We start from the raw sequence: 55919 nt of genomic DNA, 5'->3' as shown, positions 1-55919 counted from the left end.
TCGGCCCAGCTCTCCCGCGCCGCTCGGCCCAGCTCTCCCGCGCCGCTCGGCCCAGCTCTCCCGCGCCGCTCGGCCCAGCTCTCCCGCGCCGCTCGGCCCAGCTCTCCCGCGCCGCTCGGCTCATCTCTCCTCCCGCCGTGCCTGACGCACCCGCCGCAGCCGGTTCACCGTGACCGGGTCGTGGGCCAGGGCCCTCGGGTCGTCCAGCAGGGCGTTCAGCAACTGGTAGTAGCGGACGGGGGCCAGGCCCAGTTCCTCGCGGATCGCACGCTCCTTGACGCCGGGGCCCGAAAAGCCCCGGCGTTCCAGAGCGAGGATGGCCCGCTCTCGGTCGGCGAGGGCGGCCTCGGGCGGGTCCTGGTGCTGGTCCATGGCTCGCACCGTAACCCCCGCCACCGACAACGGCCGCTACTCGGCGCTCTCCGCACGGGTCGCCGTCGACTGGAGCTGGCCCAGGATCGCCGACGGGCTGCCGCCGGAGGCGACGGTCTTGCCGATCCGCTTCTTGATGTCCGCACTGACCTCGGCCCAGGACGTCCGGCCGACCGGGTAGAGCTCGGAGAGCGGGAGCTGCTCCAGGAAGGGCTTGAGGTCGGCGTCCTGGGCGGCGCCGGTCATCACCGCGGACGCGGAGTTCGTGACGGGCAGCAGGTCGTACTCGCGGGAGAAGTCCAGGACGTTCTGCTTGTCGTAGACGAAGTCGAGGAACTCGCCCACCTGGTCGGCGTGGCCGTTCTCCTTGAAGGCCATCATCCAGTCCGCCACACCCATGGAGACCTTGCTCGGGCCCTCCACGCCGGGCATCGGCACCATGCCGAACTTCACGCCCTTCTTCTGGGCCATCTGCATCAGCGACGGATGGCCGTTGAGCATGCCGACGTCACCGGCCGCGAAGGCGGAGAAGGCATCGGCCCGGTTGAGCTCACCGGGTGCGACCGGGCCGGTGAGGCCCTTGCCGACCAGGTTGTTCTTGAGCCAGTCGAAGGTGGCGACGTTCTCGGAGGAGTCGATGCTGTACGTGCCGAGGTCGCTGTCGGTGTAGCCGCCCCCGCCGCTGAGCAGCCACTGCATCGTCTCGGCCTGCGCCTCCTCGGCACCGAGCGGCAGCGCGTACGGCGTCTTCACGCCCTCCGCCTTGAGCGCCTCGGCGTCGGCCGCCAGCTCCTTCCAGGTGGTCGGCGCGGAGATGCCGGCCTTCTCGAAGAGCGTCTTGTTGTAGAAGAGCAGCCGCGTGGAGGAGGCGAACGGGATGCCGTACTGCACATCCTTCACCCGGCCCGCGTCCGCGAACTGGGCGACGAAGTCGGCCTGCACGGGGATGGAGAGCAGGTCGTCGGCCCGGTAGAGCAGGCCCTTGGCGGCGTAGTCGGCGTACGCGCCGATCTGCGCCATGTCCGGCGCGTTCCCGGCGTCGACCATCTCCTTGACCTTGGCGTCGACGTCGTTCCAGGAGTAGACGGTGACGTCGACGCTCACGCCAGGGTGCTCGGCCTCGTAGGCCGTGACGAGCTTGTCCCAGTACTTCTGGGAACCGTTGGAGTCGTTGTCCCCATAGTCCGCGGCGACCAGCCGCAGCGTCACCTCGTCCGAGTCACCGGTCAGCCCGCAGCCTCCCAGGGCCGCCGTCAGGCCCAGCGCGGACACCGCCGCCATCGCTCCCGTACGCCTACGACCACGACTACGCCCCTGCACGCCAAACCGCCCCACGCCCATGTTCGAAATTTTCGAAACGTCATACATATTGCCCCCATAAGGTCTACACCACGTAAGTGGACTAGACCTCTCGCGGGTGCGCAAGCCACACTGTCCCCCGTGAGACACGTCATCGCCCTCGATGTGGGCGGCACCGGGATGAAGGCCGCCCTGGCCGGGGAGAGCGGCGAGCTGCTCCATCAGGCCCGCCGCCCGACCGGGCGCGAGCGCGGGCCGGACGCGGTCGTCGAGGGCATCCTCGACTTCGCCGCCGAGCTGCGCGCGCACGGCGAGGAGCGCTTCGGCGAGCCCGCCGCGGCCGTCGGCGTCGCCGTCCCCGGCATCGTCGACGAGGAGCGGGGCATCGCCGCCTACGCGGCCAACCTGGGCTGGCGGGACATACCCCTGCGCCGCCTGATGGCCGAACGGCTCGGCGGCGTACCCGTCGCCCTCGGCCACGACGTGCGCACCGGCGGTCTCGCCGAGGGCCGGATCGGCGCGGGCAAGGGCGCCGACCGATTCCTCTTCGTGCCGCTCGGCACCGGGATCGCCGGCGCCATCGGCATCGACGGCCGGGTGGAGGCGGGCGCGCACGGCTTCGCGGGCGAGATCGGCCACATCGTCGTACGGCCGGGCGGCACGCCCTGCCCGTGCGGACAGCGCGGCTGCCTGGAGCGGTTCGCGTCCGCCGCGGCGGTGAGCGAGGCGTGGGCCACGGCCTGCGGGGACCCGGAGGCGGACGCCGCGGACTGCGCCAAGGCCGTCGCGTCCGGCGACCCGAACGCCGTACGGATCTGGCAGGTGGCCGTGGAGGCCCTCGCCGACGGCCTGGTCACCGCCCTCACCCTGCTGGACCCCCGCACCCTGATCATCGGTGGCGGCCTCGCCGAGGCGGGGGAAACCTTGTTCACACCACTGCGGGACGCCGTCCGGCAGCGGGTCACTTTCCAGAAGCTGCCGTCCATCGTCCCCGCGGCCCTGGGCGACACGGCGGGATGCCTCGGCGCCGGGCTACTGGCCTGGGATCTCCTCGACAACACCGACCGTACGGAGGTAACCCCCTGATGGCGAACGCCCTAGGGGCGCGGGACAGCGCTGAATATGCGGCTACCGCCGCGGGAGCGCGACCAGCCACCACGCACCCGCAGCCCGCGACGGACAAGGTGCCCCTCATCCTGTCCGGCGCCAACGTGGTCATGCCGACGGGAACCCTCGAAGAGGGCCGAGTGATCGTCGACGGCACCCGGATCGCCGCCGCGGCCCCGGAGAACGCCCGGGTGCTCGACGCGACCGGCCACTACGTGATTCCCGGCTTCGTCGACATCCACAACCACGGCGGCGGCGGAGCCTCCTTCACCTCGGGCACCCCCGAGGAGGTGCTGCAGGGCATCCACACCCACCGCCTGCACGGCACCACCACCCTCGTCGCCTCCACCGTCACCGGCGACATGGACTTCCTCACCCGGCGCGCGGGCCTGCTGTCCGAGCTGGCCGAGCAGGGCGACATCGCGGGCATCCACTTCGAAGGGCCGTTCATCTCGCCCTGCCGCAAGGGCGCGCACTCCGAGGAGCTGCTGCGCGATCCGGCCCCGGCGGACGTCCGCAAGCTGATCGACGCCGCCCGCGGCCACGCGACGATGGTCACCCTCGCCACCGAACTGCCCGGCGGCATCGACTCCGTACGGCTGCTCGCCGAGCGCGGCGTCATCGCGGCGATCGGGCACACGGACGCGACGTACGAGCAGACGGTGGAGGCGATCGAGGCGGGCGCCACGGTCGCCACCCACCTGTTCAACGCGATGCCGCCGCTCGGCCACCGCGAGCCGGGCCCGATCGCGGCCCTGCTGGAGGACGAACGGGTGACGGTCGAGCTGATCAACGACGGCACGCACCTGCACCCGGCGTCCCTGCAACTGGCGTTCCATCACGCGGGCGCGGACCGGGTCGCGTTCATCACGGACGCGATGGACGCGGCCGGCTTCGGCGACGGCCGCTACATGCTCGGCCCGCTGGAGGTCGAGGTCGCCGACGGGGTGGCCCGCCTGGTCGAGGGCGGCTCGATCGCGGGCTCGACCCTCACCCTGGACCGCGCCTTCAAGCGTGCGGTCACCGTCGACCGGCTGCCGATCGAGGACGCGGTGGCGGCCCTGTCCGCCAACCCCGCCAGGCTGCTCGGCCGCTACGACCGCATCGGCTCACTGGAGCCCGGCAAGGACGCCGACCTGGTGGTACTGGACTCCGACTTCGACGTGAAGGGCGTCATGCGCCGGGGTGAATGGGTGATCGATCCCCAACTGGGGTGATGTGTCCGCCTGTTGGGGGCGGCAGTTGTCCTGCGAGACTGGGACGACTGCCGCCCGTTTGGCATGATCGGCGTCGGCCGGAGGGAACAACCGGCGGACGGACGGCGCACGCATGCTGAATTCTTCGGGGGAGGTCGGGTACAGGTGATCCTCACGGTCACGCTGAACAGCGCGCTCGACATCACCTATCGCGTACGGGCGCTGCGGCCCCACGCCTCCCACCGGGTCTCCGATGTGACCGAACGCCCCGGCGGCAAGGGGCTGAACGTGGCCCGGGTGCTGGCGGCCCTCGGGCACGAGGTGACGGTCACGGGCTTCGCGGGCGGCGCGACGGGGCGGGTGGTCCAGGAGCGGCTCACCGCCGTCCCCGGCGTGGTGGACGCCCTGGTGCCGGTCACCGGCGCGACCCGGCGCACCATCGCCGTCGTCGACGAGCTGACCGGCGACACGACCCAGCTCAACGAGCCCGGCCCGACGGTCACCGCCGCCGAGTGGTCGGCCTTCCAGGAGGCGTACGACGACCTGCTGGCGTCCGCCTCCGTGGTGGCCCTGTGCGGCAGCCTGCCTCCGGGCGTGCCGGTGGGCGCGTACGCCGGCCTGGTGCGGTCCGCGAAGGCGGCCGAAGTACCCGTCCTGCTGGACACCAGCGGCGAGGCGCTGCGCCGCGGGGTCGCCGCCCGGCCGGACATCATCAAGCCCAACGCCGACGAGCTGGCCGAACTGACCGGCTCCCACGAGCCGTTGCGCGCCACGCAGGACGCGCGCCGGCGAGGCGCCCGCGCGGTCGTGGCCTCCCTCGGCGAAGCCGGCCTGCTCGCCCTCACCCCCGAGGGCCGCTGGCGGGCCACCCCACCCACCCGCCTGCACGGCAACCCGACAGGCGCGGGCGACGCGGCGGTGGCGGGCCTGCTGTCGGGCCTGGTGGAAAAACTCCCCTGGCCGGACCGCCTGACCCGAGCGACAGCACTGAGCGCGGCGAGCGTCGTGTCACCGGTGGCGGGAGAGTTCGACCGGGGAACGTACGAGGAGTTCCAGAACCGGGTGGCGGTGACCGGGGAGGTCACCGCGGCCTGAAAATTTCCTCCTGGCATGCCCCTGTCGCCCTATATGATCAACGGTGATCACGGATCCACCTGACCAGGGATCCACTTCCATTGGGGGAAGTCATGTACAACGCAAGGAAGTTCGCGCGCCTCGCCGCCGTCGGCCTGGCCTCAGTCGGGCTCGTCGCGACCATGAACGGCGCGGCGACCGCGGACCCGGGGACCACCGCCCGTGCCGCGGACGCCCTGACCATCAGCGCGGCCGCACAGGAGTGGGGCGGCGGCTGGAACAACGACCGGGACGTCAGTATCCGGGAGAAGCCCAGCACCACCGCCCTCAAGGTCGGCACCCTGAAGAAGGGAAAGATCGTCAAGTGCTGGGTCGCCGGCTGTAGTGCGGTCGACGCCGGCAGCTACAAGTGCACGAGCACCTCGCCGACCGAGAAGCGCTGGCACGAGGTGCGCTGGAACGGCAAGAAGGCGTACGCCGCGACCCGGTGCCTTGAGTGGGGCCGCGTCGAGTGACCTGACCGCTGCACGGCTCCGAAACGATGGCGGCCGTCCTCGACGCAGTGTCGAGGACGGCCGCCGTCGCACGACTCAGTTGTCGCTCTCCGTGGTCAGCGATAGCTGGTCCAGGACGGCGTCGCACTGGTTGCCGTCGTTGCAGGCGATCTCGATCGTGTTCGTGCCCTTGTTCAGGTTCACGTTGGCCCAGGTGGTCTTCCAACCCTTTTCCCAGTCACCCTCGGGCGTGTTGCCGAAGTTCTCCATGTTCAGCGGCTGGGTGTTGGCCGTGCCGTTGACCAGCAGCGTCGCGTTGGCGTCCTTCCCCGGGACGCCGTAGCGCACGTACAGCCGATAGGTGCCGGCCTTCTCGATGTCGCTGACGGACCACGTGACCTTGGCGCCGACCTGGTTGAAGTTGGTGACGTAGACGCCGCCGTCGGCCTTGGCACCCTTGAAGTCGGAAGCCGTGGCAGCACCGCCGTCCAGGCGGAGTGCCTTCGCGTCGATCTTCGGCAGCTCCACCTGGTCCCCGGCGCCGCTGCTCGCCGAAGGGCTCGACTCCGCGCTCTGGGACTGCGTCGGCGTCGACCCCGCCTCGTTGTCCTTCTTGTCCTTGTCGTCGTCGCCGCCCAGCATCGCCACGCTGATGCCGATGACGACCGCCGCGACGACGGCGATGGCGCCGATGAGGAGGCCCTTGGTGTTCGGGCCCCGGCCGCGCCCTCCGCCGTACGACGGCTGCTGTTGCTGGACCGTGGTCGCCCCGCCGGGCAGCGTCTCCGGTGCCGCGTAGTGCGCGTTCGGCTGGCCGTAGGCGCCCTGCTGCGGTATCGGGGCGGCCGCCGGCTGCTGCTGGCCGTACTGGCGCTGGCCGACGGCGCGTACCCGGTTGACGGCGTTCGGGTAGCCGTAGCCACCGGACGGCGGCTGGGCTCCGTTGGCCTGCCCGTCGGCGTAGAGGTAGCCGAACGGGTCGTCGTCCTCGGGCGTGCTGGCGCCGTTGTTGCCGGACGTCATCCCTTGGTACTCCTCACCAGGTGCGGGCGTTGCGATAGGACGGTCAGAATGGCGAGCCTACCCGCTCCTGCTGGCCCAAACGGGTGACTCAGACCGCATCAGCTCGCTGACCTGGGATTCATCCCGCCCGTCTGTGTTGTTTGGGACGAGATCGTTTCTCTACGTACATCCGCTCGTCAGCGGACTTCAACACTTCGTCCGCGGTCATCCCGCAGTGGGCCCACCCGATGCCGAAGCTGGCCCCGACCCGCACGGCACGGCCCTCGGCCCGGATCGGCTGGATGATCTCGTTGCGCAGACGAACGGCGAGGTCCTGGGCGTCGGCACGGCCGAGCCCGTTGGCGAGGATCACGAACTCGTCGCCGCCGAGCCGGGCCACGGTGTCGCCGTCGCGGACCTGCCGGGTCAGACGCCGGGCGACCTCGATGAGCACCGCGTCACCCGCGTTGTGCCCGAACCGGTCGTTGATCGACTTGAAGCCGTCGAGGTCGCAGAAGAGCACCGCGAGCCCCTTGGTGCCGTCGTCGCGCTCGCTCTCGTCGGGCGAGACGGCATGGACGTGGTGGTCGTAGGCCTCGAGCGCCGCCACGCCCGGGAAGTCGAAGCCGTGGCCGTTGGCGTCGAAGACGGCGGGGTGGCCGTACGCGGCGTCCATGGACTCCAGGGCACCCGCGTGGGTGGGGCGCCTGCACAGCCGCGCGGACAGGCGCGAGCGCAGCTCGGCGGAGTTCGGCAGGCCGGTGAGCGAGTCGTGCGAGGCGCGGTGGGCGAGCTGGAGCTCGCGGCGCTTTCGCTCCTCGATGTCCTCGACGTGGGTCAGCAGGAAGCGGGGGCCGTCGGCCGCGTCCGCGACGACGCTGTTGCGCAGCGACACCCAGAGGTACGAACCGTCCCGGCGCCCGAGCCTGAGCTCCGCGCGTCCCCCCTCGGCGGACGTCCGCAGCAGCGTGCCGATGTCCTCGGGGTGGACGAGGTCGGAGAAGGAGTAGCGGCGCATCGCGGAGGCCGGGCGGCCGAGGAGACGGCAGAGCGCGTCGTTGGTGCGCAGGATGCGGCCGTGCTGGTCGCCGCCCATCTCGGCGATGGCCATGCCGGAGGGGGCGTACTCGAAGGCCTGCCGGAAGCTCTCCTCGCTCGCGCGCAGGGCCTGCTGCTCGCGCTCCAGCCTCACCAGCGCCCGCTGCATATTCGCGCGTAGACGTGCGTTGCTGATCGCGATGGCGGCCTGGAACGCATACATCTGGAGCGCCTCGCGCCCCCACGCGCCCGGCAGCCGGCCGTTGCGCGGCCGGTCCACGGACAGGACCCCGATCAGCTCGCCGCACGCGCCGCCCGGCACGCCGGGCGTGTACATCGGCGCGAACAGGCGGTCCGAGGGGTGCCACTCGTCCTCGAAGCGGGGCGCGGGCCCGTCGGTGTACCACTGCGGGACGTCGTCGTCGTCGAGGATCCAGCCCTCGGTGTGCGGTATGAACACCAGGTCGCCCCAGTGCTCGCCCATGCTCAGCCGGCGCTCCCACGCCTCGCGCGAGCCGACCCGGCCGGTGATGAGGGCCTCGGCGGCGGGGTTGCCGGAGAAGGCGGCGACGACGAGATCGCCGTCGGGGCGCACGAGGTTGACGCACGCGAGCTCGTAGCCGAGGCCGGTGACGACGCCGTCGGCCACGGTCTGAAGCGTGTCCGCCAGGCTGCGGGCCGTGTTCATGTCCGCCATGACCTGGTGCAGTTGCCGCAGGGTCGCAAGACGGACGTACGGCTCCGACTCGGTCTCCATGCTCGCCCTCCCCCCGAGACCTCGCAGCGAATCAAGGGTTCTACTCCGGCGTAACTTCCCTTGCTAGTTCCCCGCCACTGAATCACAGCGCGCTGCCCACTCGGTACACAGGGTCAACAATTAATGGCTCTTGTGACTCAAGTCACAGGTAAAGGTGAACAATTGAGCGGTGTTTCTGCGTTTTTCCTGTGTGTTTACTGGACGCAAACTGAGTGCGTGCGTGGAGATGGCACGAAACGGCCGCGAACAGTTCCGCACGACTCCGTCGGGAGTCCTAGGTCCGTTCTCGGGCGCAGGCCCGATGTGGGGCGTGCGGGACCGACATTAGCGTTTCCGGCGTGCCGAACACTTCTCTCCCCACGCAGCCCTTGACCGCCGTCCTCCCCGCCTCCCGGGGCCCCTTTGGGCATGCTGAGGGAGTGAGCGACGACGAGTTCCGTGCCGCGATGTCGCGGCTTGCCGCCGGCGTGGTCCTGGTGACCGCGGTGGAGCCGCCGCTGGACCCGGACGATCCGCACGCGCCGCCGGGCGAGGACGTCGGCATGACGGCGACGGCGTTCATGTCGGTGTCCCTGGATCCGCCGTTGGTGCTGGTCAGCCTGCGTACGGGGGCCCGTATGGACGACCTGCTGGACGAGCAGCCGCTGTGGGCGGTCTCGGTCCTCACCGAGAGCCAGCGCCACATCGCCGGGCGCTTCGCGATGAAGGGCCGGGTCAGCGACCGCCTGCTGTTCGCCGACATCCCCTACGTCCGCGGCAAGGAGAGCGGCGCCCCTCTGGTGGGCGGCGCCCTCGCCACGCTGGAGTGCCGCACCGAACAGCGGGTGACGGCCGGCGACCACACCCTGGTGATCGGGCGCGTCCTGTCGGCCTCGCTGCCGAGTGCGGACGGTCGTCCGCTGACCTATTTCCGGGGCCGTTACCGGCAGTTGGGATGATCTCCGCGGCGGATACGGCGGTCGAATTCCCGTGGCCCGCGAGTGATCGTCCGGCATACCGTCCCGGTATGACGCCGACGACTTCCGCACCCCGCCTCGAAAACATCACACCTGGAAATTTCGAGGCCGCTACAGGCATACGGGTCCGCCCCGACCAGGAACACGCGGTCTCCCCTGTGATGCAGTCCCTCGCGGAGGCATACGTTCATCCCGAGGGCGTGGCCTGGCCCCGTCTGATCGTCGACGGCGACCGCCCGGTCGGCTTCCTGATGGCCTTCCTCGACATCGACTGGCGCGGCGACGGCAGTCTGCGCCGCTCGGGCCTGTGGCGGCTGAACATCGCCGCCGGGGAACAGGGCCGGGGCTACGGTCGCTTCGCCGTCGAATGCGTGGCCACGGAGCTGCGCCGCCGCGGCGTCACCGAGTTCTACGTCACCTGGCACCCCGGCCCCGACGGCCCGGAGGGCTTCTACACGGGACTGGGTTTCCGGCCCACCGGGGAGACGTCCGGGGACCAGACGGTGGGCGTGCTGGAGCTGTAGGCGGGGCGGGTGCCGGCCCCCTCGGACGTCCCGCCCCGCCGGGCCGGCTCTAGATCGGCTCGATGTCCAGCCGGGCCACCCGCGCCGGATCCGTGACGATGTCGATCACGGCGATCCGATCCCGTACGAACGCAAACCGCAGCGCCCGTTCCACCCGCCCGCCGGCCAGCACCACGCAGCCGGGCGCGCCGTCGACGAGCGCGTGCCGGGCGACCGGGGCGGGCCGCGCGCCCAGGGCGGCCGACCCGAACGTCGAGGCGCCCCGTGCCACCGCCGCCGCGCCGGTCGTCACGCCGGCCTCGGAGCGGGCGATGACATCCGGGTCGAGGACGTCGAGCAGCCCCTCGAAGTCGCCCTCGCGCGCGGCGGCGAGGAAGGCGTCGACGACCTCCCACCGCCGGCGCCGAAGGGCCCGGTCGTGCTCGGGCACCTCGGCGCCCTGCACCCGGCGCCGGGCCCGGCTGGCGAGCTGCCGCGCGGCGGCCGGCGTACGGTCCACGACGGCCGCGACCTCCTCGTACGGCACCCCGAACAGGTCGTGCAGCACGAACGCGAGCCGCTCGGCGGGCGTCAGGGTGTCCAGTACGACGAGCAGGGCGATGCCCACCGAGTCCGCGAGGAGCGCGTCCTGCTCGGGGTCGGCCGGCGGCGAGGCGGAGGCGGCGGAGCCGGCGACCGAGCCGCCGGTTGGTGCCGCCGTGGTGTCCAGGGGCTCCTCCGCGCGCGACTTGCGGGAGCGGAGCATGTCGAGACAGACCCGGCCGACGACGGTCGTCAGCCAGCCGCCGAGGTTGTCGACGCGGCTGGTGTCGGAACGGCTCACCCGGAACCACGCCTCCTGCACCGCGTCCTCGGCCTCGGCGGTCGATCCGAGCATGCGGTGCGCCACGGCCCGCAGATGGCCGCGGTACGTCTCGAAGCGCTGGGCGAGGAAATCGGGGTCGTCGGTGCCGGTGCCATCGGCGCTCATCAGTCGCAGCCTCTCGTCGCGATCCGTCCGTCGTCACTGCGTTGACGGATCGCGCGGCGCGAATGTGACTCCCGGCCCGGCGCCTACCCCCAGTCCCGGCCGGACCGACCCCGCTTGGTGTCGGAGCGCTGCTTCTTCTCCCTCAGCCGGCGCTCGTTGATCCCGCGGGGAATGCGGGTCGGCCTGCGCGGCTTGGGCGGCGGGGCGCTCGCCTCGGCGAGGAGCGCGGCGAGGCGTACGGCGGCGGTCTCGCGGTTGCGCCACTGGGAGCGGTGCTCGGAGGCGCGCACGGTGAGGACGCCGTCGACGAGCTTTCCGGCCAGCCGCTCCAGCGCCCGCCGCTTCCACACCTCGGGCAGCGCCTCGGTCTTCGCGAGGTCGAAGCTCAGCTCCACCCGTGAGTCACTGGTGTTGACGTGCTGGCCACCCGGCCCGCTCGACCTGGAGAAACGCCACATGAGCTCGGCCTCGGGGAGCGAGACGGAGCCACGGATGACGTAAGGACCGGACATGCCGTCCATGGTCGCGCGTCTGTCCGGTCCACGTCACGCGAATATCCCGTGTCTCCCCTACGGGTGCTCTTTGGCAAAGAAAGTAAAGACACCTGGAACCTGAGGTACCCCTCTCCGCGTTGATAGGGGTAGCTGTAGCTTCTAGCCGTACCGCAACGAGGGAAGGGACTCCCAACAATGGCTGTAAGCCTGTCCAAGGGTGGCAACGTCTCGCTCACCAAGGAGGCTCCGGGCCTGACCGCCGTCACCGTGGGCCTCGGCTGGGACGTCCGCACCACCACCGGCACGGACTTCGACCTCGACGCGTCCGCGATCGCGGTCAACCCCACGGGCAAGGTCTACTCGGACGCCCACTTCGTCTTCTTCAACAACAAGCAGACGCCGGACAGCACCATCGTCCACACCGGTGACAACCGCACCGGCGAAGGCGCCGGCGACGACGAGGCGATCAACGTCAACCTCGCCGGCCTCCCGGCCGACGTCGACAAGATCGTCTTCCCGGTCTCGATCTACGACGCGGAGAACCGCTCGCAGAACTTCGGCCAGGTCCGCAACGCGTACATCCGCATCGTCAACCAGGCCGGCGGCGCCGAGATCGCCCGCTACGACCTCTCCGAGGACGCGGCCACCGAGACCGCCATGGTCTTCGGCGAGCTGTACCGCAACGGCGCCGAGTGGAAGTTCCGCGCGGTCGGCCAGGGCTACGCCTCGGGCCTGGTCGGCATCGCCCAGGACTTCGGCGTGAACGTCTGAGCACCCCGCACCACCCTGGAACCCCCGGCTCCGGCCGGGGGTTCCGGCGTTGCGCGGGCGGCACGGGCTGCGTCGCGAGCGACGGGATAGCAGAGGTCGCCCGGCGCAGGCCCGCGACGCAGGTCCCGGCACAGGTCACCCGTCACAGATCACCCGGCAGACGGCTTCGATAAGTTGCCCGAATGATCCTCGACCCCCTCCCCCTCACCTCCGACCACGACATCCCGTCGGCGGTCCTCACCGAACTCACCGCCCTCTACGCCGCCAACCACGAATTCCACGCGCTCAGCGGCGACTTCCCGGACCCGGACGACATCCGCCCGGAGCAGGTGGCCGCCGCGCTCGCCGACGAGTTGGCGGCCCCCGGGGCGGAGGTGCTGCTCGCCCGCAGTGAGGGCCGCCTGGTCGGTATCGCCATCACCCTGGCCCAGCACCCGGACCCGGTCGACCCGGACCCGTGGATCGGGCTGCTGATGGTGGACGCGACGGCCCACGGCCGGGGATTCGGCCGACGGCTGGCCACCCTCGTCGAGGACCGCTTCCGCACAGCGGGCCGCACCGCCGTACGCCTGGCCGTCCTCGACAACAACCCCAAGGCCCTCGCCTTCTGGACGGCCCTCGGCTACGACACCATCGCCTACGGCCGCGACCGCCAGCTCGACCGCCCGTGCACGGTCCTGCAGAAGCAGCTCACCGCGTCGTCCACCGCTTCCTCCCCCGTCGCCGACGAGACCTGACCCGAGCGGAACGACGACGTGGACTTCACGACCCTGGCCGGGACCGCCCTGGGTGCGCTCGTGGGCATCGGCTCGACCCTGCTGGCGGACCGGGCCCGCTGGCGCCGCGACCTGGCCGACCGGACCCGGCAGGAACGCAGGCAGATCTATGTGAACGTGCTGACGAAATACCGGCTCGCCTACGAGGCCATGCACGCGGCCGCCGCCGCTCGCCACGTGGAGGACGGGGCGAGGCAGGCGGCCGTACAGGAGGCGTTCCGTGCGTCGGGCTGCGACGAGGCGCGTGAGACGGCGCTGATCTGCGCTCCGCAGGAGATGTCGGACGTCCTGGAGGACGTCTACTCGACGCTGCGGGACCTCCAGGAGGTGTTCGCCTCGGGTGAGCCACCGCTCGGCTCACCGGAGTTGCAGGAGCGGCGGCTCAAGCACGCCGAGGCGGTCTGGGCCGCGCGGGCGGCGATGCGCCGGGACCTTGAGCGGGCCGCCTGACGGGGAGGGCCGCCGCTACGGGTGCTCGGGCCGCCCTTCCCCGTACAGCCAGTCCTCCCAGACGGTCGTGAAGTCCTCGTCCGGGGCCTTCTTCTCCACGTAGGACGTGAAGTCGTCGGTGTCCGCGTTGCCGTGGCGGTGGGTGGCCGCCCAGCCCTGGACGATGTCGTAGAAGGTGTCGTCGCCGACCTTCTGGCGGATCTTGTGCAGGACCATCGCGCCGCGTTCGTAGACGGGCGGGTCGGAGATGCGGGCGGCGCTCGTGGGCTTGGCGGGCGGGAAGTCCCAAAGGCCCTCGTGGTCGTCCTCGCCGTGGTCGTAGAGGGCGTCGAAGGTCTCCTGGGCGGAGTCGCCGTCGTTGTCCTCCTCCCACAGCCACTCCGCGTAGGTCGCGAAGCCCTCGTTCAGCCACATGTCCCGCCAGGTCTTCGGCGTCACGGAGTTGCCGAACCACTGGTGGACGAGCTCGTGGACGAGCAGTTCGGTGCCGGGGGCGCCCGGGAAGACGGGCCGGTTCTGGGTCTCCAGGGCGTAGCCGGCATCGCCCTCGTCGGCGACGATCGCGCCGGTTGAGGAGAAGGGGTACGGGCCGAAGTTGTACTCCGCCCACTCCATGATCTCGGGGATCCGGGTCAGCACCTTGCGCGCGGGGCCCTTCTGGCCGGGGGCCACGGCGGTGTAGACGGGCAGGTCGTCCTCGGTCGTGGTGACCGTGGACCGGGCGATGTCGTAGTCGCCGATGGCGAGCGTCGCGACATAGCCGGCCATGGGTTCGGCCGTGCGCCAGTGGAACGTCGTACGGCCCTCGCGGGTGGTCCGCTCCGCCAGCTCGCCGTTCGACACGGCCTCCAGCCCGTCCGGCACGGTGACCGAGATGTCGTACGCCGCCTTGTCGGAGGGGTGGTGGTTGCCGGGGAACCAGGCCATGGACCCCGTCGGCTCGCCGAGGGCGAGCGCGCCGGCGCCGGTCGGCAGCCAGCCCTCCTCGGACCCGTCGGGGTCGGTGAGGGTCTGCGGGGTTCCGGAGTAGCGGACGGTGACCCGGAAGGTCTCACCCTCGTCGAGGTCGTCGTGCGGCCGTACGACCAGCTCCTGGCCGTTACGGCTCCAGCGGGCCTGCCGGCCCTCCACCGACACCTTCTCGACGTCCATCCCCTTCAGATCGAGGTCGAAGGCGGAGAGGTCCTTGCCGGCGCGTGCGGTGATCTCGGCGGTGCCGGTGAGGTGGCGCTCGTCCGGGTCGTAGGCGAGGTCGAGGCCGTAGTGGGTGACGTCGTAGCCGCCGTTGCCGGCCTTGGGGAAGTACGGATCGCGCGCGCCGGAACCGCCGGGGGTGCCGTGCACTCCGCCGCACGCCGTGAGGGCGAGGGCGAGCAGGCCGCAGGCGCCGGCCCGGGAGATCCGGGCGGCCGACGGAACCCGTGCGGTCGGGCGGGCGGGGACAACAGGTGCGGAACGGGACACGCCAGTGATCCTATGAGCGCGGCCGTGACACCATCACCTCCGTGCTCGACATCGGCTACGCCCTCTCCAACCGTTTCCCGGACCCCCCGCAGACGGACTACCGCCGCGCGGACGTCCACGCCCTGCGCCACGACCTGTTCTGCGGAGACGTCTATCTGGCCGACACCAAGGCGGACCGGGAACTGTCCACAGCCTGGGGATGGGTGCCCGTGCTCGACTTCGCCTGGGCCCTGTGCGACATCGCCGAACGGCTGGACCGGGATCCGGCGGGCTCCCGCGCCTCCCGCCCCCAACACGCGGAACTCGACTTCACCGAGTCGACCGACCGCATGCTCTTCGAGCGCCGCTTCGGCTGGGTGGACATCGAGGCGGACTGGATGCCGGCCGAGGAGTCCCCGCTGTCCTTCGCCCACACGGAACTGCGCCGCGAGGCCCGCGACTTCCTGCACGACCTGCTCGCCGACCTGATCGACCTGCACGACGACCTGGGCGAGAACCCGGCGATCTGGACACTCCAGGCCCGCTATCCCCGGGTGGGGTGAGGCCACCCGGGGCGACGGCACGGGCGTCAGCCCTCCACCCGGATCCCCAGTTGGGCCGCCAGCACCGGTGCCAGATCCAGCAGTTGACCCGAACTGATCACCGCCCCGGCGAGCCGCTCCACACCCCGCGCGATCTCCAGCTCCGCCGCCCCGCGCAGATCCACGTCCGCCAGGGTCACCCCGGTGAGGTCCACCCCCTTCACCGCGCAGTCCACGAACTCCACCCGCTCAAGGCGGGCGCCCCCGAAGTCCGGCTCGACCAGGACGCAGCCCTCGAAGACGACATCCCTGAGCCTGGCCTTGCGCATGTTCAGGTAGTCGATCTTGCCGCCGCGGATCACGACCCGCTCCAGCACGGAACCGTGCAACTGCACTCCGCCGAGGCGGGCATCGACCAGCTCCACATCGCGCAGGGTCGACTCGGCGAGGTCGGTGCCGACCCCGCGTGGCCCGGTGAGGACCGAGTCGAGGATCCGGGCGTGATGCAGCCGCGTCTCGTCCAGGACGCAGCCCTTCAGCGCACAGTCCATGAAGCGGGCGCCCGCGCCGTCGTGCCCGGTGAGGTCCTCCTCGCGGAACTCCAGGCCGTCGTAGTCCCCGTCCGGCTCCAACTCCCCGTCCCGGAACGGCTCCAGCGCCGGCAGCCGCAGCTCCGGCCGCCGCGCCCCCTTCACGCCGTCCCTGCCCGGCCCGCCGGCCCGGCCCGCGCCGCCGCTCGCACCCATCGCTCTCCTCGCCATGCCCCCATGCTGCACCCCGCCACTGACAATCCCCCGCCTCCGCCCGACCCGACCCGCGCCCACCCCCACGACCAGCGCGGACACCGGTGATGTCACATTCCGGTGCCCCCGCGCCGTCGTACTCGCAGAAGAAGGCAAGCAAGGCGAACCGAGCGCGAGGGAGACCCCCAGCCATGCACCGCATCACCGTCGTCGGCGGCGGCTTCGCCGGACTCACCGCGGCCATCACCGCCGCCGAGGCGGGCGCCAAGGTCACCGTGTACGAGGCCCACCACACCCTCGGCGGGCGGGCGCGGACCGCCGAGGGGCCGTACCGGACGAACGAGGGACCGCACGCCCTGTACAGCGGCGGCCCGCACTGGGCCTGGCTCAAACAGCGGGACCTCATCGGCCCGCTCGCGCCGATCTCACCCCTGGAGGCGGCACGGCTCAGGCTGCGGCACCGTGGCGTCCTGCGCCGCACCCCGCCGTTCGCCATGCTCAAGCTGCTGCGGCCCGCCCTGCCGGCGGCGCCCGTCGACGTCGACTTCATGACGTGGGCGACCGGCATCGCCGGCGAGGAGGGCGCCCGTGCCGCCGCCCACTACTCCGCCGTCGCGCTGTTCCACCACGACCCCGGCTCCCTGTCCGCCGCGTTCGTGCGGGAGCGGCTGCGCCGGGCCACCAAGCTGCCGCCGGAGGCGCACTATCCGAAGGGCGGCTGGGCGAACCTCATCGACCGGATGGCGGCCCGGGCGTGGAACCTCGGGGTGCGGATGGAGACCCTCTCGCGCGTCGACAGCCTCGACGACCTCACGACCGACGCACCCGTCGTCGTCGCCACCTCGCTCGACGCCGCCCGCCGCCTCCTCGGGGACGGCTCCCTGACCTGGACGAGCGGTCGTACGGCACTCATCGACCTCGCCGTGCGCACCCGGCGCGGGGACGCCTTCGTCGTCTCCGACCTCGACGAGACCGGGTGGCTGGAGCGGTTCACCGCGCAGGACCGCTCCCTGGCCCCGGCCGGCGAGCAGCTCATCCAGGGGCAGATCCCGATCGCCCCGCACGAGTCCCGGGCCGACGGCATCGCCCGTGCCGAGCAGCTCCTCGACCTCGGCTTCCCCGGTTGGCGCGAGCGCGTCACCTGGCGCAGCGAGGCCGTGGCGAACGGCCGTACCGGCGCCGTCGACCTGCCCGGCACCTGCTGGCGGGACCGCCCGGCCGTGGATCGCGGTGACGGCGTCTATCTGGCGGGCGATCAGGTCGCGGCCCCCGGCGTGCTGTCCGAGGTCTCCTTCAACAGCGCGCTGACGGCGGTGTCCCTGGCCCTCGGCCGGCACGCCCTTGACCTCAAGCGAGCTTGAGGTTGGAGCATTTTCGAGCCGCCCCGGTGACGGGCCGGGCGGCCGTACAGACGCGAGTTCCAAGCGATGGGGGATCCCGATGCACGCCATCCGCCTGCACACATTCGGCCCGGCCGAGAACCTCGCCCTCGAGATGACCGACGACCCCGTGCCAGGACCCGGTCAGGTCCGGATCGCCGTGGCGGCGGCCGGCGTCCATCTCCTCGACACGGCCCTGCGTGAGGGCGTCCAGGGCCCGGCACCCGAGCTGCCCGCACTGCCCACGATCCCCGGCCGCGAGGTCGCCGGAGTCGTCGAGTCCCTCGGCGAGGGCGTCGCGCAACTGTGGCTCGGCAAGCGCGTCGTCGCCCACCTGGGCTTCGCGCCGGGAGGGTACGCCGAGCTCGCCGTCACCGGCATCGACCGCGTCCACGAGATCCCGGCGGGCCTCGACTTCGCCGAGGCCGTCGCCATGATCGGCACGGGCCGTACGGCGATGGGGATCCTCCAGTTCGCCGAGCTCGGCCCGGACGCGGTGGCCGTGATCCCGGCGGCGGCCGGCGGTATCGGCACCCTGCTCGTGCAGTACGCCAAGAACGCGGGCGCGGTCGTCGTGGGACTGGCCGGAGGGCCCGAGAAGGCCGCCCGCGTGCGGGAGAACGGCGCGGATCTCGCCGTCGACTACACCGATCCGGCGTGGCCCGGGAAGGTGCGCGCCTTCCTGGGCGGCCGCGGCGCCACCGTCGTCCTCGACGGCGTCGGCGGCGACGTGGCCCGCGAGTCCGTCGCCCTGCTCGCGCCCGGCGGCAGGCACCTCGTCTTCGGCTGGTCGGGCCAGGGCCTGCACGACGGCGAGCCCTACCTCGTCGACGGCGTCTCCGAGAACGTCCTCGGCCCCGCGATGATGCGCAGGGCCGGCGGCCCCAACCCCGTACAGACCCTCGAACTGCGCGCCCTCACCGAGGCCGCCGCGGGCCGGCTCACCCCGGCCGTGCAGCGTTTCCCGCTCGCCGAGGCGGCGGCCGCCCATCGCGCCCTGGAAACCCGCGCGACCACCGGAAAGGTGGTGCTGGAGCCGTGACCGGCCACAAGCACTCCCCAGATGCGACACACCCCGAACCATGGTCTTCTGACCAGGTGACCATCACCCGAACGGGTGAATCAGCCCGAGACACGGACCCCCGCCGCTGGTGGGGACTGGTGATCATCGCGCTCGCGCAGCTCATGGTCGTCCTGGACGCGACCATCGTGAACATCGCGCTCCCGTCCGCACAGGCCGACCTCGGCATGACCGACGGCAACCGCCAGTGGGTGATCACCGCCTACACCCTGGCCTTCGGCGGACTGCTGCTGCTCGGCGGCCGGATAGCCGACCTGGTGGGCCGCAAACGCACCTTCGTCATCGGCCTCGTCGGCTTCGCCGCCGCCTCCGCGCTCGGCGGTGCCGCCACCACGGCCACCATGCTCTTCGGCGCCCGCGCCCTCCAGGGCGTCTTCGCCGCCGTCCTCGCCCCGTCGGCCCTGTCCCTGCTGACGACGACGTTCACCGACCCCAAGGAGCGCGGCAAGGCGTTCGGCATCTACGGCGCCCTGGCCGGCAGCGGCAGCGCGATCGGGTTCATCGTCGGCGGACTGCTCACCGAGTACCTGGACTGGCGCTGGTGCCTGTACGTCAACGTCCCCATCGCCGCGATCGCCGTCTTCGGCGCGCTCGCCCTGCTCCCCGACAGCCCCCGCCACGCGGGCGCCCGCCTCGACGTGCCCGGCGTGCTGCTCGGCTGCGGCGGCCTGGTCGCGATCGTCTACGGGTTCGCCGAGGCGGAGCCGCGCGGCTGGACCGACCCGATGGTTCTGACCCTGTTCGCCGTGGGGGTCATGCTCCTGGCGACCTTCGTCTGGTGGCAGACCAGGGCCCCGGTGCCACTGCTTCCGCTGCACATCATCAAGGAACGCAACCGCGCCGGCTGCTTCCTGACGATGGCGCTCGCCGTGATCGGCATGTTCGGCCTGTTCCTGTTCATGACCTACTACCTCCAGGTCATCCTCGACTACTCGCCGGTGATGACCGGACTGGCCTTCCTGCCGCTGACCGCCGCGATCATCATCGGCTCGACCCAGATCGCCGCCCGGCTGCTGGCCCGGGTGGCACCCCGCGTGCTCATGGGCCCGGGCGCCCTGTTGGCGGCGATCGGCATGATGCTGCTGACCCGGATGACGGTGCACTCCTCGTACGCGGCCGACATCCTGCCCGCCCTGATCCTCATGGGCCTCGGCGTGGGCCTGGTCTTCATGCCGGTGTTCGCCACGGCGACGGCGGGCGTGGCCCCGCAGGACTCCGGCGTGACCTCGGCGACCGTCAACACCTCGCAGCAGGTGGGCGCCTCGATAGGCACGGCCCTCCTCAACACCGTCGCCACCACCAGCGGCGCCGCCTACATCACCGCCCATCTCACCGACCCGGCCCGCCGGGCCCTGGTCACCAAGGAGGGCATCGTGCACGGCTACACGGTCGCCATCTGGTGGGCCGCCGCCATCATGCTGCTGGCCGGCCTCGTCGCGACCCTGATGGTGACGGCGAAGGCCCCGAAGCAGGGGACCCGGCAGAAGACGCCGACGCCGGAGCCGGTGGCCTGAGCACCCCGCAAACGGGGGGAGGGGCCCCCTCGGACCGCGGAGCCCCTCCCCCACCCTCCCCACGCCGTCAGTGCCGCCCGGAAATCCGATCGGCCACCCGGGCCGCGCGCGAGGACCGCGCACTCGGCGTACTGAACTCCCGCCGATCCGCCGCCCGATACGCGGCGTACAGCCCGTGCACACCCAGCCAGCGCAGCGGCTCCGGCTCCCACTTGCGCACCTTGTGCCCGACCCACGGCAGTTCGGTGAGCTCGGTGCGCACGCCCTGCCCCGAGTCGATCTGCACCAGGTCCCGCAGGGTCCGCGCCGCGAGGTTCGCGGTGGCGACACCGGAGCCGACGTAACCGCCCGCCCAGCCGAGCCCGCTCGTGCGGTCCAGGGTGACGGTCGCGCACCAGTCGCGCGGCACCCCCAGCACCCCCGACCACGCGTGCTCGACCCGCACCCCGGCCAGCGACGGGAAGAAGCCGACCAGGATGTCCCGCAGCGCCTCGATGGTCTCCGGCTGCGTGCGCCCGTCGTTGTCCGTCCGCGACCCGAAGCGGTACGGCACCCCGCGCCCGCCCAGCGCGATCCGCCCGTCGGCCGTGCGCTGGGCGTACATGTAGGCGTGCGCCATGTCGCCGAGGGTCTCGCGTCCGTCCCAGCCGACCGACTCCCACTGCTCCTCGGTCAGCGGCTCGGTGGCGATCATCGAGGAGTTCATCGGCAGCCAGGTCCGGTGCTGGCCCTTGAGGTTCGCGGTGAAGCCCTCGGTGCAGCGCAGGACGTAGGGCGCGCGGACGGTGCCGTACGGGGTGACCGCGTGCTTGGGCCGGATCTCGGTGACCGGCGTCAGCTCGTGAATGGTCACGCCGAGCGCCTCGACGGCCGCCGCGAGCCCCTTGACCAGCTTCACCGGGTGCACGCGTGCCCCGTGCGGCGTCCAGGTCGAGCCGACCGCGTCGGCCACCCTGATCCGCTCGGCGGTCCGCCGGGCGTCGTACAGCTCCCGGTCCTTCTCGCCGTACGCCAGCTCCTGCGCGTGGAACTCCTTCAGCCGCGCCAACTGGGCGGGCGTACGCGCGACTTCGAGCACCCCGCCCTTGTGGATGCAGGCGTCGATGCCCTCGTCCCGGGCGACCGCGATGACCTCGTCCACGGTGTCGTTCATGGCCCGCTGAAGCCGTACGGCCGCCTCGTGGCCGTGCAGCTTGGCGTACCGGTCGCGGCCGGCGATGCCGTTGTACAGCCAGCCGCCGTTGCGCCCCGAGGCGCCGTAGCCGCAGAACTTCTGCTCCAGGACGGTGATCCGCAGGAAGGGAACCGCCTTCTTCAAGTAGTAGGCCGTCCACAGTCCCGTGTACCCACCGCCCACGATCACCACGTCCGCGGAGGCGTCCCCGCCGAGCGGCTCACGCGCCGCAGGGAGACCGTCGTCCGCGTACCAGAAGGAGATCCCGCCGTTCACGGCGTCACTGACCGAGCTGCTCATGGCGAGGACGTTAATTCGCGTGAGGCGATTCCGGCACCCCAGTAGGGTCGCAAAGTGATCGACATTCCGGACGAGCTCGTCGCCCAGCACGTGCGCTACGACGGAGAGGCGGGCCGCGCCTACGTCGCCTCGCTCGCCGAACGCGCCACGCGCTTCCTGGAGCACTGGGAGCTGCGCCTGGACGGGCCGACGATGTACGGCCGTTGCGCGCTGGTCCTGCCCGTGCTGCGGGCCGACGGGACACGAGCCGTGCTCAAGCTCCAGGACGTCGACGAGGAGACCGTCGGCGAGCCGGTCGCGCTGCGGGCGTGGGGCGGCGACGGCTCGGTCCGGCTCCTGCAGAGCGACGAACAGACCGGCACGCTCCTGCTGGAGCGGCTCGACTCGGACCGCCTCCTGGACGACCTGCCGGACTCCCGCGAGGCCACCCTGGTCGTCGCCCGTCTGCTGGCCCACCTCACCAGCACCCCGGCCCCGCCGGGCCTGCGCCGCCTCGGCGACATCGCCGAAGCCATGCTGGACGACACGCCCGCCGCCCTGGAGCCGCTCCCGGACCCGGACGCCCGCCGCCTGCTCGCCGACTGCGCTGCGGCGGTGCGCGAGGTGGCCGCCGAGCCCGGCGACCGGCTGCTGCACTGGGACCTGCACTTCGAGAACGTCCTCGCCGCCGACCGGGCCCCCTGGCTCGCCATCGACCCCAAGCCGCTCGCGGGCGACCCCGGGTTCGACCTCTTCCCGGCGCTGTGGAACCGCTTCGACGCGGACGAGGTGGTGTGGCGCTTCGACGCCATGACGGAGGTGCTCGGCCTCGACCGGGCCCGGGCCCGCGCCTGGACGCTGGGCCGCGTGCTCCAGAACTCCCTGTGGCAGATCGAGGACGACGACGCCCCGCTCGACGCGCACATGGAAATCGCGCGGCGCCTGCGGAACCACCCCCGCTAGCCTCGCCACATGATCCGACCCGCGACACCCTCCGACATTCCCGCCCTGCACGCCCTGATCCGCGAGCTCGCCGAGTACGAGAAGGCGCTGGAGGAGGCGAAGGCCACCGAGGAGCAGCTCCACGAGGCCCTCTTCGGCGACCGCCCCGCCGCCCACGCCCACATCGCGGCCGACGACGCGACCGGCGAGACCGTCGGCTGCGCCATCTGGTTCCTGAACTTCTCCACCTGGCGCGGAGTCCACGGCATCTACCTGGAGGACCTCTACGTCCGCCCCACCGCCCGCGGCGCCGGCCACGGCAAGGCCCTGCTCACCGAACTGGCCCGGCTCTGCGTGGAACGCGGCTACCAGCGCCTGGAGTGGTCCGTCCTGAACTGGAACACCCCGTCCATCGGCTTCTACGACTCCCTCGGCGCCCGCCCCCAGGACGAGTGGACGGTGTACCGCCTGACGGACGAGGCGCTGACGAAGCTCGGCTCCGACCCCCGGCCCACGACGGTGTGAACGTCGTGCGCATGACCGCCCACCGATTGGGCACGGCTCCCTGGCATGAGCCCCACGAATATGCGCCACCCCTCCAACTCCCCCACACCTGAGGCCGAGTTCGTCCCCGGTCTCGAACTCTCCCGCCGCTTCTACACCGACGCGGTGCGTCCGCTGCTGGAGGAGGCCGCCCCCGGCGTCCCCCACTCGGCCGCCCGCATCGGCAGCGGTTCCGAGGTGCTCGGCCACGACACCCCGCGCTCCGCCGACCATGAATGGGGCCCGCGCCTTCAGGTGTTCCTGCACCGCCACGACGTGCCCCGGCACGCCGCCCGGATCAGACACCTGCTGGCCGAGCACCTCCCGAAGACGTTCCTCGGCCACCCCACGAACTTCGCGCTCACCGGGGAGGCCGGCCGGGACATCCGCGTCATGCGCGCCACCGAAGGGCCCGTCCACCACCGCGTCGAAGTGACCGGCACCTCCGCCTGGTTCACCGACACCCTCGGCTTCGACCCGGCCCAGGGCCTCACCCCGGCCGACTGGCTGGCCACCCCCACCCAGCTCCTCGCCGAGGTCACCGCCGGCGCCGTCTTCCACGACGGCCTGCACACCCTCACGCCCTTACGCCGCGCGCTGCGCTGGTACCCCCACGACGTCTGGCTGTACGTCCTGGCCTGCCAGTGGCAGCGCATCGCGCAGGAGGAGGCCTTCGTGGGCCGCGCCGGCGAGGTCGGCGACGAGCTGGGCTCCGCCGTCATCGCCGCCCGCCTGGCCCGCGACCTGATGCGGCTGTGCCTGCTGATGGACCGCCGCTACCCGCCGTACGGCAAGTGGCTCGGCAGCGCGTTCGCCGGCACCGCCGCCGGACCCCGCCTCGCCCCCGTCCTGACGGCAGCGCTCGCCGCGACGGACTGGCACACCCGCGAACGCCATCTCGCGCACGCCTACGAGATCGTCGCGCACCAGCACAACGACCTGCGGCTGACCGACCGCGTCGCCCCCACCACCCGCCCGTACCACTGCCGCCCCTTCAAGGTCCTGCGCGCCGACCGCTTCACCGCCGCCCTGCTCGCCCGCATCGGCGACCCGATGCTGAAGGACATGCCGCCCGTCGGCGCGGTGGACCAGTTCGTCGACAGCGCCGACGCCCTGACACGCCCCCGACTGGCCCGCGCCCTCAGCCACGACGCACGAAAGCCGTAGCGCGGGCCCGGCCCCCGAACGCCCGAGGGACTCAGGACATACGAAGGCCCTCGACGGCCCGCGCGGCAGGCGCCCCGCACCCCGCGACCGCCTCCAGCTCCCGCACCACGGCGGCACCGATCAGCTCGGCGTCACCCGTGCGCAGATGGCAGACGACGGTCAGGGTGTAGGCGTCGGCGGTGTGGACCAGACACAGGTTCGCCGTGCCCGGCGGGGAGAGCTGGGGCAGCGGCACCACGCGCGACAGGGGACGCCCGTGCAGGTGGCTGGGGATGTCCCGCCACTTGAACGCGGTGCACAGGCTCGTGGTCAGCTCGGGACGGGCCAGACGCCGGGCCATCACCCCGGCCAGCCACGGCACGGTACGCGCCGCGCCCTGGAGCGCGGGAAGGATCGCGCGATGCGCCTCGCAGCGGTGCTCGAACGCCGCGACCTGGTCCTGGCAGGCCCGCAGCCGGGCCACCGGGCAGTCGAGGTCGACGGGCAGCGCGATACGCAGCGCGGTGACGCCGTTGCCGAGGCGTTGTGCGTCGTGCCGGGTCCGCAGATCGACCGGCACCGTCGCGTAGAGCGGGGTCGGCCCCTTCGGCCAGGACCGCAGGGGCCCGTGGCAGGCGCGCAGGGCACCGGCGTACGTACTCAGCAGAAGTTCGTTGAGCGTCGCCCCGCGCCCGCCCGCCGGCTGCCGCCGGGCCGCGCGCATCACCTGCGGGTCGATCCGCACCACGGCCACCGACGGCCCCGCTGCGCCGCCGGAGGACGCCGGGACGGGCTGGCCGGCGACCCCGATGCGCCGCAGCTCCCTGCCCACGGCGGCGAGCCGCACCGACGGCCGCTGCCACGTCCCCTCGGCCGGTGCCGGCGGGCGCGGCGGCGCGGCGTCGTCCATCAGCAGCCGGAAGAGGGTCTCCAGGGACCTGCCGTCGAGCAGCGCGTGATGGGCGAGCAGCACCACGGCCTGTTCGCCCGCCGCGGTGGGGTGCTGTGTCACCAGCAGCTTCCACGGGGGCCGTTCGGCCGGCAGCGCACGCGTGACACCGTCGGCCAGCAGGGAGTCCACGTCCTGGTCGGTCACGGCGATATGGTCGGCGGGCTCGAACGGCCGGGCGGACGACCACCGGTGGCCGGACACCGCCGACGGCCCGGCGGGGGGCACCGGGACCAGGCTCATCCGCTCCAGGGCGCCCCATCTGTCCTGGACCCTGGTCCGTACCCGCGCCAGATCGAACGGTTCTCCGGGAAACACCGCGGCGATGCCGACGGTCCCCGGCAGCCCGTTGCGCAGATGGCCTTCCTCGATGGCCGTCAGCCTCATCTTCCACAGCCTCCCGTTCCCAAGTCCCCCTAGGGCCTGCCCGCGCCGCTCAGACGTGGGGTGAGTCGAAGACGACACAGGCGTTGTGGCCTCCGAAGGCGAAGCTGTTGCTGATCACCGGCCCGTCCGGGATCTTGCGCGGTTCGCCGGTGACCATGTCCAGCTCGCACCGCGGGTCCAGTTGCGTGAGGTGCGCGGTCGGCGGCGCGAGCCCCTCCCGCACCGACAGGACCGTGATCACCGCCTCCAGCGCTCCCGCCAGCCCCAGCCCGTGCCCGGTCACCGCCTTGGGCGCGGTCACGGGCACCTTGCGCGACCCGAACACGGCCGTGATGGCCCGCGCCTCGGCGAGGTCGTTCAACTCGGTGCCGGTGCCGTGCGCGTTGACGTGGGTGACGGCGTCGGCCGTCGTCCCGGCGTCGGCGAGCGCCTGCTCCATGCACGCGACGGCACCCAGCCCGTCGGGATGCGGCGCGGTGAGGTGATGGGCGTCGGAGGTACGTCCGTACCCGGTGAGCGTGGCGTGGATGCGGGCGCCCCGCGCACGGGCCAGGTCCAGTCGCTCCAGCACCAGGAACGCCGCCCCTTCGGCGAGGACGAACCCCTGCCGCCCGGCGTCGAACGGCCGGGACGCGGCGGCCGGATCCTCGCACTCGGTGACCATCGCCCCGGCCCGCCCGAAGGCGAGCGCGGTCGTGGGGGTCAGCGGGCTGTCGTGCCCGCCCACCACGACCACGTCCGCGGACCCGGCCCGGATCATCTGCATCGCCTCGCCCACGGCGTGCGTCCCGGAGGCGCAGGCGGTGGAGATCGTCAGACTCGGCCCGGTCACCGAGAACCGGGCGCTGATCCAGTACGCCCCCGCGTTGTGCATCAGCCGGGGCGCGTAGAGCACGTCGGGATGCCCGATGCCGCCCTCCTGGCTGATCACCCCGCCGTAGCCGGTACCGGTGACCACCGCCCGCCTGCGGGAGGGGGCGTGGAGCCCGCCGGCGTCCTGGACGGCGTCCGCGGCCGCGCACAGGGCGAGTTGCACCGACCGGTCCGCCCGCCGGGTCTCCTTGACCGTCAGATACCCGGCGGGGTCGAAGCCGGGCATCGGACACGCGGGGTGTACGACGGTGCCCTCGTCGTCGAATGCGTGCAGCGTGCTCGCCGACCGGCGGCGGATCAGGCTCTCCCACAGCTCCTCGGGCGTCGCCCCGGCGCCGCAGCGGACGCCCAGGCCCGTGACGGCGACGGCGTGCCGGCCGGTCATCGGGCCAGGGTGCTGTGGGCGTCGGACGTACCGGCGCGCAGCCGCACGATGAGCTCGGCGACGTCACCCACGGTGGCCACGGCGGACTTGTCGGTCCCCCGCAGGGTCACCCCGAACAACTCCTCCGACGCCGCCTCCAGTTCGGTGATGTCCAGGCTGTCGGCTCCCAGGTCGGCGACCAGCCGGGCCTGCGGCACGACCGCCTCCTGCGGCACCGACATCACCTGCGCGCACAACGGGCGCAGCGCTTCCCATACGTCACCTGTGTCCCGGCGCTCGGCTTCCATGCAACTGCCTCCATCTCCTGGTGCCGTCAGAGCACTGACGGCGTCGCCGTCCGAGCCCATGTCTCGAACTCCGTGACGACCGCGTCGGCGAGCCGACCCGCGTCGTCCGGACCCGCGTTGCCCACCGCGGTGAGCGTGAACGCGTCCCCTGCCTGTGCCAGGGCGAAGCTGACGGTGCCCGGGTACTGCAGCGGCGGCAGCCCGACCGTGCGCACGAGCCGGCGGCCCTGGAAGGTGCTCGGCCCGCCGGGCCACTTCATGGCCGTGGTCGCGGTCGCCGCGAAACAGGAGTGGCGCCCCCGGCCGGCCAGCAGCCTGGTCACCCAGGGGCCGGTGCGCCGCGCCGCCTCCGCCACCGGGAACAGCACGGTGGCGTGTACGGCGGCCCGCTCGGGCACGCCGGCCATCGCGTCCTGGCACGCCCGCAGCCGCGCCACGGAACCGTCCACGTCGACGGGCAGCGGAACCCGGACCACCGTGAGGGTGTTGCCGAGTTCGCCCGGATTCCCCCGGCCGCGCAGATCGCACGGTACGGCCGTGTACACGGGCAGGTCCCGCTCCCGCCACCGCCGCACCGGCCCGTACTGGGCCCGCAGCGCCCCGGCGACCGCGCCCACCAGCAGCTCGTTCAGCGTCGCGCCGCGGCCGTCGGCGGGCTGCCGGCGCGCGGACCGGACGATGTGCGCGGGCAGTTCACTCACCGCCACCGAGGCATACGTCTGCCCCGGCGGCCACGTCGGAAGGGCCTGTCCCGCGGCCGACATCACCTTCAGCTCCCGGCCGGCCGCACGCAGCCCGCTGCGCGGCAACGGCACCGGCCTCTCCCGCTGTCCCGCCGGCCCGGGGTCGTCCATCAGCGAACGCATCAGCGTCGCGAGCGACCTTCCGTCCAGCAGCGCGTGCTGGGCCACCAGCGCCAGGGCGAAGTCACCGCCGTGCGCGGTGTCCGGGATCACGAACAGCCGCCAGGGCGGCACCCCGTCGGCGAGCGGCCGCTCGACGCTGCGGGCCCACAGTTCGTCCAGCGTGGCCCGTTCCTCGGCGACCTGCACGACAGGATCGAACGGCCCCGGCACGGCCCACCGCGCACACCCACGCCGTCCGCACGCCCTGTCGAGCACACAGCTCATCCGCTCAAGACCCGCCCAGCGCTCCACGACACGGGCCCGCACCCGCTCCGCGTCGGGCCGCTCGCCGGAGAGGACCGTCGCCAGGCCGATGACTCCCGGACACCCGTTGAGCAGCAGCATCTCGTCGGCACAGGACAGTCTCATGCGACAGGTCGCCTTTCACTCGGCGTGCACGCAAGTCCAACGCCCGCCCCGTGACGGAGCGGGCGTTGAACCGGACGCTTCGTACGGTTACTTGAGCGCCGAGCTGTTGCAGCCCATGTCCGAACCGAGGTGGCTGGGCTGCGCGGCCGGGGAGCCCTCACCGTTGAGCGCGTTGGCCAGCACGCCGTTGAGGGCGCCGACGCTGCCGAGGACGTCGATGTTCATGTCGTGCGAGCGGCACTCGATGCCCTGCGTGATGTCCACGTCGTGGGCCGCCGCCTCACCGTGGGCGAAGGCGGTGCCCATGCCGAGGGAACCGACACTGCCGAGGACGGCGCCCACCAGGACGGCCTTGTGGAGCTTGCGCATTTCTTCTCCGTTGGATCGAGCGGAAGGGGTGTGCAGCGAATGAGGTTGGAACGGCAGCCGGTTGGGATACGGCCGTCAGCCGAGCCGGGGCAGACCGAGCTGGCCCACGGGCGGCGCCGCGACCTGTCCGAGACCGAGCCCGGGCACCTGCGGAGTGCTGGTGGTCAGCGGGTTGATGAGCGGGTTCACCTCGGGGTTCACCTGCGGGTTCACCTGCGGCGCGACGCGCGGCGGGGGCTCCGGGTTGAAGACCTGCGGAGCGGAGACCTGCGGAGCGACCTGCGGCATGACCTGCGGGGCCGCCTGCGGCATGACCTGCGGAGCCGACTGCTGGGGGGCGGAGTGCTGCGGGACGCCGGCCTCCGCGAAGCCGCCCGAGGAGGCCGAGGCGGTGGCGTAACCGGTCTGCTCACGCGGGGCGGGCGCCGGAGCCGCGTACTGGGGAGCCTGCTGCGGCTGGTACTGGGGCCGGGAGGCCTGGGCGTAACCGGCCGACCGGGCCGCCGCGGTGACCTGCGGCGCGCTGTGCTGGGGCGGCGCGTACTGCGGAGCGGGAGCGTACTGCGGAGCCGGGGCGTACTGGGGCGCCGGGGCATACTGCGGCGCCGGGGCGTACTGCGGAGCCGGGGCGTACTGGGGCTGGGCGTACTGCGGAGCGGGAGCGTACTGAGGTGCCGGGTACTCGGGAGCGGGCGCCGGAGCGGCACCTGCGTACCCGACGGGATAGTCGGCCGCCTCGCTGACGCCGGCGCCGATTGCGGTCAGACCGCCGGCCGCTGCGACGACGAGCGCGGCCTTGTGAAGCTTGCGCATGGAACCCTCGGCCCTTCATTACCTGTACAGGGAAATCCGTTGTATTCAGTGCAGTCTTGCGTGTGCTCAGTCTGATATTCGTACTGCGCCCTTACAGGGGTAATGCCTGAGCTGTCATGTGGACTTCACGCCGGAGCCGGCAGCGGAACCCGTTGCCTCTCTACTGATTCCTGCCGCTGCCCTCTCTTAGCTGGCAACGACATTTCCTCGGCCGGGTCACGGGATCCTTAATTCCGTCACTCCATTGCCATCCATCGGATTTACACACCCTCCGGCAATCGGGTGACCCCGGTCCCACTCACGTGACTGGATTCCCGGTTGCCTCGTTCCGCACAAGGAGAGAGAGCGATGGTCCATCGCAGTCGCATTTCCGTACGTTCATGCACAGGTCAATGAAGGGCCGAGGTTCCATGCGCAAGCTTCACCAGGTCGCGCTCGTCGTAGCAGCAGCCAGTGGTCTGTCGGCCATCGGCGTCGGCCCCAGCGTCGCCGACGCCCCCATCGGCTACGGCTCCGTTCCGCCACCCGCTCCGCAGCAGGACCTCCAGGCCACCTCGTGGACCAACTCGCAGGCCAACGCGCAGCGCTCCAACGTGCCGACCGCGCACCGGCCGGCGTCGTTGCCCCACCAGGGCGCCGAGGTCACCCCGCAGGTCAACCCGCAACTGAGCCCCAAGATCAGCCCGCAGGTCAACCCGCAGCCGACCGTCGCACCCTCCGGGCCGATCGAGCAGGCCAACCTCTTCCGCCCGTACCAGGAGTGCAGCCCGCAGTCCCTGCTCAACGCTGCCGTCCCGGTCGCCGTGCTGGCCGCCGCCGAGACCGAGGGTGTCGACTGCGACCAGGCCAACAGCCAGGCCAACTCCCTGGCCCACGCCCGCTACACGCGCTGAGGCGCGCTTTTCGGCCACGGGCCCCAGGCCTCCGGTGCGACGGCCGGCGCCTGGGGCCCGTTCGCATGTGATGCGACTTCTGGGTGCTTCCGGTACGAGATCACGAACGTCGGCGCGTCGTTCATATATGTCCGGATACTTCGTATTAATCTCCGGTAACTGTACGAAGTCGATCTCGCACAGATCGCACCCACCTCACTCCACCGGAGATGACATGCACAAGCTTCGCAAGGCCGCCGTCCTGGTCGTCGCCATCGGCACCGTCGGCCTCCTGGGCGCCGGGACGGCCACCGCCGACGGCCACGGCGGCCACGGCGGCAAGGGCGGCGACAAGTTCAGCGTCCTGCAGAGCTCCAACTGCAAGTCGCACGACCTGAACGTCGACGTCCTCGGCCAGGTCGGCGTCCTCAACGGCCTGCTGGGCAGCGCGCTCAACGGCGAGGGCAACCCGGGCGCGCAGGACACCCACCTGGGCTCCTCGATGGGCTGCAACAACAGCGCCTTCTAAGGCACTGACGGCCGCACAGCCGGCCGAAGCGGGAATCAAAGTCCCGGTACCGAGCCTCGCGCCCGGTGCCGGGACTCTTCTTTGCGCCGGATTGGCCCGTTCGACAGAACATTTCATCGCGATCGGCCAAGATAGTGAGTCTTTTCGGAATTCGGCGTGCCGCAGATTGCGTTGGAATATTTCCTATTAGCCTCCGTAATTGTACGAAGTCGATCTGCACCAGATCGACCCACTCCACTCCACCGGAGATGAACATGCACAAGCTCCGCAAGGCCGCCGTCCTGGTCGCCGCTCTCGGCACCGTCGGACTTCTGGGGTCCGGCGCCGCCCACGCCGACGGAGGCGACTGGGGCAGCAAGGGCAGCAAGGGCACCAGCCTGAACATCATGCAGAGCAGCACCTGCCGCTCGCACGACGCCAACGTCGACATCCTCGGCCAGGTCGGCATCGCCAACGGCCTGGGCGGCAACCTGCTCAACGGCGAGGGCAACCCCGGCGCGCAGGAGACCTCGCTGGGCTCGAGCATGGGCTGTAACAACAGCGCCTTCGGCAAGTGACGTAGGACAGACCGTTCCCCTGGTGCCCCGGCCGCACGGCCGGGGCACCGGTCTTTTTCCCGGCCGATCACCACGGTCGTATAAATAAGAAAAGAATGCCGGATCGGAATTTCTTCCGATCCGGCATTGTGCGTCAATGCGTCAGAAATCGAATTTGGGGAGCTTCAGGCCCTTCGGCAGCTTCGCCCGGTTGTTGCACTCCACGACCGGCCCGCTCTTCACGGACCCGGCGTTCGCCATGCCCTCCTCCGGCCCGATGAAGCGCGGCCGCTCGACCGTGGAGCAGTCCTGCTTCTGCTGGATGACGTACCCGTTGCGCTTGTCCTTGTGGACGACCTCGCTCTTCTTGACGCAGACGATGTCTCCCTGGGCGGTGATCGTGCAGTTGGCCTTGGGGTCATCGGCGTACGCCGGCGCCGCGGTGCCGTAAAGCGCGGCGAGAGCTCCAAGGAGCCCCGAGACGGTGGCGATCTTCTGTCGAGCGATCATGTGCTGCGTTCCTTTTGCCTTGGAGAAGCTCGGATTGCCTTGGAGGAGTCCGGAAATGACACAGCCCGGCCGCGCTCCCCTGATGGGTCTGCCGCGCGTCCGGGCTGCGTTGCTAAGGGTGTTGTCCAGCTCACCGTTGAACAGCCCGACCTGATCCCTGATCCAGGAGCGGGAGCGTTCAGATCGTGCGCCGTGCATACGGTGTTCCGACGGATGTCGATGCGGCTGTGCCCTGAGAATCGCCCATCGACACTCGGGGTCTACTTACTGGGCGGCGTACGGAGCGGTGTACTCGCCGTAGCCGTACTCGGGAGCGGCGGCCTTGGGAGCGGCCTCCGGCGCGGCCTGCGGAGCGGCCTCCGGCGCAGCCTGGGGGGCAGCCTCGGGCGCGGCCTGCGGGGCCACCTCCGGCGCGGCCTGGGGGGCAGCCTGCGGGGCGGCCACCGGAGCAGCGGCGGTCTTGTCGTACGGGGCACCCCAGTTGGCGACGGCGTTGGCCGTCGAGGTGGCGACCGCGGTGACCGTCTGACCGTCGGAGTCGTCCTCGTGGGCGAAGGCGCTACCGGCGCCGACACCGAAGGCGGACAGTCCCGCGACGGCAGCCGCTACGACTGCAACGCGCTGAAACCTGCGCATAGTTTGACCCTTTCTTCCGGGCGCGAAGCCCTGGCTTGACTACTTAATGTGAGCATATACACGCAAACCGTAGCAATTTGGGACCTCTGTCTCTTCCGTGTCGTGTCGGGCCATGACAAGGCACCGGTGCGCACACCGATTTCTCTGAAAGGAAAACGACCCGTCCCCGCTGTCGGGTCACGGGCGTTGAGGGCCGGTCACCCATTTGCCGGGAAGTGGGTCGTGGACGCGCGAAAACGGCGGATGGCCGGACCCGGTTGCCCGGTCCGGCCATCCGCCGAAGAAGACGCTCAGCCCAACAGGCGTGCCAGCAACGGGCTGCTGTCGTCCCGGTCGCTGGTGTCGTTGGTGGTGGGGGCCGCCACGGGAGCGGGGGTCTCGGCGTCGGCACAGGTGATGTGCGGGCCGATCCTCGTCTGCCCGTTGGACAGCACGCCGGGGGTGGGCAGGGTCAAGGGCTGCGACGGCTGGCAGTTCACGGTCCTGCGCAGGATGAAGCCGTCACCCTCGGGCGTCTGGCCCGTGACCTGCTGGGTGCAGATGATGTTCCCCCCGGGGTCGAGGGTGCAGGCACCCGGGCCCGCTGCGTGGGCCTGAGTGGCGCCGAAACAGGTCATGGCGAGGCCGCCGAGCAGCCCCGACACAGCCACGAACTTCTTGCCGTTGAACATGTGTTGCGTCTCCTTTGTGGGGGTGTGCCCGGACGTCGTACACCGCGAACGGCCACGCCGGGCCCTGGGGGTGTCGCAGAGACGGACCCCGGCGCCCGACACATCCGGGACACTCGGGGCCGTTTCGCTTAGGAAACGAAGGACTGACCTGAGGGCGACCGATCCGCGTCCTACCAACCGCACATCGCCGCACCGGAGTTCATCAGGGTCGCCGCGACCGCGTACGGGCCGCTGGAGCGTGCTCGTGCTCCGGGCATCCGCACATGAGCGGGCCCCTTCGGGGACGTCCCCGAAGGGGCCCGCGGAAAGCGTCGCGCACGACTACGCCGCCGACCTCAGCCGGTGAAGGCGTTGTTGAACTGACCGCAGGTGGTGTCGAAGGTCTCGGAGAGGCCGAGCACGGCGACCGGGACGTCGGTCGCGGCAACCGTCTGCGGGCTGCACTCCTGGTACGGACGGTAAAGGTCCGACACCGACGGCGTGGCGTCGTAGGCGACACTCGTACCGGCGCCGATGGCGGACAGGCCGCCGGCAGCCGCTGCGGCGATCATGACCTGGTGAAGCTTGCGCATGGAACCCTCGGATTTCATTACATGTACATTGAGGCTGATTGCCTACTGTGACGACACGAACACTAGCAGTAGCGATCCGGGATCCTATTCCACGCAGGCGCATGTCCCGTGTCCCTATGGGGACATGAAGCGCTGGAATTCACCCGACAAGGGTGTGGGGAAATGAGAAGCGGGGCGGTGTCATCGACAACCGCCCCGCAGACTGAGCCCCCTGTCGGATTCGAACCGACGACCTGCTGTTTACAAGACAGCCGCTCTGGACCAACTGAGCTAAGGAGGCCTGCACGCGCGGTCACGCACGCGCCCGTGCAGTGTACCCAGGTTCCGAGATGGTCCTGTCGAAAATTTCCGCGAAGTTCACATGCCCCCGGGTACTGACAGACCAGGCGAACGCCAGGTACCGTCCAGAGCCAGTCCGCACATGTGGACTAAAACAACCACCTTCCTACAACGGATCGTCCGGCACGTTCCTGCCGGTAGAAGGGGGCCCTTCACCATGGCCACTGTCTCGTTCGACAAGGCGACCCGGATCTACCCGGGCACCGAAAAGCCCGCCGTGGACGCGCTCGACATCCACATCGAGGACGGCGAGTTCCTCGTACTGGTCGGCCCGTCCGGCTGCGGCAAGTCCACCTCGCTCCGCATGCTGGCGGGGCTCGAGGACGTCAACGGCGGCGCCATCCGCATCGGTGACCGCGACGTCACGCACCTGCCGCCCAAGGACCGGGACATCGCCATGGTGTTCCAGAACTACGCGCTGTACCCGCACATGTCCGTCGCCGACAACATGGGCTTCGCGCTCAAGATCGCCGGCGTGAACAAGGCGGAGATCCGCAAGAAGGTCGAAGAGGCCGCGAAGATCCTCGACCTCACCGAGTACCTGGACCGCAAGCCGAAGGCCCTCTCCGGTGGTCAGCGCCAGCGTGTCGCGATGGGCCGCGCCATCGTGCGTGAGCCGCAGGTCTTCCTCATGGACGAGCCGCTGTCCAACCTGGACGCCAAGCTCCGTGTGTCGACCCGTACGCAGATCGCCTCGCTCCAGCGCCGTCTCGGCATCACCACCGTCTACGTCACCCACGACCAGGTCGAGGCCATGACGATGGGCGACCGCGTGGCGGTCCTCAAGGACGGTCTGCTCCAGCAGGTCGACACCCCGCGCAACATGTACGACCGTCCGGCCAACCTCTTCGTCGCCGGATTCATCGGCTCCCCGGCCATGAACCTGGTCGAGGTCCCGATCGCCGACGGCGGCGTGAAGTTCGGCAACTCGGTCGTACCGGTGGACCGTGAGGCGCTCTCCGCCACCACCGACAAGACCGTCACCGTGGGCGTGCGCCCCGAGCACTTCGACGTGGCCGGCTCCGAGTCGGACCAGGGTCTCGCGGTCACCGTCAACGTGGTGGAGGAGCTCGGCGCCGACGCGTACGTCTACGGCACCGCCAAGGTGGGCGAGGACTCCAAGGATCTCGTCGTCCGTGTCAGCGGCCGTGACGTGCCGGAAAAGGGCAGCACGCTGCACATCGTCCCGCGTTCCGGTGAGACCCACGTGTTCTCCACCTCCACGGGCGAGCGGCTGTCCGACTGAGGCAGTACAACCCCGGGTAATTCACCCAGGTTGACGAAGAGGGCCCCGCAGAGCGCTGCGGGGCCCTCTTCGTTGTCGACAAATACCCCGGCATACCGGTCATTTCGAGCGCTGTGCGTCAACATGCCGCCTGAGTTTGAGGGCCTCTTCGTCCCCCGAACCGGTGACTAAATGTCGCCATATCAGTACCGAACGCTACCCTCACTCGCGTGAAGCACTCCACCATCCAACAGACACGACGCGGCCACCGGGGCCCTGCCCGCCAGCTCGGCCGCACCATCGCCTTTGTCCTGCCCGTCGTCCTGGTGCTCTCCGGGACCCTCGCGGTCACCCGGGTCAACTGGTCGGGGGACCCCTCGGACTCGGTGCTCACCGCGACCGACGTCTCGAGCGCGGGTGCCGCGAAGAACACCGCGCCGCGCGCCCCTCAGGACGTGCTGCGCGACCAGTTGCTGACCGAGCTTCAGGAGAAGAACCCGAGCGTCGCGCTCACCCACCTCCAGCAGGCCGTCGACGAGCGGCCGTCGCTCGCCCGGCACTGTGCCTCGATCGCCCGTGCGCTCGGTCGTGCGGCGGTTCGTGTGTACGGGCCGACTCGGGCGCAGTCCTATTCGCGGCCGGTGTGCGACACCGCGTTCGCTTCGGGTGTCGCCGCGGCGCACAGCTAGCCCTTTGAGGAACACTGCGCTTCCGGACGGTAACGGCGGATTAAGGAACCGTTGCCGACGAATGCCGTGAGCGGGGCGCCGCGTACAGTTCGGGCATGACTGATCCGAACGCCGCGACCCGCCCCGTTCAAGCCGTCGTCCTGGCCGGGGGCCAGGGGTCCCGGCTGCGTCCGTACACCGACGATCGGCCCAAGCCGATGGTCGAGATCCCCGGTACGGGGACGCCGATCATCGGCCATCAGCTTGTGTGGCTGGCCGAGGAGGGCGTGACGGATGTGGTGATCAGTTGTGGGCATCTCGCCGAGGTGCTTCAGGACTGGCTGAAGTCGGCCGATCTTCCAGTGCGGGTCACGACTGTCGTCGAGACGGAGCCGCTGGGGCGGGGTGGCGGTCTGAAGTACGCGGCGGCGCATCTGCCGCATCCGGACAAGCCGTGGTACGCGACGAACGGTGACATCTGGACGCGGTTCTCGCTGCGCGACATGGCGGACTTCCATGCCGAGCGGGACGCGGTGGCGACGCTGGCGCTCGCTCGGCCTCGCATTCCCTGGGGCGCGGTGCAGACGGACGGCTTCGGGCACATCACGGACTTCATCGAGTCTCCGCCGTCCACGTTCGAGATCAACGCGGGTGTGTACGTCTTCTCGCCCGTCTTCGCTTCCCTGCTGCCTGAGCGTGGCGACCACGAGCGCACGACGTTCCCTCATCTGGCCCGGGAGCGCCGGCTGGCCGGGTTCCCGATTCCGCAGGGTGCGTACTGGCGCGCCATCGACACGGCGAAGGACCTGACCGAGGCGGCGAAGGAACTGGCGGCTCTGGGACGCTGATGCCTGCGGCGGCCTGTGCGGGGTGGGTGGTTGTGCGCGTAGCGCCAACGGTCCGGTGGGTGGGTCGGGGCCGCGCCGGGGGGTGTCCGTCCTCGGTCGGGCGGTTGCTGTCGGGCAGAGAGGCCACCGTCCCTTGACGCCCGCCGCTGCGGGCGGACACCCCCCGGCACGTCCCCTTGCCGCCGTACGCGGGTGCTGCGCCAGCCCCGGCACGGTTCCTTGCCGCCGTACGCGGGTGCGGCGCCATCGCCGGCACGGTTCCTTACGCCGTGGGCGGCCGCGGGTGCGTCTCGGTGCAGGCCGCCTGCCACGCCGCCAGGGGCGCGGGGAACTGCGCGACCAGCCACGACGGACCCGCAGACGCCGGACGCGGGCGACGCCCACGGCCCCCTCGTGGCGCAGGCCGCCTGCAACCCCGCCAGGGGCGCGGGGAACTGCGCGACCAGCCCCCACGGACCCGCAGCCGCCATACACGGATGCGGCCACGTCCCGACGCAGGCCGCCCGCAACCCCCTAGGGGCGCGGGGAACTGCGCGACCAGCCCCCACGGACCCGCAGACGCCGGACACGGATGCGGCCACGTCCTGACGCAGGCCGCCTGCAACCCCGCCAGGGGCGCGGGGAACTGCGCGACCAGCCCCCACGGACCCGCAGCCGCCGTACACCGGTGTGTGGGGCCGGTCGCACGCCCGCGTCGGTGCGCAATCTTTCAGCCCGTCCGGCGTTTGAGGACGAGTCCCGTTCAGGGCCGTTGCGGGGGTCTGGGGGCCGCAGGCCCGGGCGCTGGCGGGCTCGGTGAGTTGGGTGGGCATGGCTGTGGGCCCCGGACGCTGGGAGCGGCCGGGGCCCATGGTGTTCCGGAGGCGGTCAGCCCAGTAGGCCGCCTACCAGGCCGGGTTCGTCCTCGGAGGAGCCGCCCGTTGAGCCTCCTCCGGAGGTGGGGCCTCCGGAGGTGGGGCCGGTGCTGGTGCTGGGGGCCTCGTCGGCGGGAGCCGTCTGCTGGGGCGGGGCCTGGCCCTCCGTGCCCTGCGTCTGGCTGGGCGTACCGGCACCCGCCGTGCCCGTGTCGCTGGTGGCGCCCGGCGTGGTCGCCGCTCCGGACGGGGTGGCCGCGCCCGAGGTCGCGCCCTGGGTGGGCGAGTTGGAGGCGGACGGCGACCTGTCGTGCAGCCTGTCGGACTCCTCCGGCAGGGGGGAGCCGGGCAGTTCGTTGCGCGGGGCCTCGCCGGGGCCGGGGACCACGACACGGTCGGCGTCGCGGACCGCGCCACCCAGCAGGGAGCCGATCAGGAGGGTCAGACCGGTGACGATCGCCGTGATCAGGGCGCCACGGCGCAGCACGTAGTTGCGCAGCTCCCAGATGTCGGAGCGGGGACCGAGGCGGCGCCAGGCCATGCCCGCGAGGCGGCCGTCGATGGAGTAGACGGGGGCGCCGGCGATGATCAGCGGGGACCAGGCGGCGAGATAGATGATGTCGGGGGCGTCGTAGACCGGGACGCTCTTCCAGCTCACGGTGACCAGGAGCGCGGCGGAGAGCAGCGCGCCGACCACCGCGGCGACTCGCTGCCAGCAGCCCAGGACCGTCAGTACGCCCACGATGACCTGGAAGAAGGCGATGACCAGGCCGGAGCCGACGGGGTGTTCGAGGGCGAATTGGCGGAGGGGTTCGGCCACTTCCCAGGGGTGCAGCGTGTTGAGCCACTTGACCATCGAGCCGCGCTTGCCGCCGTCGAAGTAGACGGGGTCGCACAGCTTGCCCATGCCGGCGTAGATGGAGATGAAGCCGAGGAAGACCCGGAGGGGGAGCAGGACCACGCCGAGGTTCATGCGGCGGCCCGGGTAGTAGGCGTGCCGCGCGGGGTCGTCGCCGCCGAGTCGCCTGGGCGATGCGTCGGCGTCGTCGTCCGGGCCGTGGGGCTGCTCCTCGTCGACGAAGTCCTCCGCGGCGTACGCGAATTCCTCGTCGTAGGCGCTCTCGACCGTGCGCATGTGGGGCAGCAGCCGGGTTTCGAGGGATTCGTGCGTGCGCTGCGCGCCCACGATCGGGGTCTCGACCGTCCGCGCCATCTCGTCCTCGTAGCCGTCGTCGTAACCGACGTCGACGCGCGGGATGACCTGGGTGCCGCCCCCGGCGGGAACCGGTTCCTCGCCGTGGCGGACGCTGCCGTCCCGCACGGCCTGGAGGAGCCGGTGGGCGCCGGTGTCGTCGGGCGCGGACGTGCCGTTCCAGACGGCGACCCGGCGGCGGGCGCCCGATGCCGCGCCCGCTCTGCCGCCCGCGTTGACGAGCGGCATGAGGGCGGTGTTCTCGGTGGCGCTCAAGTGCCGTGCGATCCGCTGAGATTTGGTGCGCCCGGTCGACGCGCCCAGCAGCACGCGGAAGCTCGCGTGATTGACGATGATCTGCGCCGGATCGCTCGGCACCTTCACCATGCTCAGCGCGGGAGCGTCGTCGTATCCCGACGAGCGGTCCCCCGTGGGTGTGCGGGGTGTTCTGGTGTCCACACTCAACTAACCGAGTGACGTGTGGTTAGGACACTGCTTTGACCGGTCCGATCTGTCCGGACCCCGTCAAGGATGCGCAGGTCGCACCACTGTCACCAGAATTAACCCGCACGGGTGACGCCACGCATGTCTGTTCAGACCCGTCGGCGGGACGCCTCGTAGAGCACGATCCCCGCCGCCACACCGGCGTTGAGGGACTCCGCGCCACCCGGCATCGGGATGCGGACGCGGAAGTCGCACGTCTCGCCGACCAGGCGGGACAGGCCCTTGCCCTCGCTGCCGACCACGATGACCACCGGGCCCTGAAGGGCCTCCAGGTCGCCGAGTTCCGCCTCGCCGTCGGCGGCGAGACCGACGACCGCGATGCCCGCCTTCTTGTACGCCTCCAGGGCGCGCGTGAGATTCGTGGCGCGGGCGACCGGCGTACGGGCCGCCGTGCCGGCGGACGTCTTCCAGGCGCCGGCCGTCATGCCCGCCGCGCGGCGCTCGGGTACGACGACCCCGTGGCCGCCGAAGGCCGAGACCGAGCGGACCACGGCACCGAGGTTGCGCGGGTCCGTCACACCGTCGAGGGCCACGATGAGCGGGTCCTCGCCCGCGTCGGCGGCAGCGGCGGCGAGGTCCTCGGGGTGGGCGTACTCGTAGGGCGGAACCTGCAGGACGAGGCCCTGGTGGTTGAGGCCGTTCGTCATGCGGTCCAGCTCGGGGCGCGGGGCCTCCATGAGGTTGATGCCGCCGCGCTCGGCGGCGAGCTGCAGGGCCTCGCGGACGCGCTCGTCGTTGTCGATGAACTGCTGGACGTAGAGCGTGGAGGCCGGGACGCCCTCACGCAGCGCCTCGACGACCGGGTTGCGGCCGACGACCAGCTCGGACGTGCCCTTGCCGCCGCGGCCGCGCGGAGCGGGACGGCGTGCGGTCTGCTTGGCCTTGGCGGTGGCGACGCGGTTCTTCTTGTGTCCCTTGCGCATCTCGGCGGGCGGGGTCGGGCCCTTGCCCTCGAGACCCTTGCGCCGCTGGCCGCCACTGCCGACCTGCGCGCCCTTCTTGCCGGACATGCGGCGGTTGTTCGCGGCCATGACCTACCTGTCTGTCGTGGGTGTGTCGTACGTACGTCTATGAAGTGTGCCGCCCGGGGGGCCGGGCGGCACAATCGATCTTCCGGAAGCCGGGGCCGGTCAGCGCGGGCCCAGGCTCCAGCGTGGTCCGTCGGGGCCGTCCTCGATGGCGAGGCCGGACTGCTTGAGCTGGTCGCGGATGGCGTCCGCGGTCGTCCAGTCCTTGCGCCCCCGGGCGGCCTCGCGCTGGTCGAGGACCAGTCGTACGAGGCTGTCGACCACGCCGTGCAGATCCTCGCCCCGGTCGGACTCGCCCGCCCAGTGCGGGTCCAGCGGGTCCAGGCCGAGGACGCCGAGCATGGCACGGACCTCGGCGAGGCGGGCCACGGCGGCTTCCTTGTCGTCGGCGGCCAGCGCGCTGTTGCCCTGGCGGACCGTGGTGTGGATGACGGCCAGTGCCTGCGGGACACCGAGGTCGTCGTCCATGGCCTCGACGAAGGCGGGCGGCAGCTCCGCGGACGGCTCGACGGCGCCGGCCTTCTCGACCACGCGCTGCACGAAGCCCTCGATCCGCGCGAACGCCGACTCGGCCTCGCGCAGGGCCTCCTCGCTGTACTCGATGGTCGAGCGGTAGTGCGGGGTGCCCAGGTAGTAGCGCAGGACGATCGGGCGCCAGGTCTTGACCATCTCGGAGACCAGCACGCTGTTGCCGAGCGACTTCGACATCTTCTCGCCGCTCATGGTGACCCAGGCGTTGTGCACCCAGTACCGGGCGAACTCGTCGCCGAAGGCCTTGGCCTGGGCGATCTCGTTCTCGTGGTGCGGGAAGATCAGGTCGAGCCCGCCGCCGTGGATGTCGAAGGCGCTGCCCAGGTACTTGTGCGCCATGGCCGAGCACTCCAGGTGCCAGCCGGGACGCCCGCGGCCCCACGGGGTCTCCCAGTCGGGCTCGCCCGGCTTGGTCGCCTTCCACATGGCGAAGTCACGCGGGTCCCGCTTGCCGGAGATGCCCTCCTCCGCGGGCTGCCGCATCTCCTCCAGGTCCTGCTTGGACAGCTCCAGGTACGACGGCCAGGAGCGCACGTCGAAGTAGACGCTGCCGTCGGCCTCGTACGCGTGCCCGCGCTCGATGAGCGTGCGCATCATCTCGACCATCTCGGTGACATGGCCGGTGGCTCGCGGCTCGTACGTCGGCGGGAGGCAGCCGAGCGCTGTGTAGCCGTCGTTGAAGGCCCGCTCGTTCTCGTAGCCGATGGACCACCAGGGGCGGCCCTGGTCGGCCGCCTTCCAGATGATCTTGTCGTCGATGTCCGTCACGTTGCGGATGAACGTGACGTCGTAGCCGCGGTACTCGAACCAGCGGCGCATGATGTCGAAGTTCAGGCCGGAGCGGATGTGCCCGATGTGCGGGGCCGCCTGCACGGTGGCACCACAGAGGTAGATCGAGACACAACCCGGCTTGATCGGGGTGAAGTCACGGATCTGCCGGGCGCTGGTGTCGTACAGGCGAATGGTCACGGGTCCAGGGTAGTCGGCGATGCCCGGTGCCTCGGACGGTTGTGGATAACAGTCAGATCGTGGTCCGCACCACGAGCGCCGTCGCCACGGCCATCAGCCCTTCGTCCCTGCCGGGGAACCCCAGCCCGTCGGTCGTCGCCCCGGACACCGACACCGGCGCGCCGGCGGCATCCGAGAGGATCTTCTGCGCCTCGTCGCGCCGTTTGCCGATCTTCGGGCGGGGGCCGACGACCTGGACCGCGATGTTGCCGATGCGGAAGCCCGCCTCGCGCACGATCCGGGCCGCCTCGGTGAGCAGTACGACGCCGGAGGCACCCGACCACTCGGGGCGCCCGGTGCCGAAGTGCTGCCCCAGGTCACCGAGGCCGGCCGCCGAGAACAGCGCGTTGCACGCGGCGTGGGCGACGACGTCCGCGTCGGAGTGGCCGGCGAGTCCGGGGCCCTCGCCCTCCCACTTCAGGCCCGCGCACCACAGCTCGCGGCCCTCCTCGAAGGCGTGGATGTCGGTGCCGATGCCGACCTGGGGCAGCGGCGTCATCGGCTCAGAAGCCATCGTTCAGCCTCCGACGGGCCAGGACCGCCTCGGCCAGGACCAGGTCCAGCGGGCGCGTCACCTTGAAGGCCTCCTCGTGGCCCGGGACCACGACGACCGTGAGGCCCAGTTGCTCGACCATGCCGGCGTCGTCGGTGACTTCGTCCGTCACCGTCTCGTGCGCACGGACCAGCGTGGCGCGGTCGAAGCCCTGCGGGGTCTGTACGGCACGCAGGCGCGCGCGCCGCGGGGTGGCCACGACCGGTTCGGGGGCGCCGGGCGTCCGCGCGGGCTCGACCTCCTTGACCGTGTCCGCGAGCGGCAGCGCGGGCACCACGGCGGGCGCTCCGTCGCGTACGGTCTCGATCACCGCGTCCACCGTGTCCACCGGCACCAGCGGGCGGGCCGCGTCGTGCACCAGGACGATGTCGAAGTCCGGCGGCAGCGCGTCCAGGCCGAGCTTGACGGACTCCTGGCGGGTTTCGCCGCCGGGAACCACCAGGAAGTCGGTGCGCTCGGGCAGCGCGTGCGCGTCGAGCATGCTCTTGACCTCGGGGGCGCCGTCGGGCGGGGCGACGACGACCACCAGGGAGACGGCACGGGACGCCGCCATCGCACGGACCGCATGGATGAGCATGGGTGTGCCGTTCAGCGCGCGAAGTGCTTTGGGGGCGCCAGGACCGAGGCGTACGCCCCTTCCTGCGGCCGGAATCACCACGGCCGTACGGGCTGCGCCACCGGCTTCCGAGGGTGAAGGGCGCGAATCGTCAGACATCGGTTCCTGTCAGGTTTGTGTGCTCGGCCTACTTGGGTATGGCCCTGGGGGTGCCCCTGCTCGAGTGAAGTCGAGAGCTTGGGGGAGTGCCGGGCGCGAGCCTTGACCGGACCCTTCCGTGACAGTCGGTCGAGCCTGCTGCCGGGCCCGGCACGTCAAGTATCGGGGGCACCCCCGAGCAAGGCGCGCGAGGCAGGTAGAACAGCGCCCGCGACCGGACATGCCGCAGCGCCCGGCGACAGCATTACGTCATCGGGCACCGCGGCACTTTTAGAAGCCACACAGCACTGCGCTGAATGAACTGAGGCGGATGGACCGCGTCAGGATGCGAGAACCTCGTCGAGCAGGGCCTCGGCCTTGTCCTCGTTGGTGTTCTCCGCGAGGGCGAGCTCGCTCACCAGAATCTGGCGGGCCTTGGCGAGCATGCGCTTCTCACCGGCGGAGAGTCCGCGCTCGCGCTCACGACGCCACAGGTCACGCACGACTTCCGCGACCTTGATGACATCGCCGGAGGCGAGCTTCTCCAGATTTGCCTTGTAACGACGCGACCAGTTCGTGGGCTCCTCGGCGTACGGCGCGCGCAGCACCTCGAAGACCCGGTCCAGCCCGTCCTGACCGACCACATCACGCACGCCGACGAACTCCGCATTGTCCGCTGGCACACGTACCGTCAGGTCACCCTGGGCGACCTTCAGCACCAAGTAGGTCTTGTCCACGCCTTTGATCTGGCGAGTTTCGATGGCCTCGATCAGCGCGGCCCCGTGATGGGGATAGACCACGGTGTCGCCAACCTTGAACGTCATGTGACAGGTACCCCTTCCGTGGCTATCCAGGGTAACACGGAAACGGCGGGTTCTGAATGGCGTTTTCGCAGGTCAGGGCATATCTCGGGGCTTGACAACTCCAACAGGAACGTGCTTCGCGGGCCGACCGGAAGAAGGTATTCGCAGGTGGGAGCGGCTCTACGGACACAGAGAAACGCGCACGTTACACACATCCGGCGGCGCCTCCGACTGGTCGAACGTACACAAATGTCCGGTTCCAAGTGTGCGACTTCCGCTACTCCGTTCGGCGTCCCGAGTCGGTACCGGACGAATCCAGGAATTGATCACGGTCCGGCCGGGCGGCCCAGTCGGTGATCAATTCCGGGAGGGTCGCGCATTCCTTCACGGAAATTTTGCGCGGCCGCTTGCGAGGGGCTTATGTGAATGACGGACGAGCGTCCGGGCAATGTGACTCCCGGGCCACTTGTGGGTGAAGAGACGGGGATGGAAGTGGGACTTCGACGGCACTTCGGCCCCCGAGGGGAGGGTCGGGTGCGGTCGCGCGGGAACGGCTCGGTAACCTAAGGCCGCTGACAGACACTTAGGGCGGCTTTACGCGCCCCCCGTTCGAGTCAAGGAGTTGCCGCCGCCGTGAGCAGCAGCCTTCGACGCGGCGCACTCGCTGCCGCCGCCCTCGCGTTCTCGATCACCTCGCTCGCCGCGTGCGCCGCAGGCAACGACGCCCAGACGCTGGAGATCAAGCCGGACAACGCGGCCACCTCCGTCGGCGACATCAAGATCCAGAACGCCCTCGTCATCACCCAGCCCGACCTGGAGTCGACCGGACCGGCCGCGATCTCCGCGACCCTGTTCAACTCCGGCAAGACGGCCCAGACGCTGGACGCGATCAAGGTGGACGACGCCGGCAAGACCGCCGAGCTCAAGGCCGCCAAGGGAGGCAGCCTGACCATCCCGGCCGGCGGCCAACTGATCCTCGGCGGCAAGGACAACGCCTCCGCGGTGCTGCCGAGCAGCCGTGAGGCCGTCAAGGACGGCAACGCGCAGAAGATCACCTTCACCTTCAGCAAGACCGGTGACGTGAGCCTGCGCGCGTTCGTCGTGCCCGCCGAGCACTACTTCGAGAGCTGGGGCCCGAGCGAGGTCCCGGCCGCGCCGGAGTCGACGTCCTCGCCGACGGGGACCCCGACCGGTGGCACCGAGGCCACCCCGTCCGGCGGTGCCACCGCGAGCTCGTCGGAGACCACGGGTGCCGGGGCGGAGGGCGGCCACGAGGCCGGCTCGCCGAACGTGACCGATGCCGCCTCCCAGTCGGCCGCCGGTCACTGACCGCCGTACGGCGCCCTGGTCGCCGTGGAAACGGCTCCACAGGTGTGGAAAAGGGCGGGGCCCCGGAAATCCGGGGCCCCGCCCTTTGTCCTGTCGTCCGTGCTCGGTTTACGGCTCGAACTTGTAGCCGAGGCCACGGACCGTGACCAGGTACCGCGGCGCGCCCGGGTCCGGCTCGATCTTGGCGCGCAGCCGCTTGACGTGGACGTCGAGGGTCTTGGTGTCACCGACGTAGTCGGCACCCCAGACGCGGTCGATGAGCTGCATACGGGTCAGCACGCGGCCCGCGTTGCGCAGCAGCATCTCCAGGAGGTCGAACTCCTTGAGCGGGAGGTCGACCTTGGAGCCGGAGACCGTGACCACGTGGCGGTCCACGTCCATCCGGACCGGGCCCGCCTCCAGAGCGGCCGGGGTGACCTCCTCCGGCTCGCCGCGGCGGCGCAGGACGGCCCGGATACGGGCGACCAGTTCGCGCGAGGAGAACGGCTTGGTGACGTAGTCATCGGCTCCTATTTCCAGGCCGACGACCTTGTCGATCTCGCTGTCCTTGGCGGTGACCATGATCACCGGGACGTTCGAACGGCCGCGCAACTGGCGGCAGACCTCGGTGCCCGGCAGGCCGGGCAGCATCAGGTCGAGGAGGACGAGGTCGGCGCCGTTGCGCTCGAACTCGTCCAGTCCATCGGGCCCGGTGGTCGCGACCGCGACCTCGAAGCCCTCCTTGCGGAGCATGTACGACAGGGCGTCGGAGAAGGACTCCTCGTCCTCGACGACAAGCACTCGGGTCACGGAAGGACCTCCGGGGCGGAAAGCGTTTCGTACGCAGGTGAGTCGGGGGAAGTGGGGGATTTCGATAGTGCGGGCTGCCCGGCCTCGTCGTCGAGATCGGGGTGCTGCTGTGCGCGGTCGCGGGCCGCACCCGCCTCCGGCAACCGGAGGGTGAAGGTGGAGCCCTGTCCCTCGGAGCTCCACACCGTGACCTCCCCGCCGTGCGAGGCGGCCACGTGCTTGACGATCGCGAGACCGAGGCCGGTGCCACCAGTAGCACGGGAACGGGCCGGGTCCACACGGTAGAAGCGCTCGAAGATGCGCTCCTTGTCCTTTTCCGAGATGCCGATGCCCTGGTCGGTCACGGCGATCTCGATGTGATCCCCGCCCGGTGCGGTGAGCCGGCGTGCGGCGATACCGACGCGGGTGCGGGCGGGCGAGTAGTTGACGGCGTTCTCGACGAGGTTGCCGAGCGCCGCGGCGAGCTGGCCCCGGTTGCCCCAGATGCTGAGGTCCTCGGTGCCGCCGGCGGCCATGGTGATCTGCTTCGTGCCGGCCGCGTGCCGGCAGCGGTCCATGGCCTCGGCGACGAGCTCGTCGACACGGACGGGCTCGGCGTCCTCCAGCGGGTCGTCGTTCTGCACCCGGGAGAGGTCGATGAGCTCCTGCACCAGGTTGGTGAGCCGGGTCGCCTCGATCTGCATGCGCCCGGCGAAGCGCTCCACGGCCTCCGGGTCGTCGGAGGCGTCCATGACCGCCTCCGAGAGCAGGGAGAGGGCGCCGACCGGCGTCTTCAGCTCATGGCTCACATTGGCGACGAAGTCGCGCCGGACCGCCTCTATCCGCCGGGCCTCGGTGAGGTCCTCGACGAGGAGGAGGACGAGCCGGGAGCCGAGCGGCGCCACCCGGGCGGACACGGCGAGGGCCTCGCCACGGCCGGTGCCGCGCCGGGGCAGGTCCAGCTCCACCTGCCGTATCTCGCCGTCGCGCCGTGTGTCGCGGGCCATCTGGAGCATGGGTTCGACTGAGAGCTTGCCGCCGCGCACCAGACCGAGGGCGTACGCCGCCGAGCTGGCCTTGACGACGGCGTCCCCTTCGTCGAGGACGACCGCGGAGGAGCGCAGCACCGACAGGACCGTGTCCACGCCGGGTGGCAGGACCGGGTCGGTGTGCAAAGAGGTTCGAGTGGGTCGTTTCAGGTCGCGTTCGCTCCAGCGGAACGCCAGCATGGCGATGACACCGGTAAGAACCCCGGCGATCGCTGCCGCTGCGGCGACCGCCGCGTTCACGTCCATGCACCCAGGTTAGGCATGGCCCCGGCCGTGCCCACAGCCGTCGGAGTGCGAGCTCGAACACTCGTCGCCCAGAGTTCACCTTGGAGCCAGTGTTGGTTCATTTGGGGTGGCGGAAACGGACGCGTACGGACCGGATCGTGGGGGCGTGGGGTTCGCACGGCCAGTTCAGCGCATAGATCACACGGTCGGTTTAGCGTAGAGATCGCGAGATCGTACTGGCGGTTTCACGACAGTCCGACTGTCGTTTTCGTGACGGTCTTACTGTCGGAGGTCATGACGGTAAGACTGCCTGTCCGACGACAGGGCCGGCGGACGGACAACAGTCTCCTGGCGCCCGGAACCCCCGAGGCATACGTAAGAGAGGGACCCTGATGCGGGACGCGTACCACGAGGAACTGGACTCGATCGGCGACAGTCTGGTGGAGATGGCCCGGCTGGTCGGTTCGGCGATCGGGCGCGCCACGGCCGCGATCCTCGACTCCGACCTGAAGCTGGCCGAGAGCGTGATCGAGGGTGACGAGAAGGTCGACGACCTTCAGCACGACCTGGAGGCCCGGGCCATAGCCCTGCTGGCGCGCCAGCAGCCGGTGGCCACGGACCTGCGGATAGTCGTCACCTCGCTGCGCATGTCGGCGGACCTGGAGCGCTCCGGCGACCTGGCCCAGCACGTGGCGAAGCTCACGCGGCTGCGCTACCCGGAACGTGCGATTCCGCAGGACCTGCACGCCACCATCCTGGAGATGGGCCAGCTCGCGCAGCGCCTGATGGCGAAGGCCGCGGAGGTCATCGTCACCAAGGACGTCGACCTCGCGATGCAGCTCGAGCAGGACGACGACGCGATGGACCTCCTGCACCGCACGCTGTTCCAGCACCTGATGGACGAGCGCTGGAAGCACGGCATCGAGACGGCGGTCGACGTGACGCTGCTCGGCCGCTACTACGAGCGGTACGCCGACCATGCGGTGGCGGTGGCGAAGCGGGTGGTCTACCTGGTGACGGGTGAGCACGCGGACGAGCTCCAGCCGGACATCCAGCCCGACATCCAGCCGGTTTCGGGGGGCGAGGGGGCGTAGGTCCCCTGGGTCCGATGTGAGTCCGGCGTGGGCCGGGCGTGGGTCCGGTGTGGGCCGGGCGTGGGTCCGGCGTGGGCCTGTGAGCGGGCTCGGTGGGGGCCCGTGAGCGGGCTCGGGAGAGCTTTTCGGGGCGTGTGCAAGCCTCTGTGCGCCGTTGATGCGCCCAGTAGGGCGGGCATGGAATGGGCACAGGCACCAGCCTCGAGGAGGGACCATGGCCGAATCCCCCAGCACTCCCGGCACCACGCCCGACCCCACCCAGGAACTCCCGACCGAGCAGCCCGCCGACATCAGGAGCCTCCCGCTCTTCGGCGCCTGCGGCTGCGGCTCGGGCTGCGGGTGCGGGTGCCAGTCGGGGAACCCTTGTCAGTGCGGGTGAGGGTGTAGGACGCGGAGGTCCGTGGCGTACGGCGCATGGCTGCCGTAGACGCCTCGGACGCCGTGGATCTCGTACGACGGTGAGGGCTCCGGTGCGGATGGCGCGCCGGGGCCCTTTGCCGTGCGCGGCCGCGCGGCGGCACTTTGGCGGGGCTGGTCCGGGGCTAGTCCGAGGTGATGCAGGCGTATGCGGTGATCGTGACGCCGGGTTTTGATTCGGCGTAGGCGTCGAGGTCTTCGTGCGACGAGCCGGTCGATGACATGGGGGCGGCCGGGGTGGGCGGCGTCGGCGCGGGTGGCACGGGGCACTCCGGAGAACTTGAGGACGACGGCTCCGGACGCGGACCCGACGTCGGCTCGATCCCGTCGTTGATCGACTCGGTGACTGACCAGCCGGCGACAACCAGGACGAGCCAACCACCGGCCAGCCACGCCTTCACACGCCCACTCATCCCGCCCCCACCACCCGTAGCCCCCGCGGCACGCGGCCAGTCCGGCCATGAGCCGACGTCGAACACAAGCAGGTCCCCTGCCCGGCGATGGCGGCAGGGGATGTCCACTCACGTCACAGTCACTTCACCGGTCCGGGCTCACCTCACGTCGACGAAGTCGGCCAGGCCGGACCTGGCCTGGGTGAGGGACGTACCCGCGAAGTGGTAGCGGTACTGGCCGTCCGCCGTCGCCTGCACGGTGGTCGTGGCCCAGCCGTTCCGGTCGGTCTTGACCTTCTTCAGCGTGGTGAAGGCGCCGCTCGTGCCCTTGCGGAACTGGAGCAGCACCTGGTGCCCGATGAGGGGCACGTCCTTGTGCTTCTCCCAGCTCGCGACGATCATCCGGGCCTTGACCGTGAGGTTCCTGCCCTTCTTCACCGGCTCAGGGGTGGCGTCGGCCAGGGACAGGTGGGTCTTGCGCTTGATGCGGGCCATGCCCTCCTTGCGGGTGACGTTGCCCGCGCCGTCGACGGCGACGACGTTCACGCTCCAGGCGCCGGCGAGGGCGTTGCTGCGGAGGTTGACGTACGGATCGGCGACCACGACGGCCTCGCACTTGGACCAGGTCTCGTCGATCTTCACGCAGCGGCCGGACCCGACCTGCACCAGGCGCCCGTCGGCCTCTTGCTCGCTCGCTCCGTGCCACAGCTCGTACGACACGCTCCGGATGCCCGACGGGTCGCTGACAATCGCGGAGACCGGAAAGGCGATCTTCCGTGCGGCCTCGACGACAACGGTGTAGTCGCGGTCCTGGTTGACCTCGATGTCCCTGATGTACGTAGGTGTGTCGTCCTGCTCGGCCCCGGCGGCCGGAACGGCGAGGGCTGTGACTGCCAGGGCGGCGCTGAGAGCAGCGGCGGTGGTGGTGGCGACAGTGGCGCGTATGCGCATGGTGTGGTTTCCCCCCACGCTTGATGACTTGAGTGGTGACTTCACCCGCATCAGACAGAGGGGGCGTGTGGGGGGTTGTGCACCGGCGGCGGCCCAACCCATCACTTAACCCTGGCTATTCCTTGGGTTGGCGGAATCATCGATGGACGGCCAACTTCCGAGTTCTAGAGGCAGCTCAGGGCAGGCTAGAGGGTGTCGGGGTGATCTTCGCCGAGGCCCTGCTGGAGCTGGGCCAACGTGTCCTCGATCGTGCGGCGTGCCTCGACGTACTCACCGAGGGCATGCAAGGTGATCGCAAGGCTGAAGGCGCAGTCGAGGGTGTCGGAGTGGCCCTCTCCGAACACCCGCCTACGCCGGGCCAAATTGTCCTCCTTCAGCCGGCGCGCCTCGGTGTACTCGCCCAGCTCGTGCAGGGTGACGGCAAGATCGTCCGCGGAGCGGAGGGTGTCGGGGTGGTCCGCGCCGAGGCTCTGCCGGCGCCGGGCCAACGTGTCCTCGATCGTCCGGCGCGCCTCGGTGTGCTCGCCGAGCGCGTACAGGATGGCCGCGAGGCTGTCGGCGCACTGGAGGGTGTCGGAGTGGTCCGCGCCCAGCACCCGCCGACGCCGGGTCAACGTGTCCTCGAGCATGCGGCGAGCCTCGACGTATTCACCGAGCGCGTGCAAGGTGACCGCGAGACTGAAGGCACAGTCGAGGGTGTCGGAGTGGTCCGCCCCCAGCACCCGCCGACGCCGGGCCAACGTGTCCTCGAGCGTCCGGCGTGCCTCGGTGAACTCGCCCAGCGCATGCAGGGTGATCGCGAGGCTGTAGGCGCAGTCGAGGGTGTCGGGGTGGTCCGCGCCCAGCACCCGCCTACGCCGGGCCAACGTGTCCTCGTCCGTTGTGCGTGCCTCGGTGAACTCGCCGAGCGTGTGCAGGGTGATCGCGAGGCTGAAAGCACAGTCGAGCGTGTCGGAGTGGTCCTCCCCCAGCACCCGCCGACGCCGCGCCAGCGTGTCCTCCTTCATCCGACGCGCCTCGGTGTACTCGCCCAGCGCATGCAGGGTGATCGCGAGATCGTGCGCGGAGCGCAGGGTGTCGGGGTGGTCCGCGCCAAGGCTCTGCCGGCGTCGGGCCAGCGTGTCCTCCTTCATCCGGCGCGCCTCGGTGAACTCACCGAGCGCATGCAAGGTGATCGCGAGGCTGAAAGCACAGTCGAGGGTGTCGGAGTTGTCCTCCCCCAGCACCCGCCGACGCCGGACCAAGGTGTCCTCCTTCATCCGACGCGCCTCGGTGTACTCACCGAGCGCATGCAAGGTGATCGCGAGGCTGTAGGCGCACTGGAGGGTGTCGGGGTGGTCCGCGCCAAGGCTCTGCCGGCGCCGGGCCAGCGTGTCCTCCTTCATCCGACGCGCCTCGGTGAACTCACCGAGCGCATGCAGGGTGATCGCGAGACTGTCGGTGCAGTCGAGGGTGTCGGAGTGGTCCTCCCCCAGCACCCGCCGACGCCGGACCAGCGTGTCCTCCTTCATCCGGCGCGCCTCGACGTACTCACCGAGCGCATGCAGGGTGATCGCAAGATCGTGCGCGGAGCGCAGGGTGTCGGGGTGATCTTCGCCCAGCAACCGCCGGCGCCGGGCCGACGTGTCCTCCTTCATCCGGCGAGCCTCGGTGAACTCGCCCAGCTCGTGCAGGGTGATCGCGAGACTGTAGGCGCAGTCGAGGGTGTCGGAGTGGTCCTCCCCCAGCACCCGCCGACGCCGGGCCAGCGTGTCCTCCTTCATCCGGCGCGCCTCGACGTACTCGCCCAGCTCGTGCAGGGTGATCGCGAGATCGTGCGCGGAGCGCAGGGTGTCGGCGTGGTCTTCGCCGAGCAACCGTCGGCGCCGGGCCAGCGTGTCCTCGTCCATCCGGCGCGCCTCGGTGTACTCGCCCAGCTCGTGCAGGGAACCCGCGAGGCTGTCGGCGGAGCGGAGAGTTTCGGGGTGGTCCGCGCCAAGGCTCTGCTTGCGCCGGGCCAATGTGTCCTCAAGCATCCGGCGTGCCTCGGCGTGCTCGCCGAGCGCGTGCAGGGTGACCGCAAGATCGTGCGCGGCGCGGAGGGTGTCGGGGTGGTCTTCGCCCAGCACCCGTCGGCGCCGGGTCAAGGTGTCCTCGTCGATCCGGCGTGCCTCGGTGTACTCGCCGAGCTCGTGCAGGGTGCCCCCGAGGTTGTCGGCGGAGCGGAGGGTGTCGGGGTGGTCCTCCCCCAGCACCTGCCGACGCCGGGCCAGCGTGTCTTCGAGCGTCCGGCGCGCCTCGGCGTACTCGCCGAGCTCGTGCAAGGAGCCCCCGAGGCTGTCGGCGCAGTCAAGGGTGTCGGGGTGGTCCTCTCCGAGCACTCGCCGACGCCGGGCCAACGTGTCCTCGAGCATCCGCCGTGCCTCGGTGTGCTCGCCGACGTCCTGGAGAGTGACGGCGAGATCGTGGGCGGAGCGGAGGGTGTCGGGGTGGTCCTCGCCCAGCACCCGCCGACGCCGGGCCAACGTGTCCTCGGTCAGCCGACGCCCCTCGGTGTGCTCGCCGACATCCTGGAGAGTGACCGCGAGATCCCGGGCGGAGCGGAGGGTGTCGGGGTGGTCCTCCCCCAGCACCCGCCGACGCTGCGCCAACGTGTCCTCGATCAGGCGACGCCCCTCGGCCTTCTCGCCGAGTGCGAGCCGGGAATTCGCGACATCGTGGGCGGAGCGCAGGGTCTCGGGGTCGTCCTCGCCCAAAACCAGCCGGCGCCGCGCCATGGTGTCCTCGATCAGTTGGCGGGCCTCGGGGTAACGGCCGAGGTCATACAGGGCATCGGCAAGTTCCTGGGCGGATTGGAGGGTGTCGGGATGGTCGGCGCCCAGTGCACCGACCCACGCGTCGTACAGGGCTTTGGCGAGGTCGTGAGCTGCGCGTGGCTGGGCACATTGGACGAGGTAGCGGGCAGCCCTGAGCAGGGTCGGTCGCAGAGCGGGAGTGTCTGTGATCGTCAGGTGGGCCGCTGTGAGATGTGAGGTGAGCCGGGCCCAGTGCGGCCAGGTGAAGGGGAGTTCGGGGTCGCCGGGGTCGGCGCCGGACAGCAGCGCTGCGAGATCGTTGTGAATCGCGGCCCTGTCCTGCTCGCCGATCTGGTCACGCGTGATGGCCTGGGTGAGGCGGTGGATTTCCACCGTTTCGTTGTCGACCTGTGCAAGGCCGTACCGGGCGAGTGGCTTCAGGGCGGATTGAGGCCACAGGAGGTTTTCCGCGTCGCCCGGGATCGTGGTCAGCCGACTGCGCGCGTCAACCAACCAAGAGGTGGGGATAGGGTCCGGGCCGAGAAAAGACAAAAGAGTCAGCAGTGCTGCCGCATCGGGGTGGTCGGCATTGAGCTCCTTTGTGGCGACGGTGACGGCGGCAGCCAGCGATGCGGGGTACCCGGGGGTGTCGCCCTGGTCCAGGAAAGCGGCGGTGTTCGCGTTCAGCCGCTGCTGATAGGCGGCCAGTGGCATGCCGTCGGTCAGCACGCCGACTGCTTGGGCGAGGGCGAGAGGGAGATCTCCCAGTGTTTCGGCGAGCGAGTCGACCTGCTCGCAATCCAGGGCCGGAAGTTGACCTGTCAGGTAGTCCAGGGAGTCCTGGCGGGCGAATACGTCCATGCCGAGACCGGGCACGATCCGCTTCCAGGCAGGGTTGCGGGAAGTGATCAGGACGTGTCCGGTCCCGTCGGGCAGCCATTCCTCCAACGCTGCCATGTCCTCGGCGTTGTCCAGAATGATCAGCCAGCGATCCAACGTGGTGAGGCGCTGCATCGCATGGTGTGCGTTCGCGGCGGCATCGGCACCGGGCTGGACCACGTTCAGTCGTGCGGCCAATTCCGCATACCTCTGCGGAACGTGCGCTGCCTTTTCTGCGTCGACCCACCAGACCAGGTCATACTGGCCGGCGAAGCGATGCGCGTATTCCAACGCCACTTGGGTCTTGCCGATGCCGCCCATTCCGTGAAGTGCCTGGACGGCGGTGTACCGCTCGGCGAGCAGTTTCCTTCGTATGTCGTCCATCAACGTTTCGCGGCCGGTGAAATGCGGGTTGCGGCGACGCACGTTCCAGACAGACGGCAGGCCGGTACTCGAGGGGAACCGCGGCTGCGGCAGGACTGGAACGGTCCGGGCTGCGGGCGTCCCCGTTTTTGGGGCGCCGGGAAACGCCGGTGCGCCGGACGGAGCGAGCGGACCTGTGACCGCTTCCACGAGGGCCGCGATAGCCGCCGTCTCGTCGAGACCGTGGAGGTCTTTTCGAAGCAGGGGTGCCAGGATCGCCGGTAACTCCCCGGCCTCCAGCGGCTCGATGACCACCGGGACGAAGCGGTTCCTGCGGGCCAGCGCCGCCGTCCACTCATCTTCGGTGAACCGCCCCGCGGAGAAGTACTCGGGCGACAACAAGGCAACGAATGCCGTCGCCTTCGCCAGGGCCTTGCTCATCTTGTCCACGAAGTTGTCGCCGGTGCGCCAGTGCCACACGTCGAGTTCGACCCGGTACCCAGCCTCTCCCAGGCGCCAGGCGACCCACTCCGCCCACTGACGATCGGGCCCGGCATGGCTGACAAAGATCGACTCCGGAGCCTCAGGCATCGCTGTCCCCCATCCCCCGTGGCGCTCGGGTCATGCCCGGCCTCCACCACGCCGAACCCCGCTTCATCGGTGCCAGCGGACCCTCCGACCGCTCTCCAGCGTAGGGGGCAAAACGGAGCTCGTAGAGGGTTCCGACAGCCCAAGAGGGGCGCACGGTTGCTCGCGGCGCAGCACGAGTTCCGGGCGTCGGAAGCCCGGGGTGCGACCCTGCCGCCCAACTGACGCCCCCAACACAGCAACAAGGCCCCCACCAGCGGAGAAACCGCAGGCAGGGGCCTTGATCAGGTCGGGTTACTTCTTCTTGCCCTGGGTGTTGTCGGGGATCCTGGTGAGCTGGGTTTGCTGGTCAGGCGCGGTGGGCTCAGCGAGATCGGCGGTGGGCGGGACGTCCACGGCGACCAGCCGTCGTCGCGTCGGTGCGGCCGTCGAAGGTCTTGCAGCGGGGCGACAGGGAACACTTCTGCCGGGATCAGCGGGGCCGTGTCGAGCTCCAAGAAACGGTGCCCGCATCGAGTCCCTGAAACTCTCTCCCGGCCGCACGGGCAAGGCGGTCGAAACCGGGAGGATCACCCCCGTCTCGGACGCCGACCTCGGGCCTGGTGGGCAGAGCGGCCACACCCCTGAACTGCAGTCGCGCCGCTTCGTGAACCGGCCGCAGTGGGGCGGCCGTGTGCGGGGGCGTCGCAGGCCAAGGCCTCGCTATATGTCGCCGGCGACGATGGAGTGTGCGGCGTCGCCGACCTTGGTCCAGTAGATTCCCATGCCGGTGTAGCGGTAGACGGCATAGCTGTTCGGGTGCAGTCGGTAGACGGAGTCGGTGGCGACGGCGAAGGAGGCCCCGGCCGTTCCGGTGAGTCTCCAGGTGCCGGGAGTGCCGAGGTAGCTTCTCAGGGAGCCGGAGTCGGGATTCGTAGCAACGAGCCCTTGTCCCCACTCTCCGGTGTAGATCCGCCCCGCGGGGCCGCCGATCTTGGTCCAGGAGGTTCCGTAGCCGTCGTAGCGGTACACGGCATCTCTGTTCGGAGTCAGTGCGTAGAGGTTGTCGGGGGCGACGGCGAAGGAGGCTCCGGCGCCTCCGATGTACTGCCACATGTCGGGACTGCCGAGGTAG

55 protein-coding genes and 1 tRNA gene are annotated in these 55919 nt (G+C 70.7%); 24 read left to right on the top strand and 32 right to left on the bottom strand.

What is annotated here, in order from left to right:
* Positions 1-120: 120 nt before the first annotated feature.
* Together ACZ69Q_RS27540 and ACZ69Q_RS27535 are read right to left on the bottom strand one after the other, a co-directional pair.
* Positions 121-372, bottom strand: a complete 252-nt coding sequence (locus ACZ69Q_RS27540) for a DUF3263 domain-containing protein (RefSeq protein WP_471046609.1) — start codon at positions 370-372, stop codon at positions 121-123.
* Positions 373-408: 36 nt separating this feature from the next.
* Positions 409-1653: an extracellular solute-binding protein gene (locus tag ACZ69Q_RS27535; RefSeq protein WP_471046607.1), complete on the bottom strand. Its 1245-nt coding sequence runs from the start codon at positions 1651-1653 to the stop codon at positions 409-411.
* 159 nt (positions 1654-1812) lie between these two features.
* Here ACZ69Q_RS27535 and ACZ69Q_RS27530 point away from each other — a divergent pair, with 159 nt between their 5' ends.
* The 4 genes from ACZ69Q_RS27530 to ACZ69Q_RS27515 all read left to right on the top strand — a co-directional run bounded on the left by ACZ69Q_RS27530 (position 1813) and on the right by ACZ69Q_RS27515 (position 5563).
* Positions 1813-2757, top strand: a complete 945-nt coding sequence (locus tag ACZ69Q_RS27530; RefSeq protein ID WP_471046605.1) for an ROK family protein — start codon at positions 1813-1815, stop codon at positions 2755-2757.
* Positions 2758-2888: 131 nt separating this feature from the next.
* Positions 2889-3995, top strand: a complete 1107-nt coding sequence (gene nagA, locus ACZ69Q_RS27525) for an N-acetylglucosamine-6-phosphate deacetylase (RefSeq protein ID WP_471046938.1) — start codon at positions 2889-2891, stop codon at positions 3993-3995.
* A gap of 144 nt (positions 3996-4139) precedes the next feature.
* The gene (locus tag ACZ69Q_RS27520; protein WP_471046604.1) at positions 4140-5069 is read left to right on the top strand and encodes a 1-phosphofructokinase family hexose kinase; all 930 of its coding nucleotides are present in this window, start codon (positions 4140-4142) and stop codon (positions 5067-5069) included.
* Between the two features lie 92 nt (positions 5070-5161).
* A complete protein-coding gene (locus tag ACZ69Q_RS27515; RefSeq protein WP_471046602.1) occupies positions 5162-5563 on the top strand; it encodes an SH3 domain-containing protein in 402 nt (133 codons plus the stop codon).
* 75 nt (positions 5564-5638) lie between these two features.
* On the opposite strand, the gene ACZ69Q_RS27510 is transcribed toward ACZ69Q_RS27515, so the two are convergent.
* Positions 5639-6565, bottom strand: coding sequence for a CBM35 domain-containing protein (locus ACZ69Q_RS27510; protein WP_471046600.1), 927 nt, complete (start codon positions 6563-6565; stop codon positions 5639-5641).
* Positions 6566-6683: 118 nt separating this feature from the next.
* Entirely contained in the window at positions 6684-8339 is a 1656-nt protein-coding gene (gene cdgB, locus ACZ69Q_RS27505) for a diguanylate cyclase CdgB (RefSeq protein WP_471046598.1), read from the bottom strand.
* Between the two features lie 338 nt (positions 8340-8677).
* Between cdgB and ACZ69Q_RS27500 the strand changes: the two genes are divergently transcribed.
* A complete protein-coding gene (locus tag ACZ69Q_RS27500; protein ID WP_471046596.1) occupies positions 8678-9277 on the top strand; it encodes a flavin reductase family protein in 600 nt (199 codons plus the stop codon).
* Between the two features lie 68 nt (positions 9278-9345).
* Positions 9346-9819: a GNAT family N-acetyltransferase gene (locus ACZ69Q_RS27495; protein ID WP_471046595.1), complete on the top strand. Its 474-nt coding sequence runs from the start codon at positions 9346-9348 to the stop codon at positions 9817-9819.
* Positions 9820-9868: 49 nt separating this feature from the next.
* Here the strand turns inward: ACZ69Q_RS27495 and ACZ69Q_RS27490 are convergent, their stop codons facing one another.
* Complete coding sequence (locus ACZ69Q_RS27490) at positions 9869-10789, bottom strand: sigma-70 family RNA polymerase sigma factor (protein WP_471046593.1); 921 nt, start codon at positions 10787-10789, stop codon at positions 9869-9871.
* Positions 10790-10872: 83 nt separating this feature from the next.
* On the bottom strand, positions 10873-11310 hold the full coding sequence (arfB, locus tag ACZ69Q_RS27485; protein ID WP_380859586.1) for an alternative ribosome rescue aminoacyl-tRNA hydrolase ArfB: 438 nt from the start codon (positions 11308-11310) through the stop codon (positions 10873-10875).
* A gap of 168 nt (positions 11311-11478) precedes the next feature.
* Here arfB and ACZ69Q_RS27480 point away from each other — a divergent pair, with 168 nt between their 5' ends.
* From ACZ69Q_RS27480 to ACZ69Q_RS27470, 3 genes are all read left to right on the top strand, one after another.
* A complete protein-coding gene (locus ACZ69Q_RS27480; protein WP_030050335.1) occupies positions 11479-12054 on the top strand; it encodes a TerD family protein in 576 nt (191 codons plus the stop codon).
* Positions 12055-12236: 182 nt separating this feature from the next.
* A complete protein-coding gene (locus ACZ69Q_RS27475) occupies positions 12237-12791 on the top strand; it encodes a GNAT family N-acetyltransferase (protein ID WP_471046591.1) in 555 nt (184 codons plus the stop codon).
* Between the two features lie 18 nt (positions 12792-12809).
* Complete coding sequence (locus ACZ69Q_RS27470; protein WP_471046589.1) at positions 12810-13280, top strand: hypothetical protein; 471 nt, start codon at positions 12810-12812, stop codon at positions 13278-13280.
* Positions 13281-13295: 15 nt separating this feature from the next.
* On the opposite strand, the gene ACZ69Q_RS27465 is transcribed toward ACZ69Q_RS27470, so the two are convergent.
* Entirely contained in the window at positions 13296-14744 is a 1449-nt protein-coding gene (locus tag ACZ69Q_RS27465) for a M1 family metallopeptidase (RefSeq protein WP_471046587.1), read from the bottom strand.
* 41 nt (positions 14745-14785) lie between these two features.
* On the opposite strand from ACZ69Q_RS27465, the gene ACZ69Q_RS27460 reads away from it, so the two are divergent.
* On the top strand, positions 14786-15286 hold the full coding sequence (locus ACZ69Q_RS27460; protein WP_471046585.1) for a hypothetical protein: 501 nt from the start codon (positions 14786-14788) through the stop codon (positions 15284-15286).
* 26 nt (positions 15287-15312) lie between these two features.
* Here ACZ69Q_RS27460 and ACZ69Q_RS27455 read toward each other — a convergent pair whose 3' ends face one another.
* Entirely contained in the window at positions 15313-16026 is a 714-nt protein-coding gene (locus tag ACZ69Q_RS27455; RefSeq protein ID WP_471046583.1) for a pentapeptide repeat-containing protein, read from the bottom strand.
* Positions 16027-16199: 173 nt separating this feature from the next.
* Between ACZ69Q_RS27455 and ACZ69Q_RS27450 the strand changes: the two genes are divergently transcribed.
* From ACZ69Q_RS27450 to ACZ69Q_RS27440, 3 genes are all read left to right on the top strand, one after another.
* On the top strand, positions 16200-17369 hold the full coding sequence (locus tag ACZ69Q_RS27450) for an FAD-dependent oxidoreductase (protein WP_471046582.1): 1170 nt from the start codon (positions 16200-16202) through the stop codon (positions 17367-17369).
* A gap of 79 nt (positions 17370-17448) precedes the next feature.
* Positions 17449-18429, top strand: coding sequence for a zinc-binding dehydrogenase (locus ACZ69Q_RS27445; RefSeq protein WP_471046580.1), 981 nt, complete (start codon positions 17449-17451; stop codon positions 18427-18429).
* A 56-nt stretch (positions 18430-18485) separates the two neighbouring features.
* A complete protein-coding gene (locus ACZ69Q_RS27440) occupies positions 18486-19982 on the top strand; it encodes an MFS transporter (protein ID WP_471046579.1) in 1497 nt (498 codons plus the stop codon).
* A 67-nt stretch (positions 19983-20049) separates the two neighbouring features.
* Here the strand turns inward: ACZ69Q_RS27440 and ACZ69Q_RS27435 are convergent, their stop codons facing one another.
* Positions 20050-21456, bottom strand: a complete 1407-nt coding sequence (locus ACZ69Q_RS27435; RefSeq protein ID WP_471046577.1) for an NAD(P)/FAD-dependent oxidoreductase — start codon at positions 21454-21456, stop codon at positions 20050-20052.
* Positions 21457-21510: 54 nt separating this feature from the next.
* Here ACZ69Q_RS27435 and ACZ69Q_RS27430 point away from each other — a divergent pair, with 54 nt between their 5' ends.
* Genes ACZ69Q_RS27430 through ACZ69Q_RS27420 form a run of 3 tightly spaced genes read left to right on the top strand, consistent with a single transcriptional unit; the run spans position 21511 to position 24087 of the window.
* Positions 21511-22398: an aminoglycoside phosphotransferase family protein gene (locus ACZ69Q_RS27430; RefSeq protein ID WP_471046575.1), complete on the top strand. Its 888-nt coding sequence runs from the start codon at positions 21511-21513 to the stop codon at positions 22396-22398.
* 9 nt (positions 22399-22407) lie between these two features.
* Complete coding sequence (locus ACZ69Q_RS27425) at positions 22408-22902, top strand: GNAT family N-acetyltransferase (protein ID WP_471046573.1); 495 nt, start codon at positions 22408-22410, stop codon at positions 22900-22902.
* Between the two features lie 45 nt (positions 22903-22947).
* A complete protein-coding gene (locus ACZ69Q_RS27420; protein ID WP_471046571.1) occupies positions 22948-24087 on the top strand; it encodes a DUF4037 domain-containing protein in 1140 nt (379 codons plus the stop codon).
* Positions 24088-24118: 31 nt separating this feature from the next.
* Here ACZ69Q_RS27420 and ACZ69Q_RS27415 read toward each other — a convergent pair whose 3' ends face one another.
* The 6 genes from ACZ69Q_RS27415 to ACZ69Q_RS27390 form a co-directional block, all read right to left on the bottom strand.
* Positions 24119-25402, bottom strand: coding sequence for a wax ester/triacylglycerol synthase domain-containing protein (locus tag ACZ69Q_RS27415; protein ID WP_471046569.1), 1284 nt, complete (start codon positions 25400-25402; stop codon positions 24119-24121).
* 49 nt (positions 25403-25451) lie between these two features.
* Positions 25452-26660: a beta-ketoacyl-[acyl-carrier-protein] synthase family protein gene (locus ACZ69Q_RS27410; protein WP_471046568.1), complete on the bottom strand. Its 1209-nt coding sequence runs from the start codon at positions 26658-26660 to the stop codon at positions 25452-25454.
* Positions 26657-26947, bottom strand: a complete 291-nt coding sequence (locus ACZ69Q_RS27405) for a phosphopantetheine-binding protein (protein WP_471046567.1) — start codon at positions 26945-26947, stop codon at positions 26657-26659. The genes ACZ69Q_RS27410 and ACZ69Q_RS27405 overlap by 4 nt, the downstream gene beginning before the upstream one ends.
* A 26-nt stretch (positions 26948-26973) precedes the next feature.
* Positions 26974-28221, bottom strand: coding sequence for a wax ester/triacylglycerol synthase domain-containing protein (locus ACZ69Q_RS27400; RefSeq protein WP_471046565.1), 1248 nt, complete (start codon positions 28219-28221; stop codon positions 26974-26976).
* A gap of 87 nt (positions 28222-28308) precedes the next feature.
* Complete coding sequence (locus ACZ69Q_RS27395) at positions 28309-28590, bottom strand: hypothetical protein (protein WP_107906112.1); 282 nt, start codon at positions 28588-28590, stop codon at positions 28309-28311.
* Positions 28591-28665: 75 nt separating this feature from the next.
* A complete protein-coding gene (locus ACZ69Q_RS27390) occupies positions 28666-29403 on the bottom strand; it encodes a hypothetical protein (protein ID WP_471046563.1) in 738 nt (245 codons plus the stop codon).
* A 410-nt stretch (positions 29404-29813) separates the two neighbouring features.
* Between ACZ69Q_RS27390 and ACZ69Q_RS27385 the strand changes: the two genes are divergently transcribed.
* From ACZ69Q_RS27385 to ACZ69Q_RS27375, 3 genes are all read left to right on the top strand, one after another.
* Positions 29814-30296 carry a hypothetical protein gene (locus ACZ69Q_RS27385; RefSeq protein ID WP_471046562.1) on the top strand — a complete coding sequence of 161 codons (483 nt, stop codon included), beginning with the start codon at positions 29814-29816 and terminating at the stop codon, positions 30294-30296.
* 214 nt (positions 30297-30510) lie between these two features.
* The gene (locus ACZ69Q_RS27380; RefSeq protein ID WP_471046561.1) at positions 30511-30804 is read left to right on the top strand and encodes a hypothetical protein; all 294 of its coding nucleotides are present in this window, start codon (positions 30511-30513) and stop codon (positions 30802-30804) included.
* A 254-nt stretch (positions 30805-31058) separates the two neighbouring features.
* Positions 31059-31361 (top strand): hypothetical protein, encoded by a 303-nt coding sequence (locus ACZ69Q_RS27375; RefSeq protein WP_471046560.1) that lies wholly within the window; start codon positions 31059-31061, stop codon positions 31359-31361.
* Positions 31362-31502: 141 nt separating this feature from the next.
* Here the strand turns inward: ACZ69Q_RS27375 and ACZ69Q_RS27370 are convergent, their stop codons facing one another.
* From ACZ69Q_RS27370 to ACZ69Q_RS27350, 5 genes are all read right to left on the bottom strand, one after another.
* Positions 31503-31850, bottom strand: a complete 348-nt coding sequence (locus ACZ69Q_RS27370; protein WP_471046558.1) for a hypothetical protein — start codon at positions 31848-31850, stop codon at positions 31503-31505.
* A gap of 264 nt (positions 31851-32114) precedes the next feature.
* Complete coding sequence (locus ACZ69Q_RS27365) at positions 32115-32486, bottom strand: hypothetical protein (protein ID WP_471046556.1); 372 nt, start codon at positions 32484-32486, stop codon at positions 32115-32117.
* Between the two features lie 290 nt (positions 32487-32776).
* Positions 32777-33157 (bottom strand): hypothetical protein, encoded by a 381-nt coding sequence (locus ACZ69Q_RS27360; RefSeq protein WP_471046554.1) that lies wholly within the window; start codon positions 33155-33157, stop codon positions 32777-32779.
* Between the two features lie 335 nt (positions 33158-33492).
* Positions 33493-33729: a hypothetical protein gene (locus ACZ69Q_RS27355; RefSeq protein WP_194044498.1), complete on the bottom strand. Its 237-nt coding sequence runs from the start codon at positions 33727-33729 to the stop codon at positions 33493-33495.
* A 205-nt stretch (positions 33730-33934) separates the two neighbouring features.
* A tRNA-Thr gene (locus ACZ69Q_RS27350) sits at positions 33935-34009 on the bottom strand.
* Positions 34010-34225: 216 nt separating this feature from the next.
* On the opposite strand from ACZ69Q_RS27350, the gene ACZ69Q_RS27345 reads away from it, so the two are divergent.
* The 3 genes from ACZ69Q_RS27345 to ACZ69Q_RS27335 all read left to right on the top strand — a co-directional run bounded on the left by ACZ69Q_RS27345 (position 34226) and on the right by ACZ69Q_RS27335 (position 36809).
* On the top strand, positions 34226-35314 hold the full coding sequence (locus tag ACZ69Q_RS27345) for an ABC transporter ATP-binding protein (protein WP_471046553.1): 1089 nt from the start codon (positions 34226-34228) through the stop codon (positions 35312-35314).
* A gap of 209 nt (positions 35315-35523) precedes the next feature.
* Positions 35524-35982 carry a hypothetical protein gene (locus tag ACZ69Q_RS27340; RefSeq protein WP_471046550.1) on the top strand — a complete coding sequence of 153 codons (459 nt, stop codon included), beginning with the start codon at positions 35524-35526 and terminating at the stop codon, positions 35980-35982.
* A 95-nt stretch (positions 35983-36077) separates the two neighbouring features.
* A complete protein-coding gene (locus ACZ69Q_RS27335) occupies positions 36078-36809 on the top strand; it encodes a nucleotidyltransferase family protein (RefSeq protein ID WP_471046548.1) in 732 nt (243 codons plus the stop codon).
* Positions 36810-37676: 867 nt separating this feature from the next.
* Here the strand turns inward: ACZ69Q_RS27335 and ACZ69Q_RS27330 are convergent.
* The 6 genes from ACZ69Q_RS27330 to ACZ69Q_RS27305 all read right to left on the bottom strand — a co-directional run bounded on the left by ACZ69Q_RS27330 (position 37677) and on the right by ACZ69Q_RS27305 (position 43997).
* Entirely contained in the window at positions 37677-39314 is a 1638-nt protein-coding gene (locus ACZ69Q_RS27330) for a DoxX family protein (RefSeq protein WP_471046546.1), read from the bottom strand.
* A 134-nt stretch (positions 39315-39448) separates the two neighbouring features.
* On the bottom strand, positions 39449-40390 hold the full coding sequence (rlmB, locus tag ACZ69Q_RS27325; RefSeq protein ID WP_471046544.1) for a 23S rRNA (guanosine(2251)-2'-O)-methyltransferase RlmB: 942 nt from the start codon (positions 40388-40390) through the stop codon (positions 39449-39451).
* Positions 40391-40489: 99 nt separating this feature from the next.
* On the bottom strand, positions 40490-41887 hold the full coding sequence (gene cysS / locus ACZ69Q_RS27320; RefSeq protein ID WP_471046543.1) for a cysteine--tRNA ligase: 1398 nt from the start codon (positions 41885-41887) through the stop codon (positions 40490-40492).
* A 52-nt stretch (positions 41888-41939) separates the two neighbouring features.
* Positions 41940-42440 (bottom strand): 2-C-methyl-D-erythritol 2,4-cyclodiphosphate synthase, encoded by a 501-nt coding sequence (gene ispF, locus ACZ69Q_RS27315; RefSeq protein WP_471046541.1) that lies wholly within the window; start codon positions 42438-42440, stop codon positions 41940-41942.
* Entirely contained in the window at positions 42430-43194 is a 765-nt protein-coding gene (gene ispD, locus ACZ69Q_RS27310) for a 2-C-methyl-D-erythritol 4-phosphate cytidylyltransferase (protein ID WP_471046539.1), read from the bottom strand. Before ispD ends, ispF begins: the two co-directional genes overlap by 11 nt.
* Positions 43195-43514: 320 nt before the next feature.
* On the bottom strand, positions 43515-43997 hold the full coding sequence (locus ACZ69Q_RS27305) for a CarD family transcriptional regulator (RefSeq protein WP_003953493.1): 483 nt from the start codon (positions 43995-43997) through the stop codon (positions 43515-43517).
* Between the two features lie 612 nt (positions 43998-44609).
* On the opposite strand from ACZ69Q_RS27305, the gene ACZ69Q_RS27300 reads away from it, so the two are divergent.
* A complete protein-coding gene (locus ACZ69Q_RS27300; protein ID WP_471046537.1) occupies positions 44610-45305 on the top strand; it encodes a copper chaperone PCu(A)C domain-containing protein in 696 nt (231 codons plus the stop codon).
* Between the two features lie 108 nt (positions 45306-45413).
* Here ACZ69Q_RS27300 and phoP read toward each other — a convergent pair whose 3' ends face one another.
* Together phoP and phoR are read right to left on the bottom strand one after the other, a co-directional pair.
* The gene (gene phoP / locus ACZ69Q_RS27295) at positions 45414-46085 is read right to left on the bottom strand and encodes a two-component system response regulator PhoP (RefSeq protein ID WP_004000192.1); all 672 of its coding nucleotides are present in this window, start codon (positions 46083-46085) and stop codon (positions 45414-45416) included.
* A 5-nt stretch (positions 46086-46090) separates the two neighbouring features.
* A complete protein-coding gene (gene phoR / locus ACZ69Q_RS27290) occupies positions 46091-47368 on the bottom strand; it encodes a two-component system sensor histidine kinase PhoR (protein ID WP_471046535.1) in 1278 nt (425 codons plus the stop codon).
* 371 nt (positions 47369-47739) lie between these two features.
* Between phoR and phoU the strand changes: the two genes are divergently transcribed.
* A complete protein-coding gene (phoU, locus tag ACZ69Q_RS27285) occupies positions 47740-48441 on the top strand; it encodes a phosphate signaling complex protein PhoU (protein ID WP_471046533.1) in 702 nt (233 codons plus the stop codon).
* 542 nt (positions 48442-48983) lie between these two features.
* Here phoU and ACZ69Q_RS27280 read toward each other — a convergent pair.
* From ACZ69Q_RS27280 to ACZ69Q_RS27265, 4 genes are all read right to left on the bottom strand, one after another.
* Entirely contained in the window at positions 48984-49271 is a 288-nt protein-coding gene (locus ACZ69Q_RS27280; RefSeq protein ID WP_471046531.1) for a hypothetical protein, read from the bottom strand.
* A 138-nt stretch (positions 49272-49409) separates the two neighbouring features.
* Complete coding sequence (locus ACZ69Q_RS27275; RefSeq protein ID WP_471046529.1) at positions 49410-50201, bottom strand: hypothetical protein; 792 nt, start codon at positions 50199-50201, stop codon at positions 49410-49412.
* 185 nt (positions 50202-50386) lie between these two features.
* Entirely contained in the window at positions 50387-54808 is a 4422-nt protein-coding gene (gene fxsT / locus ACZ69Q_RS27270) for an FxSxx-COOH system tetratricopeptide repeat protein (RefSeq protein ID WP_471046527.1), read from the bottom strand.
* A gap of 699 nt (positions 54809-55507) precedes the next feature.
* A partial coding sequence (locus tag ACZ69Q_RS27265; RefSeq protein ID WP_471046526.1) for a hypothetical protein occupies positions 55508-55919 on the bottom strand: 412 nt, incomplete at its 5' end.

The organism is Streptomyces sp. NPDC036764, assembly GCF_055609385.1.
This window is presented reverse-complemented; position numbering and strand designations above follow the sequence as displayed.

What these genes read in the sequence shown, in the direction of transcription:
- ACZ69Q_RS27480 (WP_030050335.1), top strand. Translation starts at nt 11,479, where the DNA reads ATGGCTGTAAGCCTGTCCAAGGGTGGCAACGTCTCGCTCACCAAGGAG.
- ACZ69Q_RS27540 (WP_471046609.1), bottom strand. Translation starts at nt 372, where the DNA reads ATGGACCAGCACCAGGACCCGCCCGAGGCCGCCCTCGCCGACCGAGAG.
- ACZ69Q_RS27405 (WP_471046567.1), bottom strand. Translation starts at nt 26,947, where the DNA reads ATGGAAGCCGAGCGCCGGGACACAGGTGACGTATGGGAAGCGCTGCGC.
- ACZ69Q_RS27490 (WP_471046593.1), bottom strand. Translation starts at nt 10,789, where the DNA reads ATGAGCGCCGATGGCACCGGCACCGACGACCCCGATTTCCTCGCCCAG.
- ACZ69Q_RS27420 (WP_471046571.1), top strand. Translation starts at nt 22,948, where the DNA reads ATGAGCCCCACGAATATGCGCCACCCCTCCAACTCCCCCACACCTGAG.
- ACZ69Q_RS27385 (WP_471046562.1), top strand. Translation starts at nt 29,814, where the DNA reads ATGCGCAAGCTTCACCAGGTCGCGCTCGTCGTAGCAGCAGCCAGTGGT.
- ACZ69Q_RS27390 (WP_471046563.1), bottom strand. Translation starts at nt 29,403, where the DNA reads ATGCGCAAGCTTCACAAGGCCGCGCTCGTCGTCGCAGCGGCCGGCGGT.
- phoR (WP_471046535.1), bottom strand. Translation starts at nt 47,368, where the DNA reads ATGGACGTGAACGCGGCGGTCGCCGCAGCGGCAGCGATCGCCGGGGTT.
- rlmB (WP_471046544.1), bottom strand. Translation starts at nt 40,390, where the DNA reads ATGGCCGCGAACAACCGCCGCATGTCCGGCAAGAAGGGCGCGCAGGTC.
- ACZ69Q_RS27455 (WP_471046583.1), bottom strand. Translation starts at nt 16,026, where the DNA reads ATGGCGAGGAGAGCGATGGGTGCGAGCGGCGGCGCGGGCCGGGCCGGC.
- ACZ69Q_RS27360 (WP_471046554.1), bottom strand. Translation starts at nt 33,157, where the DNA reads ATGTTCAACGGCAAGAAGTTCGTGGCTGTGTCGGGGCTGCTCGGCGGC.
- ACZ69Q_RS27380 (WP_471046561.1), top strand. Translation starts at nt 30,511, where the DNA reads ATGCACAAGCTTCGCAAGGCCGCCGTCCTGGTCGTCGCCATCGGCACC.
- ACZ69Q_RS27435 (WP_471046577.1), bottom strand. Translation starts at nt 21,456, where the DNA reads ATGAGCAGCTCGGTCAGTGACGCCGTGAACGGCGGGATCTCCTTCTGG.
- ACZ69Q_RS27495 (WP_471046595.1), top strand. Translation starts at nt 9,346, where the DNA reads ATGACGCCGACGACTTCCGCACCCCGCCTCGAAAACATCACACCTGGA.
- ACZ69Q_RS27510 (WP_471046600.1), bottom strand. Translation starts at nt 6,565, where the DNA reads ATGACGTCCGGCAACAACGGCGCCAGCACGCCCGAGGACGACGACCCG.
- ACZ69Q_RS27375 (WP_471046560.1), top strand. Translation starts at nt 31,059, where the DNA reads ATGCACAAGCTCCGCAAGGCCGCCGTCCTGGTCGCCGCTCTCGGCACC.
- ACZ69Q_RS27275 (WP_471046529.1), bottom strand. Translation starts at nt 50,201, where the DNA reads ATGCGCATACGCGCCACTGTCGCCACCACCACCGCCGCTGCTCTCAGC.
- cdgB (WP_471046598.1), bottom strand. Translation starts at nt 8,339, where the DNA reads ATGGAGACCGAGTCGGAGCCGTACGTCCGTCTTGCGACCCTGCGGCAA.
- ACZ69Q_RS27400 (WP_471046565.1), bottom strand. Translation starts at nt 28,221, where the DNA reads ATGAGACTGTCCTGTGCCGACGAGATGCTGCTGCTCAACGGGTGTCCG.
- ACZ69Q_RS27450 (WP_471046582.1), top strand. Translation starts at nt 16,200, where the DNA reads ATGCACCGCATCACCGTCGTCGGCGGCGGCTTCGCCGGACTCACCGCG.
- ACZ69Q_RS27345 (WP_471046553.1), top strand. Translation starts at nt 34,226, where the DNA reads ATGGCCACTGTCTCGTTCGACAAGGCGACCCGGATCTACCCGGGCACC.
- arfB (WP_380859586.1), bottom strand. Translation starts at nt 11,310, where the DNA reads ATGGACGGCATGTCCGGTCCTTACGTCATCCGTGGCTCCGTCTCGCTC.
- phoU (WP_471046533.1), top strand. Translation starts at nt 47,740, where the DNA reads ATGCGGGACGCGTACCACGAGGAACTGGACTCGATCGGCGACAGTCTG.
- ACZ69Q_RS27280 (WP_471046531.1), bottom strand. Translation starts at nt 49,271, where the DNA reads ATGAGTGGGCGTGTGAAGGCGTGGCTGGCCGGTGGTTGGCTCGTCCTG.
- ACZ69Q_RS27475 (WP_471046591.1), top strand. Translation starts at nt 12,237, where the DNA reads ATGATCCTCGACCCCCTCCCCCTCACCTCCGACCACGACATCCCGTCG.
- nagA (WP_471046938.1), top strand. Translation starts at nt 2,889, where the DNA reads ATGCCGACGGGAACCCTCGAAGAGGGCCGAGTGATCGTCGACGGCACC.
- ACZ69Q_RS27445 (WP_471046580.1), top strand. Translation starts at nt 17,449, where the DNA reads ATGCACGCCATCCGCCTGCACACATTCGGCCCGGCCGAGAACCTCGCC.
- ACZ69Q_RS27355 (WP_194044498.1), bottom strand. Translation starts at nt 33,729, where the DNA reads ATGCGCAAGCTTCACCAGGTCATGATCGCCGCAGCGGCTGCCGGCGGC.
- ACZ69Q_RS27535 (WP_471046607.1), bottom strand. Translation starts at nt 1,653, where the DNA reads ATGGCGGCGGTGTCCGCGCTGGGCCTGACGGCGGCCCTGGGAGGCTGC.
- ispF (WP_471046541.1), bottom strand. Translation starts at nt 42,440, where the DNA reads ATGGCTTCTGAGCCGATGACGCCGCTGCCCCAGGTCGGCATCGGCACC.
- ACZ69Q_RS27395 (WP_107906112.1), bottom strand. Translation starts at nt 28,590, where the DNA reads ATGCGCAAGCTCCACAAGGCCGTCCTGGTGGGCGCCGTCCTCGGCAGT.
- ACZ69Q_RS27425 (WP_471046573.1), top strand. Translation starts at nt 22,408, where the DNA reads ATGATCCGACCCGCGACACCCTCCGACATTCCCGCCCTGCACGCCCTG.
- ispD (WP_471046539.1), bottom strand. Translation starts at nt 43,194, where the DNA reads ATGTCTGACGATTCGCGCCCTTCACCCTCGGAAGCCGGTGGCGCAGCC.
- ACZ69Q_RS27335 (WP_471046548.1), top strand. Translation starts at nt 36,078, where the DNA reads ATGACTGATCCGAACGCCGCGACCCGCCCCGTTCAAGCCGTCGTCCTG.
- ACZ69Q_RS27415 (WP_471046569.1), bottom strand. Translation starts at nt 25,402, where the DNA reads ATGAGGCTGACGGCCATCGAGGAAGGCCATCTGCGCAACGGGCTGCCG.
- ACZ69Q_RS27370 (WP_471046558.1), bottom strand. Translation starts at nt 31,850, where the DNA reads ATGATCGCTCGACAGAAGATCGCCACCGTCTCGGGGCTCCTTGGAGCT.
- ACZ69Q_RS27365 (WP_471046556.1), bottom strand. Translation starts at nt 32,486, where the DNA reads ATGCGCAGGTTTCAGCGCGTTGCAGTCGTAGCGGCTGCCGTCGCGGGA.
- ACZ69Q_RS27305 (WP_003953493.1), bottom strand. Translation starts at nt 43,997, where the DNA reads ATGACGTTCAAGGTTGGCGACACCGTGGTCTATCCCCATCACGGGGCC.
- fxsT (WP_471046527.1), bottom strand. Translation starts at nt 54,808, where the DNA reads ATGCCTGAGGCTCCGGAGTCGATCTTTGTCAGCCATGCCGGGCCCGAT.
- ACZ69Q_RS27410 (WP_471046568.1), bottom strand. Translation starts at nt 26,660, where the DNA reads ATGACCGGCCGGCACGCCGTCGCCGTCACGGGCCTGGGCGTCCGCTGC.
- ACZ69Q_RS27515 (WP_471046602.1), top strand. Translation starts at nt 5,162, where the DNA reads ATGTACAACGCAAGGAAGTTCGCGCGCCTCGCCGCCGTCGGCCTGGCC.